The sequence below is a fragment of the Actinoplanes hulinensis genome (genome assembly GCF_019429605.1).
Lineage (GTDB): Bacteria > Actinomycetota > Actinomycetes > Mycobacteriales > Micromonosporaceae > Actinoplanes > Actinoplanes campanulatus.
In genome coordinates, this window is record NZ_JAHXZI010000023.1 from 1 (window position 1) to 56,111 (window position 56,111).

Annotated in this window: 55 protein-coding genes and 1 tRNA gene (1 of these 56 running past the window's edge); 30 read left to right on the top strand and 26 right to left on the bottom strand. The window is 71.0% G+C overall.

The features are described from left to right. Positions 1-130: 130 nt before the first annotated feature. Positions 131-478, bottom strand: a complete 348-nt coding sequence (locus KZ829_RS34635; protein WP_203833597.1) for a thioredoxin family protein — start codon at positions 476-478, stop codon at positions 131-133. Then, on the bottom strand, positions 460-822 hold the full coding sequence (locus tag KZ829_RS34640; protein ID WP_188119662.1) for a MerR family transcriptional regulator: 363 nt from the start codon (positions 820-822) through the stop codon (positions 460-462). The genes KZ829_RS34635 and KZ829_RS34640 overlap by 19 nt, the downstream gene beginning before the upstream one ends. Positions 823-887: 65 nt before the next feature. Here KZ829_RS34640 and KZ829_RS34645 point away from each other — a divergent pair, with 65 nt between their 5' ends. Together KZ829_RS34645 and KZ829_RS34650 are read left to right on the top strand one after the other, a co-directional pair. Further along, positions 888-1,739: a patatin-like phospholipase family protein gene (locus KZ829_RS34645; protein WP_220148070.1), complete on the top strand. Its 852-nt coding sequence runs from the start codon at positions 888-890 to the stop codon at positions 1,737-1,739. Positions 1,740-1,762: 23 nt separating this feature from the next. After that, the gene (locus KZ829_RS34650; RefSeq protein WP_372453958.1) at positions 1,763-2,782 is read left to right on the top strand and encodes a 1-acyl-sn-glycerol-3-phosphate acyltransferase; all 1,020 of its coding nucleotides are present in this window, start codon (positions 1,763-1,765) and stop codon (positions 2,780-2,782) included. On the opposite strand, the gene KZ829_RS34655 is transcribed toward KZ829_RS34650, so the two are convergent. Beyond that, positions 2,779-3,522, bottom strand: coding sequence for a hypothetical protein (locus KZ829_RS34655; RefSeq protein ID WP_220148072.1), 744 nt, complete (start codon positions 3,520-3,522; stop codon positions 2,779-2,781). The genes KZ829_RS34650 and KZ829_RS34655 overlap by 4 nt on opposite strands. Positions 3,523-3,662: 140 nt before the next feature. Between KZ829_RS34655 and KZ829_RS34660 the strand changes: the two genes are divergently transcribed. After that, positions 3,663-4,808, top strand: coding sequence for an FHA domain-containing protein (locus KZ829_RS34660; RefSeq protein ID WP_220148073.1), 1,146 nt, complete (start codon positions 3,663-3,665; stop codon positions 4,806-4,808). 40 nt (positions 4,809-4,848) lie between these two features. Here KZ829_RS34660 and rocD read toward each other — a convergent pair whose 3' ends face one another. The 4 genes from rocD to KZ829_RS34680 all read right to left on the bottom strand — a co-directional run bounded on the left by rocD (position 4,849) and on the right by KZ829_RS34680 (position 8,338). Continuing rightward, complete coding sequence (rocD, locus tag KZ829_RS34665; protein WP_220148074.1) at positions 4,849-6,063, bottom strand: ornithine--oxo-acid transaminase; 1,215 nt, start codon at positions 6,061-6,063, stop codon at positions 4,849-4,851. A gap of 85 nt (positions 6,064-6,148) precedes the next feature. After that, a complete protein-coding gene (ddaH, locus tag KZ829_RS34670; protein WP_220148075.1) occupies positions 6,149-6,946 on the bottom strand; it encodes a dimethylargininase in 798 nt (265 codons plus the stop codon). Positions 6,947-7,139: 193 nt separating this feature from the next. Beyond that, on the bottom strand, positions 7,140-7,646 hold the full coding sequence (locus KZ829_RS34675) for a Bax inhibitor 1 family protein (RefSeq protein ID WP_220148076.1): 507 nt from the start codon (positions 7,644-7,646) through the stop codon (positions 7,140-7,142). 86 nt (positions 7,647-7,732) lie between these two features. Continuing rightward, positions 7,733-8,338 (bottom strand): ATP-dependent Clp protease proteolytic subunit, encoded by a 606-nt coding sequence (locus tag KZ829_RS34680; protein ID WP_183216891.1) that lies wholly within the window; start codon positions 8,336-8,338, stop codon positions 7,733-7,735. A 91-nt stretch (positions 8,339-8,429) separates the two neighbouring features. On the opposite strand from KZ829_RS34680, the gene KZ829_RS34685 reads away from it, so the two are divergent. Continuing rightward, on the top strand, positions 8,430-9,266 hold the full coding sequence (locus KZ829_RS34685; protein ID WP_183216889.1) for an Fpg/Nei family DNA glycosylase: 837 nt from the start codon (positions 8,430-8,432) through the stop codon (positions 9,264-9,266). On the opposite strand, the gene KZ829_RS34690 is transcribed toward KZ829_RS34685, so the two are convergent. Both KZ829_RS34690 and KZ829_RS34695 read right to left on the bottom strand, forming a co-directional pair. Continuing rightward, positions 9,238-10,260, bottom strand: coding sequence for a polysaccharide deacetylase family protein (locus tag KZ829_RS34690; RefSeq protein ID WP_308285784.1), 1,023 nt, complete (start codon positions 10,258-10,260; stop codon positions 9,238-9,240). The two genes, KZ829_RS34685 and KZ829_RS34690, sit on opposite strands and share 29 nt — an antisense overlap. A 425-nt stretch (positions 10,261-10,685) precedes the next feature. Continuing rightward, complete coding sequence (locus KZ829_RS34695) at positions 10,686-11,858, bottom strand: carboxylate-amine ligase (protein WP_220148077.1); 1,173 nt, start codon at positions 11,856-11,858, stop codon at positions 10,686-10,688. Positions 11,859-11,995: 137 nt separating this feature from the next. On the opposite strand from KZ829_RS34695, the gene KZ829_RS34700 reads away from it, so the two are divergent. Then, a complete protein-coding gene (locus KZ829_RS34700; protein ID WP_220148078.1) occupies positions 11,996-13,372 on the top strand; it encodes a carbohydrate-binding protein in 1,377 nt (458 codons plus the stop codon). 9 nt (positions 13,373-13,381) lie between these two features. On the opposite strand, the gene KZ829_RS34705 is transcribed toward KZ829_RS34700, so the two are convergent. After that, complete coding sequence (locus KZ829_RS34705; RefSeq protein ID WP_220148079.1) at positions 13,382-14,029, bottom strand: DedA family protein; 648 nt, start codon at positions 14,027-14,029, stop codon at positions 13,382-13,384. A 126-nt stretch (positions 14,030-14,155) separates the two neighbouring features. Here KZ829_RS34705 and KZ829_RS34710 point away from each other — a divergent pair, with 126 nt between their 5' ends. The 6 genes from KZ829_RS34710 to KZ829_RS34735 all read left to right on the top strand — a co-directional run bounded on the left by KZ829_RS34710 (position 14,156) and on the right by KZ829_RS34735 (position 20,014). Next, complete coding sequence (locus KZ829_RS34710) at positions 14,156-14,503, top strand: PadR family transcriptional regulator (protein WP_220148080.1); 348 nt, start codon at positions 14,156-14,158, stop codon at positions 14,501-14,503. Positions 14,504-14,559: 56 nt separating this feature from the next. Further along, positions 14,560-15,573, top strand: a complete 1,014-nt coding sequence (locus KZ829_RS34715; protein ID WP_220148081.1) for a hypothetical protein — start codon at positions 14,560-14,562, stop codon at positions 15,571-15,573. Continuing rightward, positions 15,566-17,212: an alpha-amylase family protein gene (locus tag KZ829_RS34720; RefSeq protein ID WP_220148082.1), complete on the top strand. Its 1,647-nt coding sequence runs from the start codon at positions 15,566-15,568 to the stop codon at positions 17,210-17,212. The genes KZ829_RS34715 and KZ829_RS34720 overlap by 8 nt, the downstream gene beginning before the upstream one ends. A gap of 133 nt (positions 17,213-17,345) precedes the next feature. Next, positions 17,346-18,110, top strand: coding sequence for a 3-oxoacyl-ACP reductase FabG (gene fabG, locus KZ829_RS34725; RefSeq protein ID WP_220148083.1), 765 nt, complete (start codon positions 17,346-17,348; stop codon positions 18,108-18,110). Between the two features lie 46 nt (positions 18,111-18,156). Beyond that, positions 18,157-18,552, top strand: coding sequence for a hypothetical protein (locus KZ829_RS34730; RefSeq protein ID WP_220148084.1), 396 nt, complete (start codon positions 18,157-18,159; stop codon positions 18,550-18,552). 1 nt (position 18,553) lies between these two features. Beyond that, complete coding sequence (locus KZ829_RS34735; RefSeq protein WP_220148085.1) at positions 18,554-20,014, top strand: glutathionylspermidine synthase family protein; 1,461 nt, start codon at positions 18,554-18,556, stop codon at positions 20,012-20,014. A 171-nt stretch (positions 20,015-20,185) separates the two neighbouring features. On the opposite strand, the gene KZ829_RS34740 is transcribed toward KZ829_RS34735, so the two are convergent. Beyond that, positions 20,186-20,611, bottom strand: a complete 426-nt coding sequence (locus KZ829_RS34740) for a hypothetical protein (protein WP_220148086.1) — start codon at positions 20,609-20,611, stop codon at positions 20,186-20,188. Next, entirely contained in the window at positions 20,604-20,969 is a 366-nt protein-coding gene (locus KZ829_RS34745; protein WP_220148087.1) for a hypothetical protein, read from the bottom strand. The genes KZ829_RS34740 and KZ829_RS34745 overlap by 8 nt, the downstream gene beginning before the upstream one ends. 76 nt (positions 20,970-21,045) lie before the next feature. On the opposite strand from KZ829_RS34745, the gene KZ829_RS34750 reads away from it, so the two are divergent. Continuing rightward, positions 21,046-21,939, top strand: coding sequence for a Gfo/Idh/MocA family protein (locus KZ829_RS34750; protein WP_220148088.1), 894 nt, complete (start codon positions 21,046-21,048; stop codon positions 21,937-21,939). Here KZ829_RS34750 and KZ829_RS34755 read toward each other — a convergent pair. Beyond that, positions 21,936-22,115, bottom strand: a complete 180-nt coding sequence (locus tag KZ829_RS34755; RefSeq protein ID WP_183217241.1) for a hypothetical protein — start codon at positions 22,113-22,115, stop codon at positions 21,936-21,938. The two genes, KZ829_RS34750 and KZ829_RS34755, sit on opposite strands and share 4 nt — an antisense overlap. Before the next feature lie 337 nt (positions 22,116-22,452). On the opposite strand from KZ829_RS34755, the gene KZ829_RS34760 reads away from it, so the two are divergent. Then, positions 22,453-22,779 (top strand): hypothetical protein, encoded by a 327-nt coding sequence (locus KZ829_RS34760; RefSeq protein WP_204299031.1) that lies wholly within the window; start codon positions 22,453-22,455, stop codon positions 22,777-22,779. Positions 22,780-22,786: 7 nt separating this feature from the next. Here KZ829_RS34760 and KZ829_RS34765 read toward each other — a convergent pair whose 3' ends face one another. Further along, positions 22,787-23,767 carry a helix-turn-helix transcriptional regulator gene (locus KZ829_RS34765; RefSeq protein WP_220148089.1) on the bottom strand — a complete coding sequence of 327 codons (981 nt, stop codon included), beginning with the start codon at positions 23,765-23,767 and terminating at the stop codon, positions 22,787-22,789. Positions 23,768-24,056: 289 nt separating this feature from the next. Between KZ829_RS34765 and KZ829_RS34770 the strand changes: the two genes are divergently transcribed. After that, positions 24,057-24,413, top strand: a complete 357-nt coding sequence (locus KZ829_RS34770) for an STAS domain-containing protein (RefSeq protein ID WP_183216858.1) — start codon at positions 24,057-24,059, stop codon at positions 24,411-24,413. Positions 24,414-24,468: 55 nt separating this feature from the next. Here KZ829_RS34770 and KZ829_RS34775 read toward each other — a convergent pair whose 3' ends face one another. The 3 genes from KZ829_RS34775 to KZ829_RS34785 form a co-directional block, all read right to left on the bottom strand. Continuing rightward, on the bottom strand, positions 24,469-26,019 hold the full coding sequence (locus KZ829_RS34775; RefSeq protein ID WP_246636785.1) for an MDR family MFS transporter: 1,551 nt from the start codon (positions 26,017-26,019) through the stop codon (positions 24,469-24,471). A gap of 68 nt (positions 26,020-26,087) precedes the next feature. Beyond that, positions 26,088-26,549 (bottom strand): hypothetical protein, encoded by a 462-nt coding sequence (locus tag KZ829_RS34780; protein ID WP_220148090.1) that lies wholly within the window; start codon positions 26,547-26,549, stop codon positions 26,088-26,090. A 10-nt stretch (positions 26,550-26,559) separates the two neighbouring features. Then, positions 26,560-28,191: a CocE/NonD family hydrolase gene (locus KZ829_RS34785; RefSeq protein WP_220148091.1), complete on the bottom strand. Its 1,632-nt coding sequence runs from the start codon at positions 28,189-28,191 to the stop codon at positions 26,560-26,562. 90 nt (positions 28,192-28,281) lie between these two features. Between KZ829_RS34785 and KZ829_RS34790 the strand changes: the two genes are divergently transcribed. From KZ829_RS34790 to KZ829_RS34805, 4 genes are all read left to right on the top strand, one after another. Then, the gene (locus KZ829_RS34790; protein WP_308285785.1) at positions 28,282-29,796 is read left to right on the top strand and encodes a serine/threonine-protein kinase; all 1,515 of its coding nucleotides are present in this window, start codon (positions 28,282-28,284) and stop codon (positions 29,794-29,796) included. Positions 29,797-29,873: 77 nt separating this feature from the next. Continuing rightward, complete coding sequence (locus KZ829_RS34795) at positions 29,874-31,772, top strand: capsular polysaccharide synthesis protein (RefSeq protein ID WP_220148093.1); 1,899 nt, start codon at positions 29,874-29,876, stop codon at positions 31,770-31,772. Positions 31,773-31,905: 133 nt separating this feature from the next. Beyond that, complete coding sequence (locus KZ829_RS34800) at positions 31,906-32,439, top strand: hypothetical protein (RefSeq protein WP_246636786.1); 534 nt, start codon at positions 31,906-31,908, stop codon at positions 32,437-32,439. Beyond that, on the top strand, positions 32,439-32,846 hold the full coding sequence (locus tag KZ829_RS34805; protein ID WP_220148094.1) for a SpoIIAA family protein: 408 nt from the start codon (positions 32,439-32,441) through the stop codon (positions 32,844-32,846). The genes KZ829_RS34800 and KZ829_RS34805 overlap by 1 nt, the downstream gene beginning before the upstream one ends. Positions 32,847-32,876: 30 nt before the next feature. On the opposite strand, the gene KZ829_RS34810 is transcribed toward KZ829_RS34805, so the two are convergent. The 3 genes from KZ829_RS34810 to KZ829_RS34820 all read right to left on the bottom strand — a co-directional run bounded on the left by KZ829_RS34810 (position 32,877) and on the right by KZ829_RS34820 (position 34,457). Next, positions 32,877-32,948: transfer RNA gene (locus tag KZ829_RS34810), tRNA-Arg, on the bottom strand. A 106-nt stretch (positions 32,949-33,054) separates the two neighbouring features. Continuing rightward, a complete protein-coding gene (locus KZ829_RS34815; RefSeq protein WP_220148095.1) occupies positions 33,055-33,669 on the bottom strand; it encodes a DUF305 domain-containing protein in 615 nt (204 codons plus the stop codon). A gap of 2 nt (positions 33,670-33,671) precedes the next feature. Next, positions 33,672-34,457, bottom strand: coding sequence for a thioredoxin-like domain-containing protein (locus KZ829_RS34820; RefSeq protein ID WP_220148096.1), 786 nt, complete (start codon positions 34,455-34,457; stop codon positions 33,672-33,674). 86 nt (positions 34,458-34,543) lie between these two features. On the opposite strand from KZ829_RS34820, the gene argS reads away from it, so the two are divergent. Genes argS through thrC form a run of 5 tightly spaced genes read left to right on the top strand, consistent with a single transcriptional unit; the run spans position 34,544 to position 40,356 of the window. After that, complete coding sequence (gene argS, locus KZ829_RS34825; protein ID WP_220148097.1) at positions 34,544-36,208, top strand: arginine--tRNA ligase; 1,665 nt, start codon at positions 34,544-34,546, stop codon at positions 36,206-36,208. A 3-nt stretch (positions 36,209-36,211) separates the two neighbouring features. Beyond that, the gene (gene lysA, locus KZ829_RS34830; protein ID WP_220148098.1) at positions 36,212-37,597 is read left to right on the top strand and encodes a diaminopimelate decarboxylase; all 1,386 of its coding nucleotides are present in this window, start codon (positions 36,212-36,214) and stop codon (positions 37,595-37,597) included. Continuing rightward, on the top strand, positions 37,594-38,892 hold the full coding sequence (locus KZ829_RS34835; RefSeq protein ID WP_220148099.1) for a homoserine dehydrogenase: 1,299 nt from the start codon (positions 37,594-37,596) through the stop codon (positions 38,890-38,892). The genes lysA and KZ829_RS34835 overlap by 4 nt, the downstream gene beginning before the upstream one ends. Then, positions 38,892-39,260, top strand: coding sequence for a VOC family protein (locus KZ829_RS34840; protein ID WP_220148100.1), 369 nt, complete (start codon positions 38,892-38,894; stop codon positions 39,258-39,260). Before KZ829_RS34835 ends, KZ829_RS34840 begins: the two co-directional genes overlap by 1 nt. A gap of 46 nt (positions 39,261-39,306) precedes the next feature. Further along, positions 39,307-40,356 (top strand): threonine synthase, encoded by a 1,050-nt coding sequence (gene thrC, locus KZ829_RS34845; RefSeq protein ID WP_220148101.1) that lies wholly within the window; start codon positions 39,307-39,309, stop codon positions 40,354-40,356. Here the strand turns inward: thrC and KZ829_RS34850 are convergent. Next, positions 40,353-40,811, bottom strand: coding sequence for a MarR family winged helix-turn-helix transcriptional regulator (locus KZ829_RS34850; protein ID WP_220148102.1), 459 nt, complete (start codon positions 40,809-40,811; stop codon positions 40,353-40,355). The two genes, thrC and KZ829_RS34850, sit on opposite strands and share 4 nt — an antisense overlap. 140 nt (positions 40,812-40,951) lie before the next feature. Between KZ829_RS34850 and KZ829_RS34855 the strand changes: the two genes are divergently transcribed. The 5 genes from KZ829_RS34855 (at position 40,952) to KZ829_RS34875 (ending at position 50,184) form a co-directional block, all read left to right on the top strand. Then, positions 40,952-44,218: an efflux RND transporter permease subunit gene (locus KZ829_RS34855; protein ID WP_220148103.1), complete on the top strand. Its 3,267-nt coding sequence runs from the start codon at positions 40,952-40,954 to the stop codon at positions 44,216-44,218. A 63-nt stretch (positions 44,219-44,281) separates the two neighbouring features. Further along, complete coding sequence (locus tag KZ829_RS34860) at positions 44,282-45,538, top strand: MFS transporter (RefSeq protein WP_220148104.1); 1,257 nt, start codon at positions 44,282-44,284, stop codon at positions 45,536-45,538. A 20-nt stretch (positions 45,539-45,558) separates the two neighbouring features. Further along, positions 45,559-46,503 (top strand): homoserine kinase, encoded by a 945-nt coding sequence (gene thrB / locus KZ829_RS34865; protein ID WP_220148105.1) that lies wholly within the window; start codon positions 45,559-45,561, stop codon positions 46,501-46,503. Between the two features lie 293 nt (positions 46,504-46,796). Next, complete coding sequence (gene rho / locus KZ829_RS34870; protein WP_220148106.1) at positions 46,797-48,803, top strand: transcription termination factor Rho; 2,007 nt, start codon at positions 46,797-46,799, stop codon at positions 48,801-48,803. A 214-nt stretch (positions 48,804-49,017) separates the two neighbouring features. Beyond that, positions 49,018-50,184, top strand: a complete 1,167-nt coding sequence (locus KZ829_RS34875; protein WP_220148107.1) for a nitric oxide synthase oxygenase — start codon at positions 49,018-49,020, stop codon at positions 50,182-50,184. Positions 50,185-50,248: 64 nt separating this feature from the next. Here the strand turns inward: KZ829_RS34875 and KZ829_RS34880 are convergent, their stop codons facing one another. From KZ829_RS34880 to KZ829_RS34890, 3 genes are all read right to left on the bottom strand, one after another. Continuing rightward, positions 50,249-50,767, bottom strand: a complete 519-nt coding sequence (locus KZ829_RS34880; RefSeq protein ID WP_308285787.1) for an RNA ligase family protein — start codon at positions 50,765-50,767, stop codon at positions 50,249-50,251. A gap of 100 nt (positions 50,768-50,867) precedes the next feature. Further along, positions 50,868-51,764 (bottom strand): phosphatase domain-containing protein, encoded by an 897-nt coding sequence (locus tag KZ829_RS34885; RefSeq protein ID WP_220148109.1) that lies wholly within the window; start codon positions 51,762-51,764, stop codon positions 50,868-50,870. Positions 51,765-51,777: 13 nt separating this feature from the next. Next, entirely contained in the window at positions 51,778-52,818 is a 1,041-nt protein-coding gene (locus tag KZ829_RS34890) for an RNA ligase (protein WP_220148110.1), read from the bottom strand. Positions 52,819-53,017: 199 nt separating this feature from the next. Here KZ829_RS34890 and rpmE point away from each other — a divergent pair, with 199 nt between their 5' ends. Beyond that, positions 53,018-53,242, top strand: coding sequence for a 50S ribosomal protein L31 (rpmE, locus tag KZ829_RS34895; RefSeq protein ID WP_183217236.1), 225 nt, complete (start codon positions 53,018-53,020; stop codon positions 53,240-53,242). An 84-nt stretch (positions 53,243-53,326) separates the two neighbouring features. Beyond that, positions 53,327-54,418 carry a peptide chain release factor 1 gene (prfA, locus tag KZ829_RS34900; protein ID WP_220148111.1) on the top strand — a complete coding sequence of 364 codons (1,092 nt, stop codon included), beginning with the start codon at positions 53,327-53,329 and terminating at the stop codon, positions 54,416-54,418. Here the strand turns inward: prfA and KZ829_RS34905 are convergent. Beyond that, entirely contained in the window at positions 54,402-55,751 is a 1,350-nt protein-coding gene (locus KZ829_RS34905) for an outer membrane protein assembly factor BamB family protein (protein ID WP_220148112.1), read from the bottom strand. The genes prfA and KZ829_RS34905 overlap by 17 nt on opposite strands. Continuing rightward, on the bottom strand, positions 55,748-56,111 hold the final stretch of the coding sequence (locus KZ829_RS34910; protein WP_183216808.1) for a GGDEF domain-containing protein. Its footprint extends 1,133 nt past the window's final position; 364 of the gene's 1,497 nt are visible here — the last part of the coding sequence; its start codon lies off the right edge, out of view; it ends in the stop codon at positions 55,748-55,750. Before KZ829_RS34910 ends, KZ829_RS34905 begins: the two co-directional genes overlap by 4 nt.

Consider the following 56,111-nt stretch of genomic DNA (forward strand, 5'->3'; position numbering starts at 1 on the left):
ATCGAACTCCAAATACCAGGCCCGCGGCCCGAACATCGACCGGCGCACCTACCAAGCCACCATCGCCATCAACATCATCACCAACGGACCTTGACGAACCCGACGCTGGCCTAACTGAACGGCGTTGGGACTAGACGTTCGCGTACGGCGTGATGAGGTTGGTGATCGCCGGCCGGAGCACCGACTTCGGCCGGGCGCCGACGATCGTCTGGGTGACCGTCCCGTCCCGGAGGAACAGCAGGGTCGGCATCGAGTGCACCCGGTAGGCGATGGTGGTCGACGGGTTGGCGTCCACGTCCAGCGTGGCGATCAGCACCCGGTCGCCGAACTCGCCGGCCAGCTCGCTCAGCACCCGCTTCAACGGCCCGCACGGCGGGCACCACTGGGCCCAGAAGTCGACGAGCACCGGGACCTTCGCCGACAGCACGATCTCGGCGAAGGTGGCGTCGGTGACGGTGGTCAGGGTGTCATCTGGCATCGGATCTCCTTCAACTGGTCCTGGAGCCGCTCCCGTACGTCGGTGAGACGGCCCAGCAGGTCGTCCACTTCGGCCAGTCGTCGCCGCAGCACGACCGCCGACTCCGGGCAGACGTGCCCGGCGCTGTTGCCGGCCCGCAGGCAGGCGACGAACGGTTTGATGTCGTCCACGCCGAATCCGTCGGCGAGCAGCGTGCGGATCTCGTGCACCACGCGCAGTTCCGCGTCGTCGTACTGCCGGTAACCGTTGGCGTCCCGGCGCGGACGGATCAGCCCGTGCTCCTCGTAGTAGCGCAGCGTTCGCGGGCTGGTGCCGGCCCGGTCGGCCAGCTCTCCGATAAGCATGAGCCGACGGTAAGCCCTGACATCGGTGTCAGGGCAAGGATGCAAGATCGTGCGAGGATGGTGACATGGTCGACGGTCCGGTGGCTTTCGTGCTCGGCGGCGGGGGCGTGCTCGGCGCGGTCGAGGTCGGCATGCTGCGGGCGCTCTTCCGGGCCGGGTTCCGCCCGGACATGGTGGTGGGCACGTCGATCGGCGCGGTGAACGGCGCTCTGGTCGCCGCCGACCCGGCCGAGCACGTCACCGAGCGCCTGGTCCGGCTCTGGACGTCGCCGGAGGCCGCCGCGGTGTACGGCGACTCCCTCGGCCGCCAGATGCGCCGGTTCGCCGCCCGTACCCATCTGCACTCGCCCCGCCCGCTGCGCCGCCTGCTGGAGAGCGAGCTGGGCGAGAACGCCACGTTCGCCGATCTCAAGGTGCCGTTCCACTGCTGTGCGGCGAGCATCGAGCGGGCCGCCGAGCACTGGTTCGACAGCGGCCCGCTGGTCGACGCGGTGGTCGCCTCGTCGGCCGTGCCGGGGCTGCTGCCGCCCATGGAGATCGACGGGGAGCACTACGTCGATGGCGGGATCGTCAACTCGATCCCGATCGGCGAGGCCGTCCGGCTCGGGGCGAAACTCATCTTCGTGCTCCAGGTCGGCCGGGTGGAACGCCAGCTCAGCGTGCCGAGGCGGCCGTGGGAGGTGGCGCAGGTGGCGTTCGAGATCGCCCGGCGGCACCGGTTCGCCCGCGAGCTCGCGTCGCTGCCGGACGACGTCCGCGTCCACGTGCTGCCGAGCGGCGGCGGGGAGAACCGGGACGACTCGCCGTGGGCGTACCGGGACATGGCCGCGGTGGGGCGCCGGATCAGTCGCGCCTACACCGCCTCCCGCCGTTACCTGACCGCCAACGTGAACCCGCTGCCGGGGCCGGGCCGCTGATGCCCCCGGTCTGGGTCCGCCGCATGGTGATCGCCCCGGCCGTCGTGCTGCTCGCCTTCACACTGCTCACCACCCTGCCGGTCTGGCTGCTGATCGCGCTGGCCGTATCGCCCGTGGTGCCGGGCCGGCTGCGGGTGCCCCGGGTGGTCTTCCTGCTCATCGTCTACCTGGTGTGGGACGCCATGGCGCTGGCCGGGCTCGCGGTGCTCTGGGTGGCATCCGGTTTCGGCTGGAAGATCCGCGGCCCCGGTCTTCAGCGGGCGCACTACGTGCTGACCGGCTGGTTCCTGCGCAGCCTCTTCTGGTTCGCCCGCTGGTCGCTGCACCTGACGATCGACGTGGTCGGCACCGACCCGGACACCGCGCAGCCCGGCCGCCCGGAGATCGTGGTGAGCCGGCACGCCGGGCCGGGCGACTCCTTCACCCTGATCCACGCGCTGGTCAACTGGTTCGCCCGGGAGCCGCGGATCGTGCTGAAGGCGGCCCTCCAGTGGGATCCGGCGGTGGATGTGCTGCTCAACCGGCTGCCCAACCGGTTCATCTCGCCGGGCCGCACCGGGACGGCGACGCTGGAGCAGCAGATCGGCGAGCTGGCCACCGGGCTGGACGACAACGATGCCTTCGTGATCTTCCCGGAGGGCGGCAACTTCACGCTCCGCCGGAGGGCCAGTGCCATCGCCCGGCTGTGGTCCCGTGGTCTGCACGACCTGGCGGCCAGGGCGGAAAGTCTGAACAACCTGCTGCCGCCGAAGCCGGGCGGGCTCTTCGCCGCGATCGACGCGGCCCCGGACGCCGGGGTGATCTTCGTGGCGCACACCGGCCTGGACCGGATGACGAGCGTCGCCGACGTGTGGCGTGAGCTGCCGATGGACAAGCGGCTGGTGATGCGGTTCTGGAGTGTGCCGCCGGAGGAGGTGCCCACCGGCGAACAGGAGCGGATCGACTGGCTCTACGACTGGTGGGCCCGCATCGACGCGTGGATCGACGAGAACCGTCCGGAGCCCCGGCCACTGTGGACGCGGCCGGGGCGCGCCGAAGCCTAGGCCGTCTGGCTCAGCGACTTGAGCATCTCGGCCGGCATCTCGGTGACCTCGGCGGCCGGCGGGGCCTCCACCGACACCGGGGTGCCGAAGTCGGAGTAGGTGGTCGTCATCTTGCCGGCGCCGGCGCCCAGCGAGCTCATGTCGATGACCAGCTCGGTGAGCCGGCCCTCACCGTCCACCTTGGCGGTGAACGGGACGGCCGACGCCTTGTCGCCCAGGGCCTTCAGTGACTCCGGGTCGGCGGTCGGCGACTTGGTCATGTCGAGCGTGCCGGAGAACGTGTCCCCGTTCTTCTCCACCTTGACCGCGGCCTGTGCGAAAGCCGACGCGTCCGCCATGTTCTTCGGGTTCATCGAGCTGCTCGCCGGAAGCTTCGACACGTCGAGACGCCACCACTTGGCGCCCGCGGTGGCGCCGTACTTCATGAACATCTCGTCGCCGACCAGGCGGACCGCGATCTCCATGGTCTGCCCGGCGGCGCCGACGCTCATCACCATGTCGACCTTCTTGCCGGCGAGGTCGGACACGCCGCTCGCCTCGATGCCACCCGGCATCTCCATCTTCATCTTCATCGTCTCGGTGCCGAGCTTCTTCGACGCGGCGACGAACTCGGCCAGCGGGTCGGCGGCGGCCTGCGTGGTGGCCGCGGGCTTCGAGTCGGTGGTGGCCGAACCGCAGCCACCCATCCCGGCGAGGGCCGCGATCGTCACCGTGACGACGGTCAGCCGTTGGAACCTCATGTGTGTCTCCTTGTCGATTCGTCGAGCGGCGCCCACCATAGCGGCCGGGTCCGACAAATACCGGCCCGATTTCCCCGGCGATCATGGGCGGGGCATGATGGGTCGGAGGGGCCGCACGCGTACGTAACAGGGGAGGACTCGTGAGATTCGAGGTCAGCAAGGTCCTCGATGCCATCGAGGCCCGGCTCACCACCGATCCGGCACTGGCCCGGGGTGTGGTCGATCTGTCAGAGGTGGTCCGTTACGCGGACCTCGACGGGGGTCGCCCGGCCAGCCTGGTCCGCCTAGGTCTGCTGATCGACGCCCTGGGGCGGTATGTGTCGGAGGAGAGTGTCCCGGTCTACGCGGTCGCGCCCCGGGCCCTGCTCTCCGACGCCGACCTGACGTCGAACGAGCGCATGGTGGTGCGCCGCTGGGCGGACGACGGCAAGGTCGAGGTGGTTCCGCAGATCGAGGACCGGGTGCTGGAGGTGGCCGAGATGCTCGGCCTGCCGGTGCTCACCCGTGACCGGGAGGACCGGTTCCGGGACCGCCGGCCGTGGGTGACCGATCCGGGCCGGCTGCTCGCCCTTGTGTCGAACCAGGGCGGCCCGGTGCTGGTGGCGCGGGTCGGCCGGGGTGAGGCGGCGCCGCCGGTGCCGCGGTCCCCGCTCGGTGAGCGGCTGCTCGCCCGGGTGTGGCGCTGCCCACAGATGAACTGCAACACCTACGGCGACGGCGGCGATCCGGACAGCCCGTTCGCCGACATGCGCACCTTCACCAGCCCGGTGTCGCAGCCGCCACCCGCGCTGCGGGCCGGCGCACCGACCTGCCCCCGGCACGGCGACCGGCTCAAGGACATGGGCGCGCGCCCGGCCACCGAGGTCTTCTCGGTGCGCATCGACGGCGTGATCCGTCAGCGTTTCGTGGTGTCCGAGGACAAGGCCGTGGTGATCGGCCGGGCGCCGGAGGGCGGCGGGGTCATGCTGGGCCAGTGGCTCACCGAGGACGCCCGGAAGTGGATCAGCCGCGGGCATGTCCGGCTGTCGCTGCGCGGCGGTGAGGTGACCGCCCAGGACATCAGCACCAACGGCACCGGGATCCGCCCGGGCGGCTCGCTCGACGACGACCAGCGGCTCACGCTGCGCCGCGACGAGCGCCGGGTGCTCGGCCCGGAGGACATCGTCGAGCTCTACGCCCAGGTGCACGTGGGCCGGTCGAAGATGTGGGCGACGGGCGGCGTGGTCCAGCCCGAGTCGGTGATGAGCGAGGCTCCCACCATGGCGTTCCGGCCGGTCGGCCGATAGCGATGCGCCGCCGCCGGTCCGGCGGCGGCGCATGCTCAGATCAACCCTGGAGTACGGCGGCCAGCTGCGCCAGCGCGTGGTCCAGATCCTCCTCGGTGACCACGAGCGGCGGCGCGAGCCGGATCGTCGACCCGTGGGTGTCCTTGGCCAGCACACCCCGCTCGGCGAGCCGTTCACACGCCTGCCGACCGGTCATCAGCACCGGGTCGATGTCCACCCCGGCCCACAGGCCGCGGCCGCGGACCGCCACCACACCGTGGCCGATCAGCGCCTCCAGGCCGGCGTGCAGCCGTGCGCCGAGGCGGGCCGAGCGCTCCTGGAACTCGCCGGTGGCCAGCAGCCGGACCACCTCGGCACCGACCGCGCACGCGAGCGGGTTGCCGCCGAAGGTGGAGCCGTGCTCGCCAGGCCGCAGAACACCGAGGACGGCCTGGTCGGCGGCGACCGCGGAGACCGGCACGATGCCGCCGCCGAGGGCCTTGCCGAGCACGTACATGTCCGGGACGACGCCCTCGTGCTCGATGGCGAAGGTCTTCCCGGTACGCCCGAGCCCGGACTGGATCTCGTCGGCGATCATCAGCACGTTGTTCGTGTCACACAGCTCACGCAGCCCGGCCAGGAACCCGGCCGGCGGCACCAGCACACCGGCCTCGCCCTGGATCGGCTCCATCAGCACCGCCACGGTGTTCGGCGTGATCGCGGCCCGGACCGCTTCCAGATCGCCGTACGGCACCACGACGAACCCGGGCGTGTAGGGCCCGAAGTCGGCCCGCGCCTCCGGATCGGTGGAGAAGCTGACGATCGTGGTGGTACGACCGTGGAAGTTGTTCGCCGCCACGATGATCTCGGCGCGCTCGTCGGCCACGCCCTTGACCCGGTAGCCCCACTTGCGGGCCACCTTGATCGCGGTCTCCACGGCCTCGGCGCCGGTGTTCATCGGCAGCACCAGGTCCTTGCCGCACAGCTCGGCCAGCCCGCGGCAGAACGCGGCGAACTGGTCGTGCACGAAGGCCCGGCTGGTGAGGGTGACCCGGTCGAGCTGGGCGTGCGCGGCGGCGATCAGGCCGGGGTGCCGGTGCCCGAAGTTGAGGGCCGAGTAGCCGGCCAGGAAGTCCAGGTAGCGGCGGCCGTCCACGTCGGTCACCCAGGCGCCCTCGGCCTCGGCCACGACCACCGGCAGCGGGTGGTAGTTGTGGGCGGTCCAGCGCTCGGCGTCGGCCAGCGCCCCCGGCGTACGGAATTCGACCGTGGTCATGAGCTGTGCCCCTTTGCGATGCTCTCCCGGCCCTCGTCTGCGAGGCCGTCAATCAGTCCGGCTGGTTGCCACTCGGTGCAGTCGATCATCGCCGAACCTCCAGCGTGCAGCACTTGGGTCCGCCGCCGGCCTTGCGCAGCTCGGACATGTCGACCCCGATGGTCCGGTATCCGGCCGCACGCAGCGCGCCGGCCAGGTGGGTGGCCTGCTCGGCCAGCACCACGGTCTCACCGTCGCTGACCGCGTTCAGGCCGAGCACGGCGGCGTCCTCCGGCGTGGCGATGATCGCGTTGGGGAAGAGCTGCCGGAGCACGGCCTGCGAACCGGGCGAGAACGCCTGCGGAAGGTACGCGATGTTCGTCTCGTCCAGCACGCAGAGGGCGGTGTCGAGGTGGTAGTACGCCGGGTCGACGAGCTGGAGCGTGATCACCGGCCGCTGGAGGAACTCCTGGGTCTCGGCGTGCGAGGCGTGCGAGGTCCGGAAGCCGGTGCCGGCCAGCAGCACGTCCCCGGCGAGCAGGATGTCGCCCTCGCCCTCGTTGGTGTGCTTGGGCTCGAGCACGTCGAAGCCGTTCTCCCGGAACCAGGCGGCGTACGCCGGGGCCTCGTCGGCCCGCTCGGCGTCGCGGAACTGCACACCCAGGGCCCGGCCGTCGACGACGGTGGCGCCGTTGGCGGCGAAGACCATGTCGGGCAGCCCGGGTAGCGGGTCGATCAGCTCGACGGTGTGGCCGAGATCCAGGAAGGTCTGCCGCAGGTTCTCCCACTGGCTGATGGCCAGCGCGTTGTCGTACGGCGCCGTCGGGTCCATCCAGGGATTGATCCGGTAGGTGACGGCGAAGTGGGTGGGCCGGCACATCAGGTAGCGGCGCTTGAACGTCATGGAAGAAAACGGTAGGTCGCGGGGACCGTCGGATGCCCCTGATCAACCATGCGTGACGCGGCCGATCGTTGCGTGATCGCGCCGGCCCGCGGCGATTCGTTGCAAAGGCCCCGGCGGGGTGGCGAACCGCCACCCATGCCGGGGCCTCGGCGTCCTCCGCGAACCGCTGAAGGACTTGTACAGGGGATACCCGTCAGAATCGATTCTCAAACTGTGTGTCAAGCCACGTCCGGAGCTCCGTCGCCGAGTCGGTGCCGGTGCCCAGCCACCAGACCTGACCGGTCAGCGCGAGCACGCCCAGCACGATCGCGCCGATGGACAGGACCATCCCGATCAGCGCGCTGGTCTTGCCGGCCACGTGCCGCTTACGGGTCGCGAAGACGCCGGCGAGCGAGATGATCAGGGCTACCGCGGCGACGCCGATGCCGTACCCCAGAAGGGGGCCGGAGAGCACGAGCATCGCGCCCGCCACCGACAGGACGAGGCCGAGGGTGGCCAGGAAGCCGGCCCGGGCCCGCGGAGCGGGCGACGGGACCGCGACCGCGACCGGCTCGGAGATGGTCCGGGCGCGCTCGGTCTCGGAGCGGACCGGGGGCAGGGTCGTGGTGGTCGCGCCGTCGTCCCGGCGGGGGGTCACCGGTGTTCGCCCGGTGGCCGTCTCCTCGTCCGTGGACTGGCGCGGGAAGGTAGGAATCCGCACGTCAGCACCTCCTTGTCAGGTTCTGACGTGGTTATGTACCCGCGCCGCCCGGATTTGACACGGGCGGCGCGGGTGACGGTCCTTCCTCAGACCAGCGAGGACACCGCGTTCACGTCGGTCGCCTTGGCGATCACGTGGTCGACGAGGCCGTACTCCTTCGCCTGCTGGGCGGTGAACCAGCGGTCCCGGTCCGAGTCGCGCTCGATCTCCTCCGGGGTGTGCCCGGTGTGGAAGGCGATCCGCTCGTTCATCACCTGCTTGATGTGCAGCATGCTCTCGGCCTGGATGGCGATGTCCGCGGCGGTGCCGCCGATCCCGCCGGAGAGCTGGTGCATCATCACCCGGGCGTGCGGCAGCGCGTACCGCTTACCGGGGGTGCCCGAGCAGAGCAGGAACTGGCCCATCGACGCGGCCATGCCCATCGCGATGGTGGCCACGTCGTTCTTGATGTACTGCATGGTGTCGTACACCGCCATGCCGGCGCTGATCGAGCCGCCCGGAGAGTTGATGTAGAGAGCGATGTCGCGCTCGGAGTCCTCGGAGGCGAGCAGGAGCATCTGCGCGCAGATCCGGTTGGTCACCTCGTCGTTCACCTCGCTGCCGAGGAAGATGATCCGCTCCCGCAGCAGCCGGTCGAACACCTGGTCGTCGAAGGACGCGCCGCCGCCCCGCATGGTCGTCTCAATGCTCATGAACCCACCTTCTCCCACTCGGTCCCCGGATCCCAGCGATTCGCCTCAGGGCGAATCCGCTCACGGCATAATGCCCGGCTACCTTTGGTGCGTGCCGGAGGGACATACCATTCACCGCCTCGCGACCCGCCACCGTGAGCTCTTCGCCGGGCATCCGGTGCGGGCGCACAGCCCGCAGGGCCGCTTCACCGCCGGGGCCGCCCTCATCGACGGGCGTGTGCTGCTCGACACCGAGGCGTGCGGCAAACATCTGCTGCACCACTACGAGGGCGATCGCATCCTGCACGTCCACCTCGGGCTGTACGGCAAGTTCGCCGACGGCGAGCTGCCCGCCCCCGCCCCGGTCGGCCAGCTGCGGATGGTCCTGACCGGTTCTGGTCACTGGCTGGAGCTGCGCGGCCCGACCGCCTGCGAGGTCCTCGACCCGGCCGCCGCCGACCTGCTGCGGGCCCGCCTGGGCGCCGACCCGCTGCGCGACGACGCCGACCCGGCGTTCGCGTACGGCCGGATCCGGTCCAGCACCAAACCGCTGTCCGCGCTGCTCCTGGACCAGTCCATCGTGGCCGGCTGCGGCCTGATCTACGCCAACGAGGTGCTGTTCCGGGCCGGCCTGTCGCCGGCCACCCCGGGCGTCGCGATCGACCCGGACCGCTGGACGGCGATCTGGGACGATCTGCGGGCGCTCATGAAGGAGGGCGTGGCCCGCGGCCGGATCGACACGGTGCACACCGAGCACACCCCCGAGGCGATGCGCCGGGCGCCGCGGGTGGACCGGCACGGCGGCGAGGTGTATGTCTACCGCCGCCCCGGCCAGCCCTGCCTGGTCTGCGGCACCCCGATCGCCCGGGGCCCGATGGCCGGGCGCAACCTCTACTGGTGCCCGGCCTGCCAGCCGCCGGTCACAGCGCCGCGGAAGCGCTCGGCGTAGCGGACGGCGTCTCGGCCGGGGCGGTCGAGGGCGTGGGTGTGGGCTCCGACGGGGTGGGGGTCGGCTCGGACGCCGCGCCGGGGACGCCGACCTGGAAGTTCTCCACCAGCCAGGGGAGCAGTTCGGCGTACGCGGCCGTGGTGTCCGGCTGGTTGAAGTCGTGCGACAGCACGATCGCGCCCGGCCGGGTCTCCTTCCGGACCTGCGCGACGATCCGCTTCACGTGCTGCTCGGAGGTCTCGCCCTCGGGGTGCTCCCAGTCACGCGGGTCCACCTCCCAGTAGAGGGAGGTCATGCCGTCGCCGTACGCCGTCTTGACCAGCCGGTCGGTGAAATTGCCGCCGGGCGCCCGGAAGTAGGGGATCTCGGCATCCGGCACGGCCGCGCGGATCGCCGCGTTCGTCCGTTCCAGATCAGCGAGGATCTGGTTCGGTTTCTTCTTGCCGATCCGCAGGTCGTTGCTCCAGGTGTGGTTGCAGAGCACGTGCCCGGCGTCGGCGATCTGCCGGACCAGGTCCGGATGCCGCCGCGCCTGCGTGCCGACCAGGCAGAACACCGCCTTCACCTGGTGCTTCTCCAGCAGTGCCAGGATCTTCGGCGTCTCCTCCGGGTCCGGCCCGTCGTCGAAGCTCAGCATCACCACTCGCGACCCGGTGGTGCGCAGCGAGTTGAACGGCCCGTCGCCGACCGGGACCACGACCTGCTCCGGCCGCTTTTCGGTGGGCTGGACGGTGGGCGTGACCGACGACGCCGACGGTGCGGGCGCCACGGACGGGTCGACGGCCGCCGGAAGGGCCTGGACCGGGTCCGGCTCGGCCTTCTTCTCCGGCTTCTTCTTCTCGCTCTTGCTGATCACGCCGACCGCCTCGGCGGCGGCCGTCATCACGCTGTTGCTCTCCCCACCGGACTGCGGGATCGGCACGGCGGTGAGCAGCAGACCGGCGGCGACGAGCGTGCCGAGCAGCACCTGCGGCCGGTTCCGGGCGGCCTGCACCCAGGCCTCCACCGGCAGGCTGTTGGGCGCGCGATGTGCGCCGGAGGACGCCCGGTCCGAGGTGGACCCGCGCCGGTTCTGCGCGTGCCTGGCCTCCGCGGCGCGCGTCCGGCGGGCGGCCGTCCGGGAGGATCCATATGATTCGTCCGCCCCGGCGCGGTGCCGTGCGGAGCCGCCGCCGTCCAGGAAGGCGACCCGGGGAACCGGGATCCGGGGCAGGGGGACGGTTGGCGCGTCTGGCACCCGGTGCCGCCCCACCGGTCTGTCCCCTTGGGACGTCGGCGCTGGTGAGAGCGAAGAGTGCGGCGGCATCCGTCATGCCTACCGTGCCGCAAGATCGAGCGCGATACCGAATTAGTCACCTTGTCGGCACACGCGGTGATATTTCCAGCTCATGTTATGCGACTACGCAGCGCAAACATCCGTCAGATCGAGGATGTAGCGTCCTCTCCACGGGTAGCGGCGGCCAGCCAGGTCACCACATCGGCCACCGAACCGCCGCGGGCCAGTAGCGCCCGCTGCCGTGCCGCGCCGGTGCCGTGCTCGCGCAGCCGTCCCATCAGGAGGGTGACGGCGGCCAGGTCGCCGTGCCGGTCCAGCTCCGGCCGCACATAGTCGAAGAGCTGCCGGAGCAGGCGCCAGGCCGGGCGTGGCTGCCGGGTGGCCATGTCGATGTTCAGCCCTTCGAGGCCGTCGTGTGCGGCCCGCCAGTGCGCCGCCATCAGCAGCGGGTGCGGCACGTCCGGCGCCTCCACCCCGGCGCGCACCTCGTGGAGCAGGGTGGCGACCAGGGCCCGGGCCAGCGCGGCGAGCAGTACGGCGTCGTCGGTCGTGGGCATCACGTCGCCCATCCGGATCTCCACGGTGGGGTAGTGCGCGGAGAGCCGGGCGTACCAGTAGAGCATCGCCTCGTCGAGCATCGCGCCGCTCTGCTGGAGGTCGGCGACCAGGGTCAGGTAGTGCTCGTGCGACCGCAGGTACGGCGTCGGCCCCACGGTGGGCCACCGCTCCCACATCATCGAGCGCCAGCTGGCGTACCCGGTCTCGTGGCCGGCGAAGAGCGGCGAGTTGGCCGTGGCGGCCTGGAGCACCGGCAGCCACGGGCGCAGGTGGTTGAGCACGCGGACGCCGGTCTCCGGGTCGGGGATGCTGACGTGCACGTGGGTGCCGCACATGCCCTGGCCGGGGGAGAGGTCGCCGAAGTGCTCCCGCATCCGGTGGTAGCGCGGGTCGTCGACGATCCGGATGCAGGGCCCGGCGGCGGGCCCGGTGCCGACCGCGAGCAGCCGTGCGCCGGCACGTGCGGCGGCGTCGGCCACCCCGGCGCGCAGTCGGCGCAGGGCCGCGGCGAGGCCGTCCAGCTCCAGCTGCGGCGGGCCGGCCACCTCGATCTGACTGCGCTGGTACTCGTGCTGCACCACGTCCCGCAGTTCCCCGGGCACCTCGGCGAAGACCTTCTCGACGGCCTCGACGGCGTGCGGCTCCACCGCGTCGACCAGGAGGTACTCCTCCTCGACGCCGAGGGTGAGCAGGTCTTCGCGTTCGGCCCTGGCGGCGAGTTCGGGGGAGATCGCCGTGCCCTCGGAGGCGGTTGTCATGGGCACCGGGATACCCGGCGCCCTCTCCCCGGAAACGATCGGTGAACTTCCATGTTGACAACTCCCGGAAACAAGCGTGCAATCTGTGAGAGCGCTCTCTCCCGACATATCCCCCTCCCCGTGAAAGGCGCGTCCCCATGAAAGTTCCCCGGCGCATACTCGCCGTGGCCACCGCGATGCTCGCGGTCGGCGCCTCGGTCACCTTCGTCGCCCAGGCCGAGGCCGCCGTCCCCTCCGCCCCGGCGGGGATGAGCCTGGTCTTCAGTGACGACTTCACCGGCGCGGCCGGCACCGGCCTCAACCGCTCCAACTGGCTCTACTCCACCGGCACCGGCTATCCCGGCGGCGCGTCCAACTGGGGCACCGGCGAGATCGAGACGATGACCGACTCGACCGCGAACGTCTACCAGGACGGCGGCGGCAACCTGGTGATCAAGCCGATCCGGGACTCCGCCGGCCGGTGGACCTCCGGCCGCGTCGAGACCCAGCGCACCGACTTCGCCGCCCCGTCCGGCGGGAAGATGCGGATGGAGGCGCGGATCCAGCAGCCCAACGTGACCGGCGCGGCCGCGGCCGGCTACTGGCCGGCGTTCTGGGCGCTCGGCGCGGCGGCCCGCCCGGTCGGCGCGACCAACTGGCCGAGCATCGGCGAGATCGACATCCTGGAGAACATCAACGGCCGCTCCAGCGTCTTCTCGGCCCTGCACTGCGGCAGCAACCCCGGCGGGCCGTGCAACGAGACCACCGGGCTGACCAGCGGTGAGCGGGCCTGCAACGGCTGTCTCGGCAGCTTCCACACCTACGCCATGGAGTACGACCGGAGCACCTCCCCCGAGCAGCTGCGGTTCTACCTGGACGGGTCCAACTACTTCACCCTGACCTCCACCGCGGTCGACTCCACCACCTGGAACAACGCCCTGCACCACGGGTTCTTCATGATCCTCAACGTGGCGATCGGCGGCGGGTTCCCGGCGGCGTTCGGGGGCGGCCCGACCTCGGCCACCCAGTCCGGCGTGCCGATGCTGATCGACTACGTGGCGGTCTACCAGTCGAGCGGCGGCACCACGCCGACGACCAGCCCCACCCCGACCCCGACCAGCGGCACCAGCCGGGACGCCTACTCCCGCATCGAGGCCGAGTCGTTCAACGGCTCCGCCGGTGTCCAGCAGGAGACCTGCTCCGAGGGCGGTCAGAACGTCAGCTACGTCGCGAACGGTGACTGGCTCCAGTTCAACAACGTCAACTTCGGGACCGGCGGCGTGAAGGACTTCGTGGGCCGGGTCGCGTCCGGTGCGGGAACCGCGGTCAGCGGCCTGGTCGAGGTACGCCTGGACAGTCGCAGCAACGCCCCGATCGGCAGTTTCGCCCTGGCCAACACCGGCGGCTGGCAGACCTGGACCTCGGTCCCCGCCAACGTGTCGAACGTGACCGGATCGCACACCGTCTACCTGACCTTCACCAGTGGTCAGCCGGCCGACTTCGTGAACGTGAACTGGATCCAGTTCCGGAAGTGACGGGAGTTCTCACGTGCGGGCGGCGGCGCGCTGCCGCCGCCTGCGCACCTTCTTCACCACCCAGGACGCGATCGCGACGGCGAAGAACGCCAAGATCGCGTAGTCGAACCAGTGGCTGTACCTCTCCACGTCCTGCCAGCGGGAGCCGAGCGCGTACCCGGCTCCGATGAACAGCGCGTTCCACACCCCGCTGCCGATCGCGGTGCAGAGGAGGAACCAGCCCATCGGCATGCGGTTGGCGCCCGCCGGGACGGAGACCAGACTGCGCACCACCGGGGCGCACCGGCCGAACAGCACGGCGGCCCGCTCGTGCCGCTCGAACCAACGGTCCGCCCTGTTCAGGTCGTCCGGGTCGACCAGCGGGATCCGGTCCAGCCAGTGCTTCAGCCGCTCCTCGCCGAGCCCACGGCCCAGCCAGTAGAGCGCCACCGCACCGAGCAGCGCGCCCAGCGTCGCGGTGACCCAGACCAGGACCGGATTCACCCGGCCCTCACTGGCCAGGTACCCGGCCATCGACAGGACGATCTCGCTGGGGATGGGTGGGATCAGGTTCTCCAGGGCGACCAGCAGGCCGACCCCCACCTCGCCGAGCGATTCGATCACCGAGGCGACCCAGCCGGTCAGTCCGCCGAGATCGCCGAGATCGCCGTCGGCCATGTGCGCGCCTCCATGGGTTGAGCGTCGGGAACTCTCTACACAGTGCAGCCAGTTGCTGAGAGTTACCCGAGAGGAGGCCGGTGAACCGCCCCCCGTATATACCTGTCATCGGTATATGCTTCCGGCATGAGTGAGAGCCCGATGCGGGAGCCGACGTTCCTCGTGCTCACCGCCCTGGCCGAGGAGCCCCGGCACGGTTACGCCGTGATCGAGGACGTGGCCACCATCACCGCGGGGCGGGTCCGGCTGCGCGCCGGCACGCTCTACGCCGCCCTCGACCGGCTGCGCGCCGAGGGCCTGATCGAGGTCGACCGGGAAGAGGTCGTGCAGTCCCGGCTGCGGCGCTACTACCGCCTCACCGGGGCCGGGGCGAAGAGCCTGGCCGCCGAGACCGCCCGCCTGCGCAGCCAGGCGACCATCGCCGAGCGGCGCCTGCGTGCCCGCCGCGCCGAACTCGGAGGAGCTCCCGCATGACCGACTGCACCGCAGCGAAGCAAGGGCCAGGAGGGCATGCGAACAGCAGGCTCAGCGTGACGACCCTGGAAGTGCGCTACCGCCGCCTGCTGCGGGCCTATCCGGCCGGTCACCGGGCCGCCTACGAGGAGGAGATGGTCGGTGTGCTGATGGCCGGCGCGGAGGAGGGCCGCCGCTTCCCCTCCCCGGCCGACGCGTTCGACCTGCTGCGCGCGGGCCTCACGGTCCGTCTCGGCCGGGCCTTCCACACCAGCCGGGGTACGGGGTGGCGCGACGCCGCCGCGGTCACCGGCCTGTTCACCGCGCTGGCGCTGGCCGGTGGCGCCGTCAGCCGGCTGGCGGCCGGCCTCCGGCTGTGGGGCCTGGGCGACCCGATGCGTGCCCTCGGCGTCGACGGCCTGATGCTGGCCGACCCGGCGGCACGCACGGTGATCTGGCTGCTGGTCGTCTCGGCGGCGGTGCTGGGCCTGCGGCGGACGGCGGTGGCGCTCGCGGCCGCCGGTGTGCTGGTGCAGGCCGGGGCGATGCTGCTGTGGTCGGCGATCCTGCCGGGGACCGGGATGTTCCTGTTCTGGCAGCTCGGTCTGGCGGTGGTCGTGACCAGCCTGTTCGCCGTCTCCGACCGCTCTGCCCGGGCCGTGCTGGGCAGCCGTGGCCTGGCCCTGGTCGCCGCCGGGGCGCTGGTCGCGGCGGTGACCGAGACGGGCGCCCTGGCCGGCGTCGAGGAGCACCCGTGGTTCGACCCGCGGTTCTTCGACCTGTTCTGGGACTCGGTCCACTACGGGTTGCCGGCTCTGTTCCTGGCCGCCGCGGCCTGGACCGCCGGCTCTCGGGTGCGGGGCCGGATCGCGGTGCTGTCCGCCGTCGTCCTGATGATCACGTACGTCCTGCAGGCGGCGGACCATGTGGTGACCGAGTTGCGCTACGTCGGCCCGACGGTCGGCAACATCCTGTCCGTCGTGATGCTGTTCCTGCTGCCACTCGCGGTGCTCGGTGGTGGCGTGCTGCTGCTGGGCCTCCGGGAACGTTTGGCCGGCCGGGGCCACGGACATGTAAGGGCGCATGAATGACCGGTGGTACTCGAAAGCCGTCGTCTACTGCCTCGACATCGACTCGTTCGCCGATTCCGACGGCGACGGCTGCGGTGACATCCGCGGCCTGATCGGACGGCTCGACTACCTGGCCCGGCTCGGCGTCAACTGCCTGTGGCTCAACCCCATCCACCCGTCGCCCGGCCGCGACGACGGGTACGACGTGTCCGACTTCTACAACGTGGACCCCCGGTTCGGCAGCCTGGGCGACTTCGCCGAACTGCTGCATCAGGCCGCCAACCGGGGCATCAAGGTGATCATCGACCTGGTGGTGAACCACACCTCGGACCAGCACCCGTGGTTCAGGTCCGCGCGTTCGTCGCCGGACTCGCCGTACCGTGACTGGTTCGTCTGGAGCGAGACCGCTCCGCCGGACCGGGACCAGGGCATGGTCTTCCCCGGCGAGCAGGAGGCCACCTGGACCTACGACCGCACGGCGAAGCTCTGGTACTACCACCGGTTCTACAAGTTCCAGCCCGACCTGAACGTCAAGAACCCCGAGGTCCGGGCCGAGATCAAGAAGATCTGCGCGTTCTGGTTGCAGCTCGGGGTGGCCGGATTCCGGATGGACGCGGTGCCGTTCATCATCGAGGAGACCGAGCCGGGCAACCCGTCCTCGCCGATGGACTTCGGCTTCCTCACCGAGCTGCGCCAGCACGTGCAGTGGCGGCGCGGCGACGCGATCCTGCTGGCCGAGGCCAATGTGGAGCCGGAGCAGCTGGTCGCCTTCTTCGGCGACGAGAGCGGCTCCGGCAACCGCATCCACATGCTGTTCGACTTCATGCTCAACGCGAAGATGGTGCTCGCCCTGGCCCGGCAGGACCCGGAGCCGATCATCGACGCGCTGCGCGACACGCCGAAGCTGCCGGCCGGCGGGCAATGGGCCACCTTCCTGCGCAACCACGACGAGATCGACCTGTCCCGGCTCACCGCCGAGCAGCGCCGCGAGGTGTTCGAGCAGTTCGGGCCGGACGAGGACATGCAGCTGTACGGCCGGGGCATCCGCCGTCGACTGGCCCCGATGCTGGGCAACGACCGGCGCCGGCTGGAACTCGCCTACTCGCTCCAGTTCAGCCTGCGGGGCACTCCCGTGCTGCGGTACGGCGAGGAGATCGGGATGGGCGACGACCTCGCGCTGCCGGGGCGCAACGCCATCCGTACCCCGATGCAGTGGTCCCTGATGCCGAACGGCGGTTTTTCGAGCGCCGGGGAGGAGGACCTGATCCGGCCGGTGATCTCCGGCGGCGAGTTCGGGTTCGAGAAGGTCAACGTGACCCTGCAACGGCACGATCCGGCGTCGCTGCTGTCCTGGTTCGAGCGGATGATCCGTACCCTCCGGGAGGCCCCCGAGATCGGCAGCGGCCGCTGCACCCACGTCGATGTGCCCGCCCCGCGCGGTGTGCTGGCGCATCGCGCCGACGACGGCACCGGCACCATGCTGTTCGTGCACAACCTGAGCGACGCCGATGCGGTGGTCGATCTCAGCGGCCTGGCCGGGGAGGCGGAGTTCCCGAACGACGTGCTGGCCGACCAGGAGTACCCGGAACCGGACGGACTGGACAAGATCAAGGTCAGCGGGTACGGATACCGGTGGATCCGGATGCGCAGAACCGCCTGACGGGGTTTAGGCTCGGCCTCCGTCGAGTCTTGTTCGCGACGGTGGTGATCTTGCCACTTGACTTGCGGCTACGCGTTTCTCACTGTTGGTCGCGAACAAGACTCAATCGCGGAGATCACTGCTGGAGGCCGCAATGTCGCAGTCCGTACCCTCTCGTGTCGCCATCGTGACCGGAGCCGCCCGCGGCATCGGCGCCGCGATCGCCCGCAAGCTCGCGGCCGACGGCCTGGCCGTGGCGGTCGTCGACCTGGACGAGAAGTCCGGCGCCGAGACGGTGACCGCGATCGAGGAGGCGGGCGGCCGGGCGATCGCCATCGGCGCCGACGTGGCCGACAAGGACCAGGTGGCGGCCGCCGTCGAGCGGACCGTCACCGAGCTGGGTGCGCCGACCGTGCTGGTCAACAACGCCGGCGTGCTGCGCGACAACCTGCTCTTCAAGATGAGCGAGGACGACTGGGACACGGTGATGGCCGTCCACCTGCGCGGGGCGTTCCTGTTCAGCCGGGCCGTCCAGCAGCACATGGTCGCCGCCGGGTACGGCCGGATCGTCAGCCTCTCCAGCACCTCCGCCCTCGGCAACCGCGGCCAGGCCAACTACGCCGCCGCCAAGGCCGGGCTCCAGGGCTTCACCAAGACCCTCGCGATCGAGCTGGGCAAGTTCGGCATCACGGCGAACGCGGTGGCGCCGGGCTTCATCGTGACCGACATGACCAAGGCGACCGCCGCCCGCATCGGCGTCGACTTCGCCGACTTCGAGAAGCACACGGTGAGCCAGATCCCGGTGGCCCGTGCCGGCCGCCCGGAGGACGTGGCGAACACGGTCGCCTTCCTGGCGGGTGAGGGTGCCGGATTCGTCTCCGGACAGGTGATTTACGTGGCCGGCGGACCGAGGGACTGAGAAACGTGGTTGCTGGCAACTTGCTGAGAAGAGTTACAAAGAAATCATGAACCGACGCATGAGTTCCCGGACCGTGTCGTTGACCAGCACCTTCCTCCTGCTGGCCGCGGGGGGTACGGCGGCGTGCGACAACGACGAATACGTCGACGAGGGTTTCTACTGTGCCGACGCCAACGGTGTGATCGTCGACGAGGACTACTGCGACGACGACGGTGGCGGCGGCGGGGGCGGGAGCGGCTTCTTCATCTGGCACTCCGCCGGCTACCGGTCGGGCTACCCGATCGGCCAGAAGCTGCCCTCCGGCGGGTCCAAGTTCGCGTACAACGACGCCGCCTCGCGTGCCAAGTTCGGGCTGCCGTCGACCGGGCGGATCAGCAACGGGACGGTCAAGACGAGCGTGGTCGGCAAGGGCGGCGGCTCGTCCAGCAAGTCCGGGGGCTGAGGTGCGGCGGATCCCGTACGGTCCGGTCCGGGACGGTTGGCAGCTGACCAACTTCAGTCTCGGGCTGACGTACAACGACGACGTCCTGCCCGACGGGACGGCGTACTCGTACTGGCAGGAGGGCCCGTACTACGAGTTCACCGCGGCCGAGATCGAGGAGCTGGAGGCGGCCACCACCGCCCTCTACGCCATGTGCCTGGAGGCCGGCGACTGGATGGCCGGTCAGTGCCCGCGGCGCACCGCCGAGGGCCGCCGCCAGGGCTTCTTCTCCTCGGTCTGCACCGCGGACTCGTGCTTCCTGACCCGTATCGGGATCCCCGAGTACACCCACGAGCAGATCCTGCGGACCTGGTTCGACGGTGACGCCGAGACCTGGACGCACCGCGACAAGGATCCGGACGGCCGCCTGCCGATGCAGACGCCGGACTTCTCGCCGACCGTCTACGGCCGTTTCGACCTCTGGTACAACGGTGCCGGCACGGTCCCGAGGCTGCTCGAGTTCAACGCACAGACGCCGACGTCCCTGGTCGAGGGCGCGGTCATCCAATGGCACTGGATGGACCAGACCGGTGTGGCCCAGCACGAGTGGCGGCAGTGGAACTCGATCCACGAGCGCCTGGTCGGCTGGGAGGACCAGCCCGGCGAGCCGGGCGATCCGGGCGCGTGGCGGCGCAACATCGCCAAGTTGCGCGAGGCACGTCCCTGGCTTCCGGAAAAACCCAAGATCTATTTCGCGTACGAGACGAGCGAGACGTCCGGCGAGGACCGGATGAACGTGGCGTACCTGATGGCGACCGCGGAGGAGGCCGGCTTCCCGGTCGAGCTGATCGCGATGAGCCAGATCGGGTGGGACGTGGCCGGCGACCGGGTGCTCTTCGTCCCCGGGCCGGGCCAGGAACACCGGGCCGAGCCGATCGACGTCGTCTTCATGCTCTACCCGTGGGAGTGGTTCTGGCACGAGGAGGGCGGCAAGGCGTTCTTCCGGAACATGGCCGACCCGGAGAAGCGCGGGACGGTGTGGATCGAGCCGCCCTACAAGGCCGCGCTGCTCGGCAACAAGGCCCTGCTCCCGGTGCTGTGGAAGCTCTTCGGCGATGATCCGGAACGGTCGAAGTACCTGCTCCCGTCCTACTTCGCCGAGTCGTCCGGCGCCGGGTCGCTGAGGTCGTACGCGAAGAAGCCGGTCTGGGGCCGCGAGGGTGGCTCGGTCACCCTGGTCCGCGACGGCATCCCGCTCACCTCGACCCCCTCGGAGTACGGCGCGGACGGCCGCTACATCGTCCAGGAGCTGTGCGAGCTGCCGTCCTTCGACGGCCTGGAGGGCACCGTCCACCCGGTGATCGGCTCCTGGCTGATCGACGGCGAACCGGCCGGCATGGGCATCCGCGAGGGCCTCGGCACCGCTGGTCTCGTTACCAATAACATGTGTAACTTCGTTCCCCATGTTATTGGTCTTGCCTGATTGCTCCGCTTCGCTCCGCGGCAAAACGCCTTGTAACCGGTGACGGGGCGGCTGATTTTACGCCACCGCAAACCCCGCGGCGTCGAAAAATCAGTCGCCCCGTCACCGGCGGCGTTTTGCGGGTTGCTCTGTGGCTGCGTCCTTGCGGCGACTACGGGGCCCGTTTGGCGACTACGCGGACGGCTTGTGGCGCCAGATCCACCACAGGCCCACGAAGGGCAGTACCAGGGGGACGTAGCCGTAGCCGCTGCCGAAGTTGGACCAGACGGTGGCGTCGGGGAAGTCGCCGCGGTCGAGGACGCTCAGGGTGCCGATGATCAGCACGCCGATCAGCTCGATGGTGCAGCTGATCAGGGCGATCCGGCGGCCGCGCGGGCCGCCCCGGGCCAGGCCCACGGTCGCCGCGATGTAGACCAGGCCGGCCATCGCGGACAGCAGGTACGCCAGCGGCGCCTCGTCGAAGTGGGTGGTGATCTGCACCAGGGCGCGGGCGCTCGCGGAGAGGGCGAAGATCCCGTAGACGAGCAGCAGCACCCGGCCGAGGCCGGAGCCGAGCGCGGCGTCGCTGGGGCGGGTGGCGGTGGTTTCCTCAGGCACCGGTCACCGACGCGATCTGCTGCAGGCGCAGCACGAGAACGGGCAGGACGAGGCAGGCGACCCCGAGGATCACGCTGCCCCAGCGGGTCGGCTCCATCTTGGCGAGCACCAGCGCCGTCGGGACGAAGGCGATCGTCGTGATCAGATAGCCGGCGAAGGTTCCGGTGTCGGCCGGGCGGCCGCCGTCGAAGAGGCCGGCCACGGCGACCACGAGGAGAACCACGACCAGCGCCGCGAGCACGACGGCGGCGAGCAGGTCGAACCGGCTGGGCGCGCGGTCGAGCGCGGCCCGCAGCAGATACCACGCCGCCAGGACAAGGGCAGCGACGATTGTCGCCACCGACAGGGGACCGTTCACCCGGCCAGGTTACTGAGGGCCTCCCGGCCTGGTAACTTCCGGCCCGGAGATCAGTGACGTGAGGGTGGTCGATCCGGTGCGCTTCGGACTTTTCGGTACGGGCCCGTGGGCTCAGTTGGCACACGCCCCGGCGCTTGCCGACTCACCCGGTGTGGAGTTCGCCGGTGTGTGGGGGCGTGATCCGGAGAAGGCGGCCGCCCTGGCCGGTCGGTACGGCGTCCCCGCCTACACCGACGCGTCCGCCCTGATCGCGGACGTGGACGCGGTCGCGGTCGCCCTGCCGCCGGACGTGCAGGCGCCGCTGGCCGTCGAGGCGGCCACCGCCGGACGGCATCTCCTGCTGGACAAGCCGATCGCCACCCGCACCGCGGACGCCGAGGCGCTCGTGGCCGCGGCCGCGGACGTGGCGTCGGTGGTCTTCTTCACCCGCCGGTTCACCCCGGCGCTGGACGACTTCCTGGCCGGGGCGGTCGCGGCCGGTGGCTGGACCGAGGCGCGGGTCGACCACCTGGGCTCGATCTTCACGCCGGACAACCCGTTCGGGGCGTCGCCGTGGCGGAAGGAGCGGGGTGGCCTCTGGGATGTCGGCCCGCACGCGCTGGCCCTGGTGCTTCCGGTGCTGGGCCCGGTCGCCGAGGTGGCCGGGATGGCCGGTGGGCGTGACCTCACCCACCTCATGCTGCGGCACACCGGCGGGGCGGTGAGCCGGTTGACGCTCGCCGTCGACGCCCCGCCCGCGGCCGCCCGTGAGGAGGCGGTCTTCGCCGGGGAGGCGGGGGTGTGGAGCGTCCCGCAGGTCGACTGGGCGCCGGTCGACGCCCTGCGCCGTGCCCTCTCCGTGCTGTTGACGGCGGCCGAGGGCGGTGAGCGGCCGTCCTGTGACGTGCGGTTCGGCGCTGAGGTGACCGCGATCCTGGTCGCCGCCGAGCGGGCGGTCACCGAACGGACCACGATCACCCTGGCCGGCTAGGGAACCGTGCGCTCGATCGCGGCGGCACCGTCGCGCTCGAGCTCGGCTTTGGCACGGGCGATGTTCTCCGGCGTCGGGTACTTACCCTGCGCGACGGCCAGATCCTCCGGATCCCAGGGCTGCTCGGCGCCTGTCCGCCAGTTCGGTGTGTTCGGCCGGGTCTCGGTGCTGCTCATCATGGCCCCCTCCGCGAATCGGGTGAGATGGGCGCATACCCGATTCCGGGCGTTCTACGCCGAGTGGCCGGTGCCGGCAACGAGGACCGGTCGAACTGAGCGCTAACTGGACAGAGCCTGCGCGTTACGGATGGACGCATAGTAGCGAGCCGAATACATTTTCGGCTTGTCACGCGCACCGGGGGGACGGCCCGGTGGCGGCTGTCGCGGGCCCGCGACGACCGCCGGGCGCGTGTCGGGGTGAGGGGATGCATTGCATGACCGACCGCACAGCCAGAGGCACGACGGATTGCACGGCAGCCGGAGCGAAGCCGGCCCGGCGTGGGGGAGCGCCGGCGTGACCAGCCTGTGGGACGCCGAGCGGGACGCGTCCGCGGTGGTCCAGGCCCTGTCCGGCCTGGCCGAACTGCTGCGCGACGTGGAGACGGCCGATCCCCGGGTGCTGCGGAGCCTGGCCGAGAACGGTGAGGCGGCCGCCGAGCGCGTGGTCGCGTTCCTGCGGCAGCAGTGCCGGGCCGGTGACGGTGAGGTGGCCACGGTGCCGCCGCGCCTGGCGGCCTGGAGCGACTGGACACCGCTGCGGGGTCACCTGTTCGGGGCCTCCGCGGCGCCGCGGAGCACCGGAGGGGTGCCACAGCCGCGCCGATGCGACCCCGGGGAGTGACACCCGATCAGGTGTTCCCGGCCCGCAGGGTCTCCGACGGTGAGACGCCGAAACGCTTCCGGTACGCCGACGCGAACCGGCCGAGATGGGCGAACCCCCAGCGGTGCGCCACCTCGGCCACCGTGACGGCGGCCGGATCGCCGTGCCGCAGCGCCTCGTGCGCCCGGGTGAGCCGGACGGCCTGGAGGTAGGCCCTCGGCGCGCAGCCGACGTGCCGCCGGAACCCGGACTGGAGCGAGCGGACGCTGATCCCGGCGATGGCGGCCAGCTCGCCGACCGTGAAGGCGTACTCCGGCTCGTCGGTGATCGCCGCCATGGCCCGGCGGATCGGCCGGGGCGGTCCGCCGGCGGACGGTGTCACCAGCTCCTCGTGGTACCGGTGCGGGACGCTGAGCAGCAGCCCGCTGAGCACGCTGCCGCACAGTTGCTCGGCGATGATCGGCTCGTAGATCAGGCTGCTCTCGTGCTCCAGTTCGTCGCGGAGCAGCCGGATGAGCCGGCTCCAGCTCTGCGCCGGCCCCTCGGTCAGGTCGAACGCGGGCGGCAGGTCGATCGGTCCCTCGATCGGGTGACCCAGCAGCCCGGCGAGTTCCGCCTCCAGGGCCCAGCTCTCGATCCGGACGCCCAGCTCCGCGCTGTTCGGCTCGTGCCGCAGGCGGATCCGGTCCCCGGGCCGGAACGCCAGCGCCGTGGCCGGGGTCGCGGTCAGCTCCCGCCCGCCGCGCCGCATCCGTACGAGCCCCGCCGTGGGCAGCGTGACGTGGTAGGCGCCGGCCTCGGCGACCTCCAGAGTTGCGCTACGAGCGAACGTGAGGTGACCTACGGTGAGCGGTCCGAGTTGGATCAGCTCGGCGTCCAGTTCGAGATCGGCCCCGATCGACACAGGGTGGTAGAAACGATTCAGGACCTCACGGGCACGCTCACCGTCGACACTGTCGAAGTAGACGGATCCCGGCGCCGACGTGGCGCGCGGAAGGGCGTCAACCATTCCGGCCGGAGCTCCCACGCATACGGTGAGTTTCGGTCCGAGTCAGTGGACAGTCAACGTGGCCGCCACGCGGTGACCGTTCCAGCGCATTCCGGCCATATGAACTACTCTGGCGTTCCGCGCCTACGTGGCGTAACTTGCAGACCAGCGGATTGTTGAAGGTACGCGGGTTCCGGTCGGCGTCCTCCAACGATCGCCTCCAGCGCACGGCCCTTTCTCCGGCCGGCGCACCGAGTGTCCCGCGGCATGTCGGCGTCAGCCCCGGCTGTGCGCCAGAAAGAGGGCAGCTGTGTATCTGCCGATCACGACCCGCCAGCTGGCTGACGGCACCGTCGAGATCGCACCTAGCGGCGAGATCGATCTGGATAACGCACACGTTATGCGGGACGCGGTGAACGACGTCCTGACCGGCATGACGCCGAGCCGGATCTGCCTGGACCTGCAACGGGTGATGCTGATCGACAGCATCGGGATCGGCATCCTGGTCGCCTGCTTCCACACGGCCGCGGCGAGCGGCGTGAAGCTGGTGGTCAGCCACCCGAGCGCCACCGTCTACCGGCAGCTGTGGGTCTCCGGGCTGGTCGGCCTGCTGGGCTGTGCCGAGCCGCCGAGCCCGCGGACCTCGGTGGGCCTGCGCCCCTCCTGATGTCACCCGTCCGGGGCGGGCCGGCCGATCGCGGCCGGCCCTCCCCGATGGGCGGCTAGTGCGGGGCGGATTCCTGCTTCAGCCGCTCGTCCCCGCTCAGGGTGGAGAGCGGCTTCTCCTTGATGAAGAGGACCGCGATCACGGCGAGGAACGCGATCGGGGCTCCGACCAGGAACAGGTCGGCGGTGGCCGTACCGTAGATCTCCGCGGTCACGGCCTTGACCTGCGGCGGCAGCGTCTCCAGGTCGGGCACCTCGCCGCCGCCGGAGGCCGCGGCGCCGAACTTCTCGGTGAAGAGCGTGGTGACCCGGTGGGTCAGCACCGCGCCGAGGGCGCTCACCCCGATCGAACCGCCCATGCTGCGGAAGAAGGTCAGCGCCGAGGTGGTGGCGCCGAGCTCGGCGGCGGGCACGTCGTTCTGCGCGGCCAGCACCAGGTTCTGCATCAGCAGACCGACACCGATGCCGAGGACGGCCATGAAGGCGGAGATGACCGGCACACCGGTGTGCGCGCCGATGGTGCTCAGCAGCAGCATGCCGGCGGTCATCACGATCGAGCCGGCGACCAGGTAGATCTTCCATTTGCCGAACTTGGTGATCAGCCCGCCGGCCACGGTGGACGAGACCAGCAGGCCGAAGACCATCGGCAGGCCCATCAGGCCGGCGACGGTCGGCGACTTGCCGAGCGACACCTGGAAGTACTGGGAGAGGAAGACGGTGCCGCCGAACATCGCCACACCCACGAGCACGCTGGCGACGATGGCCAGGGTGACCGTCCGGTGCCGGAAGATGCCGAGCGGGATGATCGGCTCCTTCGCCCGCGACTCCACCAGCACCGCCAGCGCGAGGACCACCAGCCCACCGGCGACCATCGCCCCGGTCTGCCAGGACGCCCAGTCGAACCGGTCGCCGGCCAGCGTGGACCAGATCAGCAGCGTGCTGACCCCGGCCGTGATCAGCAGCGCGCCCAGCCAGTCGATGCTGACCTGCCGACGGGACACCGGCAGGTGCAGCGTCTTCTGGAGCAGTGCGATCGCGATCAGCGAGAACGGCACGCCGATCAGGAAGCACCAGCGCCAGCCGAGCCACGAGGTGTCCACCAGGACGCCACCGATCAGCGGTCCGGCGATGGTGGCGACGCCGAAGACCGCCCCGAACAGGCCGGAGTAGCGGCCCAGCTCGCGCGGCGGGATCATGGCGGCCATCACGATCATCGCGAGGGCGCTCATGCCGCCCGCGCCGATGCCCTGGATGACCCGGCTGACCAGCAGGATCTCGACGTTCGGGGTGAGACCGGCGATCAGCGAGCCCGCCACGAACAGGCCGAGCGAGAGCTGGATCAGCAGCTTCTTGCTGTAGAGGTCGGCCATCTTGCCCCAGAGCGGGACGGTGGCCGTCATGGCGAGCAGCTCGGCGGTGACGATCCAGGTGTAGACGGACTGGCTGCCGTTCAGGTCGGCGATGATCCGGGGCAGGGCGTTGGCCACGACCGTGGAGGCCAGGATGCTCACGAACATGCCCAGCATCAGGCCGGACAGTGCCTGTACCACCTCGCGGTGGGACATCCGCCCGGATGATTCGGCGGTTTCGGTCTCTACTGCTGTCATCGACTTCTTTCAGATCTCGGAGACGATGGCGGCGAGGGTAGAGCCGAACTTGCAGTTTGTGCAAAAAGTTAATCGTTGAGCTGGGCCCGCTCGATCTCGGCAAGGGTCGCGGTCCACCACGGGGCGAGCGGCCGGCCGGCGAGCAGGTCGGCGAGCAGCACGGCGGCGTTGCGGGCCAGCGCGTCCGGTTTCGGCGGCGGTGTCCCGTCCTCGTCCAGCACCCCGAGCGCGCCGGCCAGCAGCCAGAGCACCACCTGCGGGTCGGCTTGTTCGGGCCAGGACCGGACACAGCTCGCCAGCGCGGCCCGTACGTCGTCGGCGGTGAGCCCGTCCGGATGGCCGTCCTCGAGCAGCAGGCGCACCGCGGTGCCGAGAACCAGGCCGCTCTGCGCGGGATCGAGCCCGGCCAGGGCGGTAACCGCGTCGTCCAGGGCCGTCGTGTCCTTCGCCCGGACCGCGGCGACCGCGGCGGTGGACGCGGCGGCGATCGGGCGGGCCGGTGCGGGCAGATGCCGCCAGGTATCGGTCATGGTGGCGACCCTACGGGCGGACGGCGACCGGGATCAGCAGCCGGGTGCCGGACAGGTGGACGGTGTGCAGGCAGGGCACCATGTGCCGGCCCTCGGCCGGATCGCCGGGCGTGCCCAGGTTGCGGGCGAACCGGGGGAACGCGCCGCCGGAGATCTGCAACCGCAGCCGGTGACCGGCCCGGAGGCGGTGGAAGCACGGATCCAGGGTCAGGGTGACCTGCTGAACCTGCCCGGCCGGCGTCGCCGGGTCGAGGCGCAGGTGCTTGTCGGTGATGTTGAACGACCGCCCCCGCTCGTCGACGTCGCAGATCCGGGCGAAGACGTCGCCGTACTGGTTGTCCAGCGCGACAGCCAGCTCCACGACGGGTGAGCCGATCACGTCGACCGCGGTCGGCAGCGGATCGGTGGTGAAGGTCAGCACGTCGGAACGGCGCTCCATCCGCCGGTTGTCCCGGATCCCGGCCGCCCCGGTCAGGGTGCGCCCGCCGACCGAGGGGGTCGGGTCGGCCGGGTCGTAGGTGAACGCCGCGTTGCCCTCCGGCCGCTCGGGCGCCGCCGTGGTGAGACCCCGGTCGGCGCGCGGGTGGAAGGCGACCGGCTCGGCCGGCGGCGGCCAGGACGGCATCTCGTGCCAGGCGTCCTGCCCGGTGCGGTAGACCCGGACCGGCTGTCTCCGGGCGGCCGGCCCGCCCGCGAGGTGCTGGTCGAGCCAAGCCACGCTCTCCCGGGCGACCAGGCCGGCGGCCCGGGTGGCGACCTGGAAGTGCGTCCACGGGCCGACCGTGAGGGCCACGTCGGCGCCGCGGCCGGCGAGCGCGGCGTACTGCTGGAGGGTCTGGTCGAGGAACAGGTCCTGCCAGCCGCCGATCAGCAGCACCGGCACGTCCGCCTTCGCCAGGGCGGCGCCGGCCCGGTACGGCTCCCACCACGGGTCGTCACCGTCCGGGTGGGCCAGCCACTCCCGGTACCAGGGGGCGCGCCCGCGCAGCACCGGCACCGCGGCGTGCGGCAGCGGCAGCCCGGTGAGGCCGGGCGCCACCCGGCGGGGCGCCCACGCCATCCCGAGCAGCCGCCGCAGCCCGCCGCCGTCCTCCTGGTGGGCGATCTGGTCGCTCCAGCCGAGGAAGTCGCCCAGGGTGAACGCCCCGGTGCCCCACACCGCCTCGCGGAAGTCGTGCGGCGCCACGTAGATCACCGCGGCGCGCAGTTCGGGCGGCGGGTCCCGCAGCAGCGTCCACTGCGTCCACCCGAGGTAGGAGGCACCGAGGGTGGCCAGCCACCCGTCGAACCAGGACTGTCCGCGCAGCCACGCGACGGTGTCCTGACCGTCTTCGGTCTCCTGGGCCATCGGCCGGAACGCGCCGCCGGAGCCGAACGTGCCGCGCACGCTCTGCAACAGAACGTGGTAGCCGCGGGCGGCCAGCAGCCGCCCGTTGAGCGCCGAGGTGGGGAAGCCACGGCCGTACGGCGTACGGATCAGCACCGTCCCCCGGGCGCCGGCGGAATCCGGCGCGAAATGATCACCGATCAATTCGGTGCCGTCGCGCATCGGCGTGCGTACTTCGGAGATCGAATACGAATGGAGCGCCGGAGCCTGCCCGAGAATCCGGCCGAGAATGCTGTCCGCCGTGGAGACCGCCATGCCCGCACGATATCGGAATGTGAAAGGTGAATGGCATTCGAGCGCGGCTCGGATGTGCGAATTCCCGAGCATTTCGGCAGACTGCCTCGGGTGGAGGTGGAGGTGGAGCGGAAACTCGGTGGCCGGTATCGGCTGATCAATGAACTCGGCCGCGGCGGCATGGCCGTCGTCTGGCACGCCCTGGACGAGGTGCTGAACCGCCCGGTCGCGGTGAAGGTGCTGGCCGGGCGTTATGCCGGCGACCCCCGGTTCGGGCTGCGGATCCTGCACGAGGCGCGGGCGGCGGCGACCCTCTCGCACCCGAACATCGCGCAGATCTACGACTTCGGGGAATGCGAGGAGAACGGGCAGCCGGTCCCCTATGTGGTGATGGAACTGATCAACGGGCCGACCCTGCAACAGCGGGTGTCACGCGGCCGACTGCCACCGCGCACGGTCTTCCGGATCTGCGGCGAGGTGGCCACCGCGCTGGCCGTCGCGCACGCCGACGGGCTCGTGCACCGGGACGTCAAACTCGCCAACATCATGGTCACCCCGGCCGGCGCCAAGGTGGTGGACTTCGGCATCGCCGCCGTGGCCGGGCCCGCCTCGCCCGAGGACGCCCTGCTCGGCACGCCCGCCTACCTGGCGCCGGAACGGCTCACCGGCGGCGCGATCGAGCCCGCCTCGGACGTCTACGCGCTCGGCGTGCTGCTCTACCGGCTGCTCACCGGGGGCGCGCCGTGGAGTGTGGAGACCACCACCCAGATGCTCGAGGCGCACGTCTACCAGGAGCCGCTGCCGCTGCCGGAGCTGCCCGGCGTGCCCGCCGAGATCATCGACCTGGTCGGCCGCTGCCTGGCCAAGGACCCGTGGATGCGTCCGGACGCGGCCGAGGTGGCGGGCGTTCTGGGCGACGCGGCCGAGGCCGCGGGCGTGCCGAAGACCAGGGAGGTACGGGGACCCGCACCCGATTCCCAAGACGTCCCCGACGAGGTCACCCGGCGGATCGAGCCACCCGTGGACGAGTGGACGGCGCCTGTCCCACCCGTACCGAAAAGGGGTTTGAAGCGTGCCCGGCTCCTGGTCGGCGCTCTGGCCGTGGCCCTGCTCGCCGCTGTGCCGATGCTGCTCGCCGGGCGCGAGGGCGGCCCGGCCGGCGAGCCCGGCGTGGCCGCTCCGCCCGCCGCCTCACCCAGGGTGACCAGAAGCGGTGTCGGCGGCCCGGCCGTCACGCGCCCCGCCGAATCCGCCACCCGGCCCACCAAGGCGGCGGTGACCAGCAGCGTACCGCTCGTCTGGCCGAGTATGCCGGCCGGACCGGCCGGCTCGGGGAGGCCGTCGAAGCCCGGTCCCCAACCGAGCGTGACCGTCACCGAGCCGTCCGGGCCGGCCGAACCGCGGAGCACCCGGCTGGATTCGCCGGGCGGGTCGGTGCTGGCCCGGTGTGTCCCGGCGGGCGCCGAACTGCTGGCCTGGGAGCCGCGGCCCGGATTCACCGTGCAGCGGGTCGACCGGGGCCCGTCGCTGACCGCGGTCGTGGTCTTCGCCGGTGGCCTGGCGCGCTACCGGATGACCGTGACGTGTGTGGGGAACCGGCCGTCCGCCGTGGTGCTGCCGATATAGGACGGGGGATCCCGCGGGCTGCCGGACTGCGTCGGATGTCCGACTAAACTGCGGCGGCACGCTGCGAAGGGACATCGATGACGGCGACCGCACCCACCGACCAGAGCATCCTGACCCGGGTCCGGGCCGCGTTCCGGCTCACCCCGCCGCCACCGCTGCCCGAACCGGCCCCGGCCCCGCCGTCCGTGCTCAACCTGGTGCCGGACCCGGGGTTCCGCGGCGAACCGGCGGCCGTGCCGGTCTCCGCCGGGGCGGCGGCCGAGACCGTCGAGGTGCCCGGCCGGCCCGGCGTGACCGGCCTGCGGGTGACCGGGCTGACCGGCGACGACGACACGTTCGCGGCGCCCGCCGGGATCGTCCTGCGGCCCGGCGGCACCTACACGGCGAGTGTCTCGCTCTTCCTCGCCGAGCCGCTCGGCGGCCGGCTGCACCGGTCCGCGCTGCGGCTGGCCGCCGAGTGGACGGCCGACGACGCGGCGGCCGGCGCCCCCGCCCGGTCGGCGCCAGCCCGCAACGAGCACGGGCATCACCGGATCAGCGTGACCTTCACCGTCCCGGCGGGCGCCCGGGACGCGGTCGTCCGGCTGCGCGCCGGCATGGCCGCCGGACAGGGCGCGGTCGTCTGGTACGACTACACGGTCACCGAGACCGCCGCCCCGGTGCCCCACTTCGACGGCTCGACCCCGGACGACCCCCGGTTCTCCTACGAGTGGACCGGCGATTCGGGCGCGTCACCGTCACGCCGGACGCTGCTGCCCGCGGCCCCGGCCGCCGGCCTGCCCCGCCTCACCGCCGTGGAGGCGGCGTTCCTGCGGTCGTCCGCGGGGGACGATCCGCTGGCGCTCGCCCGGATCGCTCTGGCCGAGGACGACCTGACGGCCGCCGGCACGGAACTGCGCCGGGTGGTGAAGGCCGGCGATCCGGACGGTGAGGCGGCGTACCGGCTGGGCCTGATCGCGCTGGCCGAGGAGCGCTGGGCGGCGGCCGAGCAGCTGCTGCGCGGCGCGGCGGCGAAGAGCCCGGAGGACTTCGAGCGGGGGTACGCGCTGGCCGCCGCGTACGACCGGCTCCGGCGCCGGGACGACAGCCGGCGTGCCTCGGCGGCGGCCCTGGCGCACGACACCGAACTGCCGTTCGACGGGCCGGCCGTACTGGACTCCGACGTACCGGCCTTCGGCGCCCGCCGGGAGCTGGGGATCTTCCTGGCCGAGCACCTCGGGCAGATCCGTACGCAGGCGGCTCAGCGGCTGGATCGTCCGGTGCGCAGCCGCTTCGACCAGCCGATCTTCGTCTACTGGGCGCAGGGCTTCGACGCCGCGCCGCCGGTGGTCCGGGCCTGCCTCGCGGCGTTGCGGGCACACAACCCGGGCGTGCACGCGCTGTCCCGGGACGACATCGGCAACTACGTCGACGTGCCGGAGGACCTGGCCGCCGCGCTGAAGGACGACCACGGGCACTTCTCCGAGCTGCTACGGATGCTGCTGCTGGAGAAGTTCGGCGGGGTCTGGGTGGACGCCACCTGCTACGTCTCCGAGCCGCTGCGCCCGCACGTCGACCGGGCGCTCGCCAAGGGGAGCGTCTTCGCGTTCGACTACACCGGACCCTACCTGTCGAACTGGTTCCTGGCCGCCCGTGCCGACAGCTACGTCATGCACCTCTGGCGGGCCGCGTCGTTCCTGTGGTGGGAGAAGCGCGGCGAGCTGATCGACCCGCTGCTGCACCACCACGTCTTCGAGATGCTGTGGCACTCCGACGACCGGTTCCGGGCCGAGTGGGACGCCGGGCTGCGGCTCAACGCGACGCCGCCGCACGCGCTGCGGTCGGTCATGCTGCGGCCGTACGAGCCGGAGATGTTTCAGACGATCATGGAGGGGGCGTTCGCGCACAAGCTGCGCCTGCGGTACGACCAGGGCGAGTTGAGCAGCGAGTCGTATCTGGCCCGAATCATTCGCGGCGACCATTCCTATGGTGCGTGACGGTGCCGTCTTCGTACATTTCGAGATTCTCAAGGAATTGTTTCTTCCTGCCGCATCTCTCATCTACCCGGGGTGAGGCGGGCCACCGCCGGAGCGCGGCATCCTACGGAGATCCGTAGGAAGGGAGCCAGCGATGGCAGTGGACACGTTCCTGGTCTATGTCGGGGCGTACTCGAGTGTGGCCCAGGCGCGGGCCGACTACGACGCGGTGAAGGAACTGCACCGGAAAGCGAACCTGATCGACGCATACGACGCGGCGGTCATCGAGCGCAAGGCGAACGGCAAGACCGCGATCGTCAAACAGCACGAGACGCCGACCCGTGTGGGCGGTGTGGTGGGCGGCGGTTTCGGCCTGGCCACCGGGCTGGTCGTGGCGCTGTTCCCGTTCGCGGCGATCGGCGGCGGGCTGCTGGCGGCGAGCACGGCCGGGGGTGTGGCCCTCGGGGCGCTGGCCGGGCACGCCGCCGCCGGGCTGAGCCGGCACGACCTCAAGGAACTGGGCGAATACCTGGACGAGGGCCAGGCCGGCCTGGTGGTGATCGCCGTCGCCGACATCGGCTCGAAGGTGGAGCTGGCGATGGCCAACGCCGAGAAGACCGCCACCCGGGAGTTGCAGGCCGACACCGCCGAGATCGAGAAGGACGTCGTCGAGGCCGGGGAGAAGTAATGATCGAGGTTCTGCCGGACCTGCCGGAGACCGTGCTGGGTTTCCGGTTCGCCGGATCGGTGACCCGGGAGGAATACCGCACGGTCTTCCTCCCGCGGACCCGGGCCGCGTTGGGGGAGGGCTGGCGGATCCGCTTGCTGGTGGTCGTCGACGACGACTGCGGGTGGTTCCAGCCCGGGGCGTTCTGGGAGGACCTGAAATTCGGGCTCGGGACGGCCCTGCGGCACCACTCGCTGTGGGAGCGGATCGCACTGGTCTCCGACGCCGAGTGGGTGACCCGTGCGCTGACGGTCTTCGGCCGGACCATCCCCGGTGAGGTCCGCCATTTCCCTCGGGCCGATCTGACGGCCGCGACGGATTGGCTGGCCGTGCGGCCCGATCGCCCGGAGAAACAGCAAGGCCACTGACCAATGGTCAGCGGCCTGGAAGAATTCTTGTGCCCCCGGCAGGATTCGAACCTGCGCTTTCGCCTCCGGAGGGCGACGCTCTATCCCCTGAGCTACGGGGGCTCAGTGAGGAAGAGCCTAGCAGGGCTCCGGAGGCCCCGGCCAATCGGTATCGCGAAAACACGGCGGGCCGCCGGCGTGATGCCGGCGGCCCATCGATAAGCGCAGTTCAGGAGGCGGTGTCGAGCCGCTTCTGGAGATCCTGCATGTCGGTCAGGTCGCGCTGCTGGCTGTTGATGGACAGCTGTGCCGACTCGACGACCTCCGGGTCGTCGCTGAGCTCCACCACCTCCTGGGCCATGTGGATGCCGCCCAGGTGGTGGTTGATCATCAGCTTCATGAAGAGGCGGTCCTCGTCGAGGCCGGTGGCCTCCCGGAGCTGCTTCAGCTCCTCCGGGGTGGCCATGCCGGGCATCAGGCCGTCCTTCACGCTCTCCGCCCCGCCCGGCATCCACGACATGGCCGGCTTCGAACCGGTCGGCTGGAGATTCCACTCGCGCAGCCAGGCCTGGAACATGCCGATCTGACCCTGCTGGGTGAGAGCGATGTCGCGGGCCATCATCCGGACCTCGTCGTTGGTCGCGCGGGTGTAGGCGATCATGCCCATCTCCACGGCCTGCGAGTGGTGGGTGGACATGTCCCGGGCGAAGCCGGCCTCCGCGGAGTCGTCGGCCGGCAGGTCCTCGCCGCGGGGGACGAGGAATCCGATCGCCACGCCCAGCAACAGGCCGACCACCAGGGTCGCGGGCAGCCAGTAGCCGAAGCGGCGCTTCTCCGTGGACAAGGTCAGCTCTGCGGGACGACGCCAGTGGCCGACACGCCGCCGTCACAGGCCGCTGTCGGGCCCTCGATCGACGCGTTGATCCGCAGTGACTGGATGAACTCGTCGATCCGCGGGTCGTCCACCGAGTCGACCTTCAGCTGGTAGCCCCAGGCCTGGAGGGAGACGTTGTTGCTCAGTCCGGGCACCGGGCTCAGCATGAGCTTCTCCTTGCCCTCGACCCGGTCGGCCAGCTTCTCCACCTGGTCCACGGGGAGGCCCTGCTTGTAGGTCACCCAGACGGTGCCGTGCTCCATGCTGTGCACCGCGTGCTCGTTCGCGATCGGCTCGGAGTAGACGACGCCGTTGCAGTTCTGCCAGCTCGGGTTGTGCTCGCCGGCGACGGGGGGCTGCTGCTCGTACGCCAGCTTGCCGTTCTTGTGCTGGCTGCCCTTCACCAGATCCGGATTCGACTCGCGGAAGTTGGTGATGCCCGCGATCGCGGCGGCCCGGTCGGCCCACGGCACGGCCTGCTTCTTCTCCTGCTGGATCGATGCGACGACACCCCAGCCGATGATGCCGACCGCGATCAGGACGACGACGCCGGCGACCGCGATCGGCCCCCAGTTGCGTCCGCCGGCCACCTTGACCGGAGTGACCGGCTTGCGGCCCTTTCCGCCCTTTCCGGCGGGTCGGTTGCCACCTGGCCGGTTCGCGCCGGACCTCGCCGTCGGCGGCTTGCCCTGGCCGGTGGTCTTGTCGACCTTGACGGTGGACGGGACCCGTTCGGGCCCCGGCGTGCTCATGCTCATCGTGCCTCGTCGATTCGTCTGAATGGGGAGGGGCGGGGCTCGGGTGGCCGCCGAACGACGAAGTCTACCCCCGATAGCATGGTTGAGTGACTCCCGCCAACCTTGCTGACACCGTTCTCTCAGCCGCTCGTGCCGTTTTCGAGACGCGTGGACTCGACGTCGGCGCGCTGCCCGCCACGACGACGGTGGAGCGTCCGCGTAACCCCGAGCACGGCGACTACGCCTCGACACTCGCCCTCCAACTGGGCAAGAAGGTCGGGGTCGCCCCGCGTGAGCTGGCCACGGCGCTGGCCGAGGAGCTGGGCCGCCGGGACGGCGTCAAATCGGTGGAGATCGCGGGTCCCGGCTTCCTGAACATCCGGCTCGACGCCGCCGCGGCCGGCGTGCTGGCCCGCGACATCGTGCTCGCCGGTTCAGCCTACGGGCGTACCGACCGGCTCGCCGGGGAGCGTGTCAACCTGGAGTTCGTGTCGGCCAACCCGACCGGTCCGGTGCACATCGGCGGGGTCCGCTGGGCCGCCGTGGGCGACGCCCTCTCCCGGGTGCTGCGCACCGCCGGCGCCGACGTCGGCACGGAGTACTACTTCAACGACGCCGGCTCGCAGATCGACCGGTTCGCCCGCTCGCTGCTGGCCGCCGCCAAGGGTGAGGCGGCGCCGGAGGACGGCTACGGCGGCGACTACATCGCCGAGATCGCGGCCGACGTGGTCAAGGCCGAGCCCGAGGTGCTGTCCCAGGAGCCGGAGGCCGCGCAGGAGACCTTCCGGCGGGTCGGCGTCGACCTGATGTTCGCCGAGATCAAGAAGTCGCTGACCGAGTTCGGCGTGCACTTCGACACCTACTTCAACGAGAAGGACCTGCACGACCGCGGCGAGCTCCAGGAGGCCCTGGACCGGCTGCGCGAGCAGGGGCACATCTTCGAACAGGACGGCGCGACCTGGCTGCGCACCACCGACTTCGGTGACGACAAGGACCGGGTGCTGCGCAAGTCCGACGGCGACTGGACGTACTTCGCCGCCGACTGCGCCTACTACCTGGACAAGCGCAAGCGCGGCTTCGAGCGGGTCGTGATCATGCTGGGCGCCGACCACCACGGCTACATCGGCCGGATGAAGGCGATGGCCGCGTGCTTCGGCGACGACCCGGCGAAGAACCTGGAGATCCTGATCGGCCAGATGGTCAACCTGGTCCGTGACGGCGAGCCGGTGCGGATGAGCAAGCGCGCCGGGACGGTGGTCACCCTGGAGGACTTCGTCGAGGCGCTGGGCGTCGACGCCACCCGCTACGCGCTGGCCCGCTACTCCTCGGACTCCCCGATCGACATCGACATCGACCTGTGGACCCGGGCCGGCAACGACAACCCGGTCTACTACGTGCAGTACGTCGCGGCCCGTACCGCGAACGTGGCCCGCAACGGCGCCGACGCCGGGCTCACCCGGGGCGACGCCGCCGACATGAAGCCGGAGCTGCTCAGCCACGAGAAGGAGAACGCCCTCCTGAAGAGCCTGAACGAGTACCCGGACGTCGTCGCCCGCTCGGCGGAGCTGCGGGAGCCGCACCACGTCGCCCGCTACCTGGAGAAGGTCGCCGGCGACTACCACCGGTTCTATGACAAGTGCCGGGTCACTCCGATGGGTGACGAGGAGATCACCGACCTCCACCGCGCCCGGCTGTGGCTCAACGACGCCACTCGTACGGTGATCGCCAACGGGTTGGCCCTCCTCGGGGTCTCCGCGCCGGAGAGGATGTAGGGCATGCGCGCACACGAGGCCGGGGCCCTGCACGGTGACCTCGGCAGCCGCGGGCCGGCCTGGCTGCGTAGCCCGGAGGACGTGAACGCCCTCGTGCCGCAGCTGTGGCCGCGGACCGTGAGCCGTACCGGGGCCGGGTCCCTGGAGATCGGCGGCGTGGACGTCCTCGATCTGGCCGCCGACTACGGCACCCCGGCGTACCTGTTGGACGAGGACGATCTGCGGGCCCGCTGCCGGGACTTCGCGGCCGCCTTCGCCGAGGCCGACGTCTATTACGCCGGCAAGTCGTTCCTCTGCAAGGCCGTCGTCCGGATCATCGACGAGGAGGGGCTCTTCCTCGACGTCTGCTCCGGCGGCGAGCTGGCGGTGGCGCTGGCGGCCGGGTTCCCGGCCGAGCGGATCGGCTTCCACGGCAACAACAAGTCGGAGAGCGAGCTGCGCCGGGCCCTGGAGGCCGGGGTGGGCCGGATCATCGTGGACTCGTTCCATGAGATCGACCGCCTGACCGCGCTGGCCGGCGAGCTGAACAAGCGGCCCGGCGTGCTGATCCGGGTGACCGTCGGCGTCGAGGCGCACACCCACGAGTTCATCGCGACCGCGCACGAGGACCAGAAGTTCGGCTTCTCGCTGGCCGGCGGGTCGGCCTTCGCGGCCGCCGCGCAGATCCTGGACGAGGGCGCGCTCGACCTGCGGGGCCTGCACTCGCACATCGGCTCGCAGATCTTCGACACCAGCGGGTTCGAGGTGGCCGCCCGGCGGATCCTGGAGCTCCAGGCGCAGATCCGGGACGCGCGCGGCGTGGAGCTGCCGGAGCTGGACCTCGGCGGTGGGTTCGGTATCGCTTACACCACTCAGGACGACCCGTCCACCCCTGGAGACCTGGCGAAGCGGATCAACAAGATCGTCGAGTCCGAGTGCGAGCTGGCGTCGCTGCGCAAGCCGCACCTGTCGATCGAGCCGGGGCGGGCCATCGTGGGCCCGTCGGTCTTCACGTTGTACGAGGTCGGGACGGTCAAGGACGTCGATGGCATCCGGACCTACGTGAGCGTCGACGGCGGCATGAGCGACAACATCCGGACCGCCCTTTACGACGCCTCCTATTCGGCCACGCTCGCCAATCGCAGCAGCGCCGGGACCCCTATGCTCGCCCGAGTGGTGGGAAAACATTGTGAGTCCGGGGACATCGTCGTGAAGGATGAATTCCTGCCCGCCGACGTGCAGCCCGGAGATCTTATTGCGGTCCCCGGGACCGGCGCCTACTGCCGGAGTATGGCCAGCAACTACAACCACGTTCCTCGGCCACCCGTGGTGGCGGTGCGCGACGGCGCGGCACGCGTCATCGTGCGGCGGGAGACCGAGGACGACCTGCTTGCATTGGATGTTGGATGAGCCCCGCCAAATCGGTCCGCCTCGCCCTGCTGGGGTGCGGCATCGTCGGTTCCGAGGTCGTCCGTCTGCTGCACGAGCAGCAGGAGGACCTGACCGCCCGGATCGGCGCCCCTCTGGAAATCGCCGGCATCGCGGTGCGGCGCCCCGGCCGTGAGCGCGGCGACCTGCCGGTCGACCCGTCGCTGTTCACGACCGACGCCCTCGGCCTGATCAAGCGCGACGACGTGGATGTGGTCATCGAGGTCGTCGGCGGCATCGAGCCCGCCCGTACCTGGCTGGTCGAGGCGCTCCGGGCCGGCAAGAGCGTCATCACGGCCAACAAGGCGCTGCTCGCCGAGGACGGCGGCGCGCTGCACGACGCCGCCGCCGAGGGCGGCGCCGATCTCTACTACGAGGCGTCGGTGGCCGGGGCGATCCCGCTGCTGCGCCCGCTGCGCGAGTCGCTGCACGGCGACCGGGTGACCGCGGTCACCGGCATCGTCAACGGCACGACCAACTTCATCCTCTCCTCGATGGCCGCCACCGGCGCGGGCTTCAACGAGGCCCTGGAGGAGGCCACCGAGCTGGGGTACGCGGAAGCCGACCCGACCGCGGACGTCGAGGGCTTCGACGCCGCCGCCAAGGCCGCCATCCTCGCGTCCCTGGCGTTCCACACCCGGGTCACCGCCGCCGACGTGTTCCGTGAGGGCATGACCGCGGTGACCGCCGGCGACATGGCAAGCGCCAGGGAGATGGGCTGCACCATCAAGCTGCTCTGCATCGCGCAGCGCGGCGCCGATTCGGTGAGCGTCCGGGTGCACCCGGCGATGATCCCGCTGAGTCACCCGCTGGCCGGCGTCGGCGACGCCTTCAACGCGGTGTTCGTGGAGACCGAGGCGGCCGGGCCGCTGATGTTCTACGGCCGCGGCGCGGGTGGCCGCCCGACCGCCAGCGCGGTCCTCGGCGACATCGTGGCGGCGGCCCGCAACCGGCTGACCGGGGCCCGGGCGCCGAGCGAGAGCAACTACGCCAAGCTGACGGTCCGCCCGATCGGCGAGTCGCTCACCCGCTACCACATCAGCCTGGACGTGGCCGAGAAGCCGGGCGTCCTGGCCAGCGTGGCCGGGGTGTTCGCCCACCACGAGGTGTCCATCGCGACGGTCCGCCAGTCCGGCCGGGCGGACGACGCGAAGCTGGTGATCGTCACCCACAGCGCGCCCGACGCGGCCCTCGCCGCGACCGTGGAGTCACTGTCCCGGCTGGACATCGTCCGGTCGATCGCCAGCGTGCTGCGTGTCGAGGGAGGGGCCGGCTGATGCTGGACCACGTCGGGTTCCAATGCGCCGACCTGTCGCGCAGCGCCGCCTTCTACGACGCCGTGCTGGCGCCGCTGGGCGGCCGCCGGCTGATGGACTTCAAGGTCGCGATCGGGTACGGCTCGGACCACGCGGATTTCTGGATCGGCGAGTTCAACGAGGGCGAGGGCTTCCGCGAGAGCCACATCGCCTTCGCCGCGGCCGACCGGCCCACGGTCGACGCCTTCTTCCGGGCCGCGGTCGAGGCCGGGGCCGAGGTGCTGCACGAGCCGGGCCTGCACCCGGAGTACCACGAGCACTACTACGGCGCTTTCGTCCGCGACCCGGACGGGAACAACGTCGAGGCTGTCTGCCACCGTCCTGAATAATGGCCGGAAATTCTCGAAGATTGACACGCGAGTGAGGAGTACGGCCATGTGGCGGGGCTTGATCGAGGCGTACCGGGACCGGCTGCCGGTCACCGACGCCACCCCGGTGGTCTCGTTGCACGAGGGGAACACCCCGCTGGTGCCGGCGCCGGTGCTGTCCCAGCGCACGGGCGCCGACGTCTACCTCAAGGTGGAGGGCGCCAACCCGACCGGTTCGTTCAAGGACCGGGGCATGACGATGGCCGTGTCGAAGGCCGTCGAGGAGGGCGCCAAGGCGATCATCTGCGCCTCGACCGGCAACACCAGCGCCTCCGCCGCGGCGTACGCGGCCCGCGCCGGCATCACCTGCGCGGTGCTCGTGCCGCAGGGCAAGATCGCGCTGGGCAAGCTGGCCCAGGCGCTCGTGCACGGCGCCCGGCTGCTCCAGGTGGACGGCAACTTCGACGACTGCCTGGCGCTCGCCTCGAAACTGTCCCTGGACTACCCGGTCGCGCTGGTCAACTCGGTGAACATCTTCCGGCTGCACGGCCAGAAGACGGCCGCCTTCGAGATCGTCGAGGCGCTCGGTGACGCGCCGGACATCCACTGCCTGCCGGTCGGCAACGCCGGCAACATCTCCGCCTACTGGATGGGCTACCAGGAGGACCGGGCGGCCGGGAACAGCACCCGGCTGCCGAAGATGTACGGATTCCAGGCCTCCGGCGCCGCGCCGATCGTGAACGGCAAGGTGGTCGAGCACCCGTCGACCATCGCCACCGCGATCCGGATCGGGAACCCGGCCAGCTGGACCAAGGCGCTGGACGCACGGGACTCCTCGGGCGGCCTGATCTCGGCGGTCACCGACCGGGACATCCTGAACGCGTACCGCCTGCTGGCCCGCGAGGTGGGTGTCTTCGTCGAACTGGGCAGCGCGGCCAGCGTGGCCGGTCTGCTCCAGCAGGCGGAGGCCGGGAAGATCCCGGCCGGCTCCCGGGTGGTCTGCACGGTGACCGGGCACGGCCTGAAGGACCCGGAGTGGGCGATCTCCACCGCCCCGTCGCCGACCGTCATCGCGAACGACGCGCTGATCGCGGCGAAGGCGCTGGACCTGGCCTAATCCGCAGGCTCCGGGGGCAGGCACGCGGCGGCCTCCCGGAGCAGCAGCTCCATGGCTTGAGCGACGATCGCGAGCTCCTCGGCTGAGAGACGGCTGAGGAGCTCGCGCTGTTTCGCGGCGCCCGCCGTGATGATGCCATCGATGAGCTCGGTGCCCGCCCTGGTCAGCCCGATCCGGCGAACCCGCCGATCGTGCACGTCCTCCGTGCGCGTGACCAGCTCCTGCACGACCAGCCGGTCGATCATGCCGCTGAGTGCGGCCGCTCCCACACCGACCATCCGGGCCAGCTCGCCGCCGGCGATCGTGCCGTGCCGGGCCAGCAGCAGCATGATCTTCAGCTGCGACATGGTCAGGTGCGAGGAGAAGAGCGGATCCGACCGATCTCCGGCGAACAGGTGCTCCATCCGGATCTGCGCGCCCATGATGTCCGCGATGAGCTGTTCCTTCTCGCCCACCGCGTGCTCCTCGTGTGACGTGCTGATGGCCGGTGCGGGCCCGTCCGACCTCGGACGGTACCAGTGGAACCCCGGCGAAAACCATTTGTTCGCGTCATGCAAACTATCAGTATCGACCGAACCTTTCCGGGGGAGCCCCCATGTCAGCACTGACACGGCTTAGCCTTGCCAACCGAGGTCTCGTCGCCCTGATCGCAATCGTGATCAGCGGCTTCGGGCTCTACGCCATCCCGTCCCTCAAGCAGCAGCTCTTCCCCTCGATCGAGCTGCCCGCCGCGTTCGTGAGCGCGGTCCTGCCCGGAGCCTCGCCGGAAGCGGTCGAGGAACAGGTGACCAAGCCGATCGAGGACGCGGTCAAGGGCATCGACGGCATCGACAGCGTGACCTCGACCTCGCGCGAGAACGTGTCCAGCGTGGTCGTGCTCTTCGAGTTCGGCACGGACATCGAGTCCGCCGTCAACCAGGTCACCACCTCGGTGAACCGGATCCAGCAGCAGCTGCCGGAGAACGTCGACCCGACCGTCTTCGCGGGCGGCACCGACGACATCCCGGCGATCGTGCTGGCCGCGTCGTCCGGTGACAAGGACGAGGCCGAGCTGCTCGCCGCGCTCAACGAGACCGTGGTGCCCGAGCTCAACGGCATCGAGGGTGTCCGCGACACCCAGGTCACCGGCGCCCGCGCCCTGGAAGTGGTGATCACTCCGGACATGGCGAAGATGGGCGCAGCCGGGGTCGGCCCCGCCTCGCTCACCACGGTCCTCCAGGCCAACGGCGTCTCCATCCCGGCCGGCACCGTGGTCGAGGGCGACAAGTCGCTGACCGTGCAGGTGGGCACCCCGATCACCACCGTCGACCAGCTCAAGGACGTCTACCTGACCGGCTCGCGCGGGCCGGTGCGGCTCGGTGACGTGGCCGCCGTGGAGAGCAAGCTGCCGCCCGCGGAGTCGTACACCCGGACCGACGGGGTGAACAGCCTCGGCATCGCGGTCACCGCGCGGCCGGACGGCAACCCGGTGGACATCTCGCACGAGGTCCGGGACATGCTGCTCGACCTGGAGAAGGCGTCCGGCGCGACGCTGACCGTCATCACCGACCAGGCGCCGTACGTGGAGCGCTCGATCGAGAGCCTCACCACCGAGGGCCTGCTCGGCCTGCTGATGGCGGTCGTGGTCATCCTGATCTTCCTGATGAGCGTCCGGTCCACCCTGGTGACCGCGGTGTCCATCCCGCTGTCCGTACTGATCGCGCTGATCGCGCTCTGGGTCGGCGACTACACTCTCAACCTGCTCACCCTGGGCGCGCTGACCATCGCGATCGGCCGGGTGGTGGACGACTCGATCGTCGTCCTGGAGAACATCAAACGCCATCTCGAGTACGGCGAGGAGAAGGTCCACGCCATCCTCACGGCGGTTCGTGAGGTGGCCGGCGCGGTGGTCGCGTCGACCCTCACCACGGTCGCCGTGTTCGCGCCGATCGCCCTGGTGGGCGGCCTGGTCGGGCAGATCTTCTCGTCCTTCGCGATCACCGTGACGGTGGCCCTGCTGGCCTCCCTCGTGGTGTCGCTGACGATCGTGCCGGTGCTGGCGTTCTGGTTCCTCAAGCCGCCGCCGGCCGGCGCCGACACCGAGGCGATCCGCAAGGCCGCCGAGGAGAAGGAGCTGCGCAGCCCGCTCCAGCGTGGTTACCTGCCGGTGATCCGGTTCGCCACCACGAAGCGCTGGACCACGGTGCTGATCGGCATCGCGGTGCTGATCGGCACGTTCGCCCTGAGCACCCGGCTGGAGACCAACTTCCTCGACGAGTCGGGGCAGGACAGCATCACGATCAGCCAGGAGATGCCGGCCGGCACCAGCCTGGCGGCCACCGACGCGGCGGCCAAGCAGGTCGAGGCGATCCTCGCCGACCAGGACGGCGTCAAGACGTACCAGGTGACCGTCGGCGGCAGCTCCGCCAACCCGTTCGCGGGTGGTGGCGGCGCCGGCACCGCCACCTACAACGTGGCGCTGGAGGAGGACGCGGACGCTCCGGAGATCTCCGACGAGCTGGACAAGAAGTTCGACGGGCTGTCCGGCGCCGGTGAGATCAAGATCGGTCAGGAGGGCTCCGGCCTCGGCAGCAGCCAGCTGTCGGTCTCGGTGACCGCCCCCGACAACGAGGCCCTGACCACGGCCACCGAGCAGGTCCGTACGGCGATGACGGGGGTGGCCGGGGTCGCCGACGTCGACACCTCGCTCGCCGAGAGCGTGCCGCGTCTCGACGTGGTGGTGGACCGTAAGGCCGCCGCGCAGGTGGGCCTCACCGAGGCGCAGGTCGCCCAGAACGTGGCGGCGCTGTTCCGGTCCGCCCCGGCCGGCCAGATCAACGTCGACGGCACCACCCAGGACGTGGTGATCTCGTTCGGCACGGCGCCCGCCGACACGGCGGCACTGCGTGCCGTTCCGCTCACCACCCCGCGCGGCGTGGTCCCGCTGGACCAGGTCGCCGACGTCAAGCAGGTGGACGGCGCGGTCGAGATCAACCGGGTGGACGGCAGCCGTACCGTCACCGTGACCGGCGCGGTCACCGGCGACAACCTCACCCAGATCAACCAGGACCTGACCACCGCGCTGGAGGAGCTCGACCTGCCGGCCGGCGCCGAGTGGGCCGTCGGTGGCGTCAGCGCCGACCAGGAGGAGGCGTTCGGGCAGCTCGGCCTGGCCGTGCTCGCCGCCATCGCGATCGTCTTCGTGATCATGGTGGCCACCTTCCGGAGCCTGATCCAGCCGGTGATCCTGCTGGTGTCCATCCCGTTCGCGGCGACCGGCGCGATCATCCTGCTGCTGATCACCGGCACCGCGCTCGGCGTGCCGGCCCTGATCGGTGTGCTCATGCTGGTCGGCATCGTGGTGACCAACGCCATCGTGCTGATGGACCTGATCAACCACTACCGGGCCGCCGGGTACGGCGTGCAGGAGGCGGTGATCGAGGGTGGCCGGCACCGGCTGCGCCCGATCCTGATGACCGCGATCGCCACCATCTTCGCGCTCATCCCGATGGCCCTGGGCCTCACCGGCGAGGGCGGCTTCATCTCCCAGCCGCTGGCCATCGTGGTGATCGGCGGCCTGGTCAGCTCGACCCTGCTGACCCTGATCCTGGTGCCGACCCTCTACACCATGGTGGAGAACCGGAAGGAGAAGAGCCGGGCCAAGCGGCAGGCGAAGCGGCTGCTCAAGGGACAGGCCGCCGGTGAGCCGAAGCACGCCGCCGACAAGCCCGTCGACGACCTGGTGCCGGCCGGTGTGGCGCCGGACTCCAGCGGCGGCGCGCACGAGGCCCCGGAGTCGGGTGGGAAGTCCGCGCTGCGCGGTCTGACCGACCAGTTCGAGGTGCTGAAGATGCCGCGGAAGCCGGCGAACCCGGCCGAGTAGGCGAGATCCGAACCGATGCCCGGCCCACCGCGGCCGGGCATCGGCGTATCTACACTTCGGTACGTGCCAGCAGACTTCTCGGTCCTTACCCGCAACCGTGACTTCCGCCGGCTGTTCGCCGCTGAGCTGGTGGTCTTCGGGGCGGACTGGTTCGTCATGGTGCCGCTGCTCGTGCTGCTGCCGGAGCTGACCGGCGGTGGCCTGCTGGGCGCTCTGGTGCTGGCCGTGGACACCGGCATCCTGGCGCTGCTGCTGCCCTTCACCGGCACGGTCGCCGACCGGGTGGACCGCCGCCGGATCCTGATCCTCGCGAACGCCGCGGCCTTCCTGTCGGTGCTGCTGCTGTTCGCGGTGCGTTCCGCGGCGACCGCCCCGCTCGCACTGGTGGCGGTCGGGGCCATCGCGGTGTCGAAGGCGTTCTACTCCCCGGCCGCGTCGGCCGCACTGCCCAACCTGGTGGACCCCGCCGACCTGCCGGCCGCGAACACCATCGCCGGCTCCGCGTGGGGCACCATGACCGTGGTGGGCGCGTCCCTCGGTGGCGTGGTGAGCAGCGTCTTCAGCCCGTACGCCTGCTTTGCCGTGACCGCCGTCCTCCTGCTCACCGGAAGCCTGCTGACCGGCCTGATCCGGCGTCCGATGCAGGCGCCGCGCAGCGGCGACGGCGAGCCGGCCCGGGCCCTGACCGCCCTGCTCGAGTCGCTGCGACACATCGCCCTGCGCCCCCGCCTGCGGGCTCTCGTGACGGTGAAGTCGGCGGTCGGCCTCGGCAACGGGGTGCTGACCGTGTTCCCGTTGATCGCGGCGGCGCACGGGGCCGGGGCGCTGGGCACCGGCCTGCTGTTCGCGCTGCGCGGCCTGGGCGCCCTGATCGGGCCGCTGGTGATGCGCCCGGTGCTGACCCGCCCGTCCTGGCTGCTGCCCGGTCTGGCCCTGTCCATGGGCCTTTACGGCGTCGGCTACCTGGGTGTCGCCTTCGCGCCGTGGTTCCCGCTCACGCTGGCGCTGGTCTTCGTGGCGCATTTCGCCGGCGGCAGCAACTGGGTGCTGTCCAACTTCGCGCTCCAGGGTGAGGTGCCCGACGAGTTGCGCGGCCGCGTCTTCGCCACCGACATGATGCTGGCGACGGTCGCCATCGCGGTGAGCCAGCTGGCCGCGGGCGCCGTCATCGACCGTGTCGACCAGCAGTGGATCATCGCGGGGTGCGCGTCGATCACCCTCACCTATGCGATCGGATGGCGGCTGGCCACCCGCCGGCTCCGCCCGTCCACCGAGCCGACATTCGCCGATCACCGGGACCGTGAGCCTCCCCCGAAATGATCAACGCCTAGCATGTGGCGATGGGTTTGTCCTTCGTCACCGAACCGGTCTCCGTCAGCACGCCGGCGACCAGCGCCAACCTCGGCCCCGGCTTCGACGCCCTGGGCCTGGCGCTGACGCTGTACGACGACCTGACCGCCCGGGTAACCGGCGACTCCTACACGGTCACGGTGTACGGCGAGGGCGCGGGCGAGTTGCCGACCGGCCCCGACCACCTGGTGGTCCGGGCCATGCTGGCGACCTTCGACGAGGCCGGCGAGCGGCCGCCGGGTGTCGCCGTCGAGTGCGTCAACCGGATCCCGCAGGCCCGTGGCATGGGCAGCTCCTCGGCGGCCATCGTGGGCGGCGTGCAGCTGGCCCGCGGCCTGATCAGAGGCGGTCTCGAGCTGATCGACGACGCGGCTGCGCTGCGGATCGCGGCCCGTCTCGAGGGCCACCCGGACAACGTGGCGCCCTGCCTGCTCGGCGGCTTCACCGTCGCGTGGACCGAGCCGGACGGCGCCCGTGCCGTCACACTGACCCCGGCCGCCGGTGTGCGCCCCACCGTTTTCATCCCCTCCGAGTTGGGGTTTACGGCGTCCGCGCGCGCCGCGCTGCCGCCGGAGGTCCCGCACCACGACGCGTCGTTCAACGCGGGGCGGGCCGCCCTGCTCACCCACGCGCTCACCACGGATCCGTCCCTGCTGTTCCCGGCCACCGAGGACCGGCTGCATCAGGACTACCGCGCTCCGGGGATGCCGGGAACGGCGTCCCTGGTGGCGGCCCTCCGGGCGGCCGGGGTGGCCGCCGTGGTCAGCGGAGCCGGCCCGACCGTGCTCGCGTTGACCCAGGTCCCGGCCGATTTCGCGCCGGGTGCGCACTGGCACGGCGAAGTGCTGGGCGTGGATGACGCCGGTGCTCGTGTGAAAGGGGGTATGGTGGAACACGCCGAGCGGGGTCCTGTTGCCGCAGGTCGCACGAGTTGACTACGCTCAAGACCTAGCACAGCCGCGAAGCAAGCGATCTCTGCGGTTCGGCGCACCCCCGAGGTTTCTGGCCTACGGCCTTTCTCAACTCTCATCAAGGCAAACGCCGGGCAGCATCCATAGATCGCTGCACTCGCCGAGACCTACCCGTCAAGCCCTGACGGGCAGGGATACCGGTCGAGCTGCCGTGCTGCACTAACTCCCGCGCCGCTGTTGCGAAGCGGGTTCCGAGGGCACCCGGCCCAGGCTGCAGTTCCGGGTGGACTCGGGCTTTTTCCGACGGAAGGAATCCATTGAGCGACACCACCGACGTGACGTCGGGTGTTTCTGACGTCGCTGACGGCGCCGGCACCACCGCGACCGCTACGAAGCGTCGCCGGGGCGGCACCGGGCTGTCCGCGATGCTGCTGCCCGAGTTGCAGAGCCTCGCCGCCTCCCTCGGCATCTCCGGCACCGCCCGGATGCGCAAGGGCGAGCTGATCGCCGCGATCACCGAGCGCCAGAGCGGCGGGACGCCCGCCGCCGAGCCGGCCCCGCGCCCGCGTACCAACAGCGCCGAGGCTGTCGCCGCCCCCGCGCAGCCGGCCCCGGCCCAGGCCGCTCCGGTCGAGGCGCCCAAAACCGCAGCCGCACCCGCTGAGTCTGCTCCGGCCGAGCGTCCCACCCGGAGCCGCCGTGAGCGTGCTTCCCGGGAGCCCCGGGAAACCGCCCCGCGCGAGCCGGAGGCGGCGGCCGTGGAGGCCGCTCCGGCCCCGGCCGAGGCGCCCGCGCCCGCGGTCGAGACCACCGAGCGTCCCGAGCGCGGCGACCGGCCGGAGCGCGGTGAGCGCAACCGGGACCGGCAGCGCAACCAGCGTGACGGCCAGCGTGACAACCAGCAGCGCGAGGACCGCGGCAACGACCGTGGTCAGCGTGCCGAGGGTCGCGGTGACCAGGGTCGTGGTGACCAGGGTCGCGGTGACCAGGGTCGTGGCGACCAGGGTCGTGGCGACCAGGGTCGTGGCGACCAGGGTCACGATGACGACGACAGCGAGGAGGGTGGCCGCCGGAGCCGGCGCAGCCGTTTCCGGGACCGCCGCCGCGGCCGGGACCGTGACGGCGACCAGCGTGACGACCGCGGCCAGCGGGAGGGCCGGGAGCCGCACGTGGCCGAGGACGAGGTGCTCGTCCCGGTGGCCGGCATCCTGGACGTGCTGGACAACTACGCGTTCGTCCGCACCACCGGCTACCTCTCCGGGCCGAACGACGTCTATGTCTCGATGTCGCAGGTCAAGAAGTACGGTCTTCGCCGCGGTGACGCGGTCACCGGTGCGGTTCGCTCCGCCCCGCGTGAGGGTGGCAACGACGCACAGCGGCGGGACAAGTACAACCCGCTGGTCCGGCTCGACACCATCAACGGGATGGAGCCGGACGAGGCACGCCGCCGTCCCGAGTTCTACAAGCTCACCCCGCTCTACCCGCAGGAGCGCCTGCGGCTGGAGACCGAGCCGCACATCCTCACCACCCGCATCATCGACCTGGTGATGCCGATCGGTAAGGGCCAGCGCGCGCTCATCGTCTCCCCGCCGAAGGCCGGTAAGACGATGGTCCTGCAGGCGCTGGCCAACGCGATCACCCGCAACAACCCCGAGTGCCACCTGATGGTCGTGCTCGTGGACGAGCGGCCCGAAGAGGTCACCGACATGCAGCGCACGGTGAAGGGCGAGGTCATCGCGGCCACGTTCGACCGTCCGCCGCAGGACCACACCACGGTCGCGGAGCTCGCCATCGAGCGGGCCAAGCGGCTGGTCGAGCTGGGTCACGACGTGGTCGTGCTGCTCGACTCGGTGACCCGGCTCGGCCGGTCGTACAACCTGGCCGCTCCGGCTTCCGGCCGGATCATGTCGGGTGGTATCGACTCGACCGCGCTCTACCCGCCGAAGCGGTTCCTCGGCGCGGCGCGCAACATCGAGAACGGCGGTTCGCTGACCATTCTCGCCACCGCGCTGGTGGAGACCGGGTCGATGATGGACACGGTCATCTTCGAGGAGTTCAAGGGCACCGGTAACGCCGAGCTCAAGCTGGACCGGAAGATCGCCGACAAGCGGGTCTTCCCGGCCGTGGACGTCTCCGCCTCCAGCACCCGTAAGGAAGAGATCCTGCTGGGCAAGGAGGAGCTGGCGATCATCCACAAGCTCCGCAAGGTGCTCAGCTCGCTGGAGTCCGGCGCGGCTCTGGACCTCCTGATGGACCGGCTCAAGCAGACCCGGACCAACATCGAGTTCCTGATGCAGATCGCCAAGTCGACGCCTGGCGAGTAATGATGCTTGTTCGCGACCTACCGTGAGTGCCGACTAGCGCAAGTCAGACACGTCGGTCTCCACCGTCGCGAACGAGCATCACAGCGCAAATGTGACGCGGCCCACCCAATCGGGTGGGCCGCTCCGCTTTTGTCGCACACCTTGTCTGATTCGCCCGCTACGGGGTCGTGCGAACCTCCGGTATCCCCATCCCACGACGATCCGGAGGCGCTCGATGATCGTGCCCGGTTACCGGGACCAACCGGCGGAACCCTGGGATCCGAGTTCGCCCGTGGATCCCGGCGAGGCGGAGGACTTCCTACGGCGCTGCTACACCGAGAACCCACGCCTCGGACCGGTCGAACCGCGACTCGCCATCGTCCGGGCGCAGATCGCCGCGACCGGGAGCTACGTGCACACCACGGACGAGCTGGCCCACGGCGCGAAGATGGCCTGGCGCAACGCCAGCCGGTGCATCGGGCGGCTCTACTGGCGCAGCCTCCTGGTGCTGGACCGCCGGCGCGCCCGTACCGCCGACGAGATCTACTCGCTGCTGGTGCAGCACCTCCAGGCCGCCGGGAGCGGGCAGATCCGCCCGGTGATCAGTGTCTTCGCCCCGGCCCAGCCCGGCCAGCAGCACGCCCGGATCTGGAACGAGCAGCTCATCCGCTACGCCGGGTACCGGACCGAGGCCGGCGGCACGGTCGGCGACCCGCGGATGGTCGAGTTCACCGAGGCCGTTCGTGGCTACGGCTGGCAGGGCAAGGACGAGGCGTTCGACGTGCTGCCGCTGGTCATCGAGACGCCCGGGGACGGGGTGCGCCTCTACGAGCTGCCCGAGCGCGCCATCCGGGAGGTGCCGCTCAGCCACCCCGACCATCCGTGGTTCGCCGAGCTGGGGCTGCGCTGGCACGCCGTACCGGCGATCTCCAACATGCGGCTCACGGTCGGCGGCGTGCACTATCCGCTCGCCCCGTTCAACGGCTGGTACATGGGCTCGGAGATCGGCGCGCGGAACCTCGCCGACGCCGACCGCTACAACCTGCTGCCGGTGGTCGCCGCGCGGATGGGCCTGGACACCAGCCGGGAGTCGACGCTGTGGCGGGACCGGGCGCTGGTCGAGCTGAACCGGGCCGTCCTGCACAGTTTCGAGCGCGCCGGGGTCAAGATGAGCGACCACCACACCGAGTCGCAGCGCTTCATCACCCACCTGCGCAACGAGGAGAAGGCCGGGCGCCGCGTCCCCGCCGACTGGAGCTGGATCGTCCCGCCCATCTCCGGCGGCATCACCCCGGTCTTCCACCGCTACTACGACGAGTTCGACGAGCGGCCGGCCTTCTACCTGGACGACGAGGCCGCCGACCTGGCCCGCCACGGTTCGCGGTGCCCGTACCGGGGATGACCACCGCGGCTGGTCGTGAGGGCTGTCTGAACGGCGTCGAGACAGCTCTGAGGGCCGGCCGGATCTACGCGAACTCGTTGACCGGGAAGTCGTCGCGGTGACGCCAGGAGGCGGGCGTACGGACGTGGCCGGGGCGGACCCACTTCAGGACCCGGTGATCGAACTCGGACGCCGGGATGCGGCCGGTGGCGCGGACCACGAAGCCCTCCGAGTCGTCCTCGGTGCGCTGGGCGGCCCAGGCGGCACGGGCCTCGGAGAGACTGCCGCCCCGGTAGAGGACCGGGACGACAGGCAGCTCCAGGCGGCGGGCCCAGTCGACGGTGTCGTCCCAGCCGAGCAGTGTGTCCGTCTCGTCCCAGATCCCGAAGACCAGGAAGACACCGGGCAGATCGGTGTAGGCGACGCTGCGGCGGGCCCACATGGACTCACCGCAGACGCGCCAGTCGTCGGGTATCCGGTACGCCGTCATGGCCCACAGCGCCTTCGCCGGACGGTCCCACGGGTGGGTGCCGGAGTCGAGCGAGCGGGCGAACATGGTGTCCCGGGTGAAGGTGAGGTTCCCGCCGTCCATTTTCTCGGTCACCACGAGCTCGCCATCCAACCAGGACAGATCATGCTGAATCCGGTCGTCGGCGGTCGCTCCCGGTGAGCCGGGCAGATGGAATGTCCGCGGGTATTTCACCCTAGAAATCTCCCTCCGCCACCTGGAACACGGTCAGGCCGAGCTGCCGCCACATGCGTACCACCTGTTGACGGTCGTCGAACACTCCGACGATCCGCCAGCGCTCCCTGACCTCACGGTCGAAGATCTCCCGCTTGACGATCGAGTCCTTCCGGCTGTCGCCCTCGGCACGCATGAACAACGCCTCGTACGGCACCCCGACGTACAGGTCCAGCCAGGCCTCGGTCTCCGGGCGGCACACCGCGTCCCGCCCGGAGCAGAAGACGATCGCGTGCCCCGCGGCGTGCATCGCCCGGACCGCGGCGATCACCGCCTGGTTGGGCTCGTCCTCGCCGACCCGGCGCCAGTCGTACGGGCTGCGGCCGTTCATCAGCGCCACCGTCCCGTCGATGTCGACCAGCACCGCCTCGGGCAGCTCCGGATCGGGCCGGTAGACCACCCCCGGCCCGCCCCGCTCGACGAACGGGACCGGCAGCGGCAGGTTCTTCCCGGCCAGATAGCGGTCGTGCAGGCGACGGATCGCGTCCTCGCCGACCCGGTCGCCCTCGGGACGCTCGGCGTCACGCCGGACGCACTCGCCGACCGGCACGTCGGTGAAGTCGTGCACCTCGAACGACGCCTCGAACCGGGCCGCCATCTCGGCCCACTCGCGGACCGTCTTGGCGCGCAGGTTCGTGTCGTCGACGATCACGCTGGCCCGGGCCCGCAGCAGCGCCTCCACGGCGGACCGCTGGGCGTGCGTGACCTGGCCCTCGGCCACCTGCGTGTAGAGCCGGCCGCCGTGCAGCATGCGGCGCAGGTCGTCACGGTTCACCCGGACCACGCCGGGCTGGAGCTTGCGCGCGAACGTCGTCTTGCCGGAGGCCGGCAGGCCGCGCGTGATCAGAAGTCGTGTCATCCCCAGTTACCCCTCAACCGGCCGGCCGGACCCGCTGCCACAGGCCGGGACGGTAATCCTTGCCGTCCAGCCGGAGGAACAGCTCGGCGCGGTGCCCACTGCGCACCGCCTCGATCGCGAACTCCCGGCGGCCCCAGCCCTCCGGCAGCCCGGCGACGATCTCGTCGAAGGCGGCCTCGACCGCGGCCGCCCGTGCCTCGACCTCCGCGGTGAGTTCCGTCACGACGCCCCGCGCCCACACGTGGAACTCGTCCGGCAGCGGCTCCAGCATGGCGTCCAGGTCGCCGCCGGTGACCAGCAGCTCCCACACGCTGCGCGGGGTGAGCCCGGTGACCAGGCGGTGCAGCCGGACGTAGTCCGCGTACTTGATCTTCACCCGCTGGTCGGCGTCGGTGAAGTGCACGACCAGGCCTTCCTGGCCGTCGCGCGGCGGAGCGGCCAGCGCTTCGGTCAGCGTCGCATAACCGAACGTCTCGACCACCGGGCCCGGCCAGCCCGGCACCGCCTCCGGGCCGAAGCTGCGGCCGGTGGCGATGTCGACCGCCCCGAGGAGCACCAGGTCGTCGAGGCCCCGATAGTCCACGACGATCCGGTTGCCCGGATAGATGATCTCGACAAGCACGGTCAAACCCGCCGGGGGTACGAAGGACGCGTACCGCGTACGCAGAAGGTCTGTGGCGTGCAGTGCCTGATCCGACGCGAAGGACCCACGCGTGGCGACGGCGTAGCCGGAGCCGTCGTGATAGATCACACCGAGGCTGCCGTCGGCCTTGTCCGTCACCGTGACCCGGGCGCCCGGGTCGAGCGCCGGAGCCTGCGCCTGGTCGTGGTTGAAGAACTTGCGGAACGGCCGGGCCACGATCCGGCCACCGGCGTCCACCACCAGGCCGCGGCAGGCCAGCGTGATCGGCGTCCAGGCGCCGCCGTACTGGCAGGCCTCGGTGTAGTTGTAGATCACGAACGGCAGGCTGGGATGGCGCTGCGTCCGGATCAGTCCGTTTCCGATCGCCTCGGTCAGTTCGACCGGATCGAGGACGTCGTGGAGCAGCGTCATGGGGTGCCTTCCCGGGGGAGTGGAATGAACGGAGGGACGCTCACGTTAACCAGCATGAATCCGCTTGCGCCTCCTGATTTCCGGCCGGTACGGGAGGCATGGCAGACTGGTACATCGGCCAGTAGGGGTTCCGGTTCACGCCTTGTCCACATCAGTGGGGCGACCCGGCGACCCGATCATCGAGAGGGACCGAGAAGACATGAAGAGCGGCATCCACCCCGAGTACTCGACCACCGAGGTCGTCTGCTCCTGCGGCAGCACCTTCACCACCCGCAGCACCGCCAAGGGCGGCGAGATCCGCGTCGAGACCTGCAGCGCCTGCCACCCGTTCTACACCGGCAAGCAGCGCGTCCTCGACACCGCGGGCCGGGTCGCGAAGTTCCAGGCGAAGTACGCCAAGGTCACTGCCGCGAAGAAGAAGTAACTGCTTCAACGGCGCCCGTCCCGGTTTCCGGGGCGGGCGCCGTTCGCGTGTGGTCCGCTTCTTCTGACGACTTGGAGAGATTCGATGAGCAACGACCGTTTGAGCACGCTTCTCGCCGAGTACGCGGACCTGGAGCGGCGGATGGAGGATCCCTCGATCCACACCGACCAGGCGCTGGTCCGGCGGATCGGCCGCCGGTTCGCCGAGCTGGCCCCGCTGAACGCCGCGCACCAGGAGCTGGAGGCCGCACGCGCCGACCTGGTCGCCGCGAAGGAGCTGGCCGCCGAGGACCCGGGGTTCGCCTCCGAGGTCGAGGCGGTCGCCGCCACGCTGCCCGCGCTGGAGGAGAAGCTCGGCGAGATGCTGATCCCGCGCGACCCGAGCGACGCCAAGGACGTGATCGTCGAGATCAAGGCGGGCGAGGGCGGCCAGGAGTCGGCGCTGTTCGCCGGCGATCTGCTGCGCATGTACACCCGGTACGCGGAACGCCGCGGCTGGGTGGTCGAGGTGATCGACTCGCAGGAGTCGGACCTCGGCGGTGTGAAGGACATCTCGGTCGCGGTGAAGACCCGGGGCGTGCCGGAGGGCGGCCACGGCGTCTGGTCCCGGATGAAGTGGGAGGGCGGCGTGCACCGGGTGCAGCGGGTCCCGGTCACCGAGTCGCAGGGCCGCATCCACACCTCGGCGGCCGGCGTGCTGGTGCTGCCCGAGGCCGAGGAGGTCGACATCGACATCCAGGCCGGTGACCTGCGGATCGACGTCTACCGGTCGTCCGGCCCGGGTGGGCAGTCGGTCAACACCACCGACTCCGCCGTCCGGATCACGCACCTGCCCACCGGCACCGTGGTGAGCTGCCAGAACGAGAAGAGCCAGCTCCAGAACAAGGAGTCGGCGATGCGCATCCTGCGGTCCCGGCTGCTGGCGCAGGCCCAGGAGGCGGCCGACGCCGCGGCCGGTGACGCCCGCAAGGCACAGGTCCGTACGGTCGACCGGTCCGAGCGGGTGCGCACCTACAACTTCCCGCAGAACCGGATCACCGACCACCGGATCGGCTACACGGCGTACAACCTGGACCTGGTCCTCGGCGGTGAGCTGGACGGCGTGCTGGACGCGCTGGCGGCCTCCGACCGGGCGGCCCGCCTGGCCGGGGACCCGGACCTCAGCCGACGGCAGTGAACGTGATGTCGTTCCCGTCGCGGCAGCCGATGTAGCGGCCGTCGCCGTCACAGAAGCCGTCCCGGCTGATCGGGATGATGCCGAGCACCACGGACCGGCCGGTGACCAGGTCGAGCCGGCGCAGCACGGCCCGGTTGTAGTCCGGCGGCAGCGCCCGGGAGAGCAGCATGCTGTTCTCCTCCTGGTTGTGGTGCAGCACGTGGCCGCGGCCGCCGGTGCCGAGCTCCCGGCCGTCCACCGAACTCAGGATCGTCTGCTGGGAGTCCTCCGCCGAGCCGCTCACCAGCATGCGGTCGCCGCCGGGCAGGACACCCATGTTCACCTGGCCGGGCCGGCGCCAGCGCTCGGCGCCGGTGGCCGGGTCGAGGGCGATGACGTTCGTGCCGTCGCCGAGGCAGAGCACCAGGCCACAGTCCTGCACGTACGGGCTCTCGTCGGCCTCCCGCTCCCACAGCTTCTCCAGGGTGCCCACCCGGTACGCGGTGACCTTGGCGTGATGCTGTGCGAGGTTGTCGCTGACCAGCACCATCCCGGTTGCCGTCGAGAGCGAGCTGCCCCGGCCGGTGGACGGCTGCAGCGGCACCCACGGCACCCGGCGGCTCACCACGGTGGCGCCGTCGGAATAGCGCAGCACGGTCATCCGCCCGTCCGGCGCCGCCAGCACCACGTGCGCCGGCGTCGACCCGTCGACCTGGAGCATCGCGGTCTGCGCCTCCTCCAGGCGGCGCTCCCAGAGCAGCTCGCCGGACCGGGCCCGGACCACCCGCACCACGGTCAGGCCGTCCCGGTCGTGCTCGTACAGCAGGATCGTGCCCTTGGTGTCGGCCCACTCCTGGAAGCCGGGATGCTTCCACAGCCGCTCGCCGGTCACCGGGTCCAGGGCGGTCACCGTGCCGCCGAAGACCTCCACACCGCGGCTGCCGTCCTCGAACTCGACCTCGGCGGTCTGCTCGTCGCCCGGGATGAGCAGCACCTCCTCGTTCTGCCCGCCGCTCAGCCAGCTCACCTGAGTACCGGTGAGCCGTGTCCATCGGACCTCGCCGGTGGCCACGTCGTACGCCGTGAGCCGGGCGCCGTCGGCATGGGCGCGGTGCACGTAGGCGAGGTCGCCGCGGATCGCCATGGTGTCCGCCTGGCCGAACGGGACCGACCACAGCCGGCGGAACCCGGCCGGGCCGGGCGGCACCGAGGCGCTCAGCAGCGCGGCACAGAGCAGGGTGAGGCCGGTCAGCACGAGACGGCGGACCGTGCCCCGCCGGAATTCGGGCGCCGGCTCCGGTTCCGGCGGCTCGGCCGGAATCCTGCTGACGTCGCCCAGCTCGATCACGGTCACGTCGGCTTCCGGCTCGCCGCGGCGGCCGCCAGCGCGGCGCTCAGGCCACGGCCGTGGGAGCCGATCTCGGACCAGCCCGAGGCCAGCCCGATCGGCGTGCCCGGGACCAGGGCCTGCCAGTTCTCCGCGGTCGCGGCCGCGCCGATCCGGCGGGACACCTCGGCTGCCTGGTGCGGGCCGGCCCCCGGCAGGACCAGCACGAACTCGTCGCCGGCGAAGCGGGCCACGAAGTCGCCGCGGCGCATCACCCGGTGCAGCACCCCGGCGATCCGCTGGAGGACCAGGTCGCCGCAGTGCCGGCCGTGACGCATGTTGACCGAGGTGAACCCGACCACGTCGCAGACACCGACCGCGGCCCGT

What these genes read in the sequence shown, in the direction of transcription:
- KZ829_RS34655 (WP_220148072.1), bottom strand. Translation starts at nt 3,522, where the DNA reads ATGAGGTTCCAACGGCTGACCGTCGTCACGGTGACGATCGCGGCCCTC.
- rpmE (WP_183217236.1), top strand. Translation starts at nt 53,018, where the DNA reads ATGAAGAGCGGCATCCACCCCGAGTACTCGACCACCGAGGTCGTCTGC.
- KZ829_RS34695 (WP_220148077.1), bottom strand. Translation starts at nt 11,858, where the DNA reads ATGACAACCGCCTCCGAGGGCACGGCGATCTCCCCCGAACTCGCCGCC.
- KZ829_RS34805 (WP_220148094.1), top strand. Translation starts at nt 32,439, where the DNA reads ATGATCGAGGTTCTGCCGGACCTGCCGGAGACCGTGCTGGGTTTCCGG.
- KZ829_RS34730 (WP_220148084.1), top strand. Translation starts at nt 18,157, where the DNA reads ATGAACCGACGCATGAGTTCCCGGACCGTGTCGTTGACCAGCACCTTC.
- KZ829_RS34875 (WP_220148107.1), top strand. Translation starts at nt 49,018, where the DNA reads ATGATCGTGCCCGGTTACCGGGACCAACCGGCGGAACCCTGGGATCCG.
- KZ829_RS34765 (WP_220148089.1), bottom strand. Translation starts at nt 23,767, where the DNA reads ATGGTTGACGCCCTTCCGCGCGCCACGTCGGCGCCGGGATCCGTCTAC.
- KZ829_RS34775 (WP_246636785.1), bottom strand. Translation starts at nt 26,019, where the DNA reads ATGACAGCAGTAGAGACCGAAACCGCCGAATCATCCGGGCGGATGTCC.
- KZ829_RS34800 (WP_246636786.1), top strand. Translation starts at nt 31,906, where the DNA reads ATGGCAGTGGACACGTTCCTGGTCTATGTCGGGGCGTACTCGAGTGTG.
- KZ829_RS34720 (WP_220148082.1), top strand. Translation starts at nt 15,566, where the DNA reads ATGAATGACCGGTGGTACTCGAAAGCCGTCGTCTACTGCCTCGACATC.
- KZ829_RS34885 (WP_220148109.1), bottom strand. Translation starts at nt 51,764, where the DNA reads ATGACACGACTTCTGATCACGCGCGGCCTGCCGGCCTCCGGCAAGACG.
- lysA (WP_220148098.1), top strand. Translation starts at nt 36,212, where the DNA reads ATGCGCGCACACGAGGCCGGGGCCCTGCACGGTGACCTCGGCAGCCGC.
- KZ829_RS34780 (WP_220148090.1), bottom strand. Translation starts at nt 26,549, where the DNA reads ATGACCGATACCTGGCGGCATCTGCCCGCACCGGCCCGCCCGATCGCC.
- thrB (WP_220148105.1), top strand. Translation starts at nt 45,559, where the DNA reads ATGGGTTTGTCCTTCGTCACCGAACCGGTCTCCGTCAGCACGCCGGCG.
- thrC (WP_220148101.1), top strand. Translation starts at nt 39,307, where the DNA reads ATGTGGCGGGGCTTGATCGAGGCGTACCGGGACCGGCTGCCGGTCACC.
- KZ829_RS34840 (WP_220148100.1), top strand. Translation starts at nt 38,892, where the DNA reads ATGCTGGACCACGTCGGGTTCCAATGCGCCGACCTGTCGCGCAGCGCC.
- KZ829_RS34705 (WP_220148079.1), bottom strand. Translation starts at nt 14,029, where the DNA reads ATGGCCGACGGCGATCTCGGCGATCTCGGCGGACTGACCGGCTGGGTC.
- KZ829_RS34640 (WP_188119662.1), bottom strand. Translation starts at nt 822, where the DNA reads ATGCTTATCGGAGAGCTGGCCGACCGGGCCGGCACCAGCCCGCGAACG.
- KZ829_RS34795 (WP_220148093.1), top strand. Translation starts at nt 29,874, where the DNA reads ATGACGGCGACCGCACCCACCGACCAGAGCATCCTGACCCGGGTCCGG.
- KZ829_RS34855 (WP_220148103.1), top strand. Translation starts at nt 40,952, where the DNA reads ATGTCAGCACTGACACGGCTTAGCCTTGCCAACCGAGGTCTCGTCGCC.
- prfA (WP_220148111.1), top strand. Translation starts at nt 53,327, where the DNA reads ATGAGCAACGACCGTTTGAGCACGCTTCTCGCCGAGTACGCGGACCTG.
- KZ829_RS34820 (WP_220148096.1), bottom strand. Translation starts at nt 34,457, where the DNA reads ATGAGCATGAGCACGCCGGGGCCCGAACGGGTCCCGTCCACCGTCAAG.
- fabG (WP_220148083.1), top strand. Translation starts at nt 17,346, where the DNA reads ATGTCGCAGTCCGTACCCTCTCGTGTCGCCATCGTGACCGGAGCCGCC.
- KZ829_RS34680 (WP_183216891.1), bottom strand. Translation starts at nt 8,338, where the DNA reads ATGAGCATTGAGACGACCATGCGGGGCGGCGGCGCGTCCTTCGACGAC.
- KZ829_RS34755 (WP_183217241.1), bottom strand. Translation starts at nt 22,115, where the DNA reads ATGAGCAGCACCGAGACCCGGCCGAACACACCGAACTGGCGGACAGGC.
- KZ829_RS34890 (WP_220148110.1), bottom strand. Translation starts at nt 52,818, where the DNA reads ATGACGCTGCTCCACGACGTCCTCGATCCGGTCGAACTGACCGAGGCG.
- KZ829_RS34785 (WP_220148091.1), bottom strand. Translation starts at nt 28,191, where the DNA reads ATGGCGGTCTCCACGGCGGACAGCATTCTCGGCCGGATTCTCGGGCAG.
- ddaH (WP_220148075.1), bottom strand. Translation starts at nt 6,946, where the DNA reads ATGACGTTCAAGCGCCGCTACCTGATGTGCCGGCCCACCCACTTCGCC.
- KZ829_RS34650 (WP_372453958.1), top strand. Translation starts at nt 1,763, where the DNA reads ATGGTGATCGCCCCGGCCGTCGTGCTGCTCGCCTTCACACTGCTCACC.
- KZ829_RS34835 (WP_220148099.1), top strand. Translation starts at nt 37,594, where the DNA reads ATGAGCCCCGCCAAATCGGTCCGCCTCGCCCTGCTGGGGTGCGGCATC.
- rocD (WP_220148074.1), bottom strand. Translation starts at nt 6,063, where the DNA reads ATGACCACGGTCGAATTCCGTACGCCGGGGGCGCTGGCCGACGCCGAG.
- KZ829_RS34700 (WP_220148078.1), top strand. Translation starts at nt 11,996, where the DNA reads ATGAAAGTTCCCCGGCGCATACTCGCCGTGGCCACCGCGATGCTCGCG.
- KZ829_RS34635 (WP_203833597.1), bottom strand. Translation starts at nt 478, where the DNA reads ATGCCAGATGACACCCTGACCACCGTCACCGACGCCACCTTCGCCGAG.
- KZ829_RS34710 (WP_220148080.1), top strand. Translation starts at nt 14,156, where the DNA reads ATGAGTGAGAGCCCGATGCGGGAGCCGACGTTCCTCGTGCTCACCGCC.
- KZ829_RS34645 (WP_220148070.1), top strand. Translation starts at nt 888, where the DNA reads ATGGTCGACGGTCCGGTGGCTTTCGTGCTCGGCGGCGGGGGCGTGCTC.